Source organism: Nocardia sp. NPDC004582 (assembly GCF_053602115.1).
In genome coordinates this window covers 1-57,671 of sequence record NZ_JBSGCY010000013.1, presented here as the reverse complement: position 1 = coordinate 57,671, position 57,671 = coordinate 1, and the positions used below count along the sequence as shown (strand labels likewise).

At 70.6% G+C, this 57,671-nt stretch carries 17 protein-coding genes; 12 read left to right on the top strand and 5 right to left on the bottom strand.

The window, feature by feature from the left end; genetic code table 11:
* Positions 1–65: 65 nt before the first annotated feature.
* Positions 66–791 (bottom strand): ABC transporter ATP-binding protein, encoded by a 726-nt coding sequence (locus ACWELJ_RS06420; protein ID WP_452365141.1) that lies wholly within the window; start codon positions 789–791, stop codon positions 66–68.
* 35 nt (positions 792–826) lie between these two features.
* A complete protein-coding gene (locus tag ACWELJ_RS06415) occupies positions 827–1,876 on the bottom strand; it encodes an ABC transporter permease (RefSeq protein ID WP_452365140.1) in 1,050 nt (349 codons plus the stop codon).
* 129 nt (positions 1,877–2,005) lie between these two features.
* Between ACWELJ_RS06415 and ACWELJ_RS06410 the strand changes: the two genes are divergently transcribed.
* Complete coding sequence (locus ACWELJ_RS06410) at positions 2,006–3,160, top strand: sensor histidine kinase (protein ID WP_452365139.1); 1,155 nt, start codon at positions 2,006–2,008, stop codon at positions 3,158–3,160.
* Positions 3,157–3,792 carry a LuxR C-terminal-related transcriptional regulator gene (locus tag ACWELJ_RS06405; protein WP_452365138.1) on the top strand — a complete coding sequence of 212 codons (636 nt, stop codon included), beginning with the start codon at positions 3,157–3,159 and terminating at the stop codon, positions 3,790–3,792. The genes ACWELJ_RS06410 and ACWELJ_RS06405 overlap by 4 nt, the downstream gene beginning before the upstream one ends.
* Before the next feature lie 19 nt (positions 3,793–3,811).
* On the opposite strand, the gene ACWELJ_RS06400 is transcribed toward ACWELJ_RS06405, so the two are convergent.
* Positions 3,812–4,471, bottom strand: a complete 660-nt coding sequence (locus ACWELJ_RS06400; RefSeq protein ID WP_452365137.1) for an NmrA family NAD(P)-binding protein — start codon at positions 4,469–4,471, stop codon at positions 3,812–3,814.
* A gap of 67 nt (positions 4,472–4,538) precedes the next feature.
* On the opposite strand from ACWELJ_RS06400, the gene ACWELJ_RS06395 reads away from it, so the two are divergent.
* The 8 genes from ACWELJ_RS06395 to ACWELJ_RS06360 all read left to right on the top strand — a co-directional run bounded on the left by ACWELJ_RS06395 (position 4,539) and on the right by ACWELJ_RS06360 (position 53,764).
* Entirely contained in the window at positions 4,539–5,012 is a 474-nt protein-coding gene (locus tag ACWELJ_RS06395; RefSeq protein ID WP_452365136.1) for a MarR family winged helix-turn-helix transcriptional regulator, read from the top strand.
* 19 nt (positions 5,013–5,031) lie between these two features.
* Entirely contained in the window at positions 5,032–5,457 is a 426-nt protein-coding gene (locus tag ACWELJ_RS06390) for a PPOX class F420-dependent oxidoreductase (protein ID WP_452365135.1), read from the top strand.
* A 41-nt stretch (positions 5,458–5,498) separates the two neighbouring features.
* The gene (locus ACWELJ_RS06385; RefSeq protein WP_452365134.1) at positions 5,499–5,642 is read left to right on the top strand and encodes a hypothetical protein; all 144 of its coding nucleotides are present in this window, start codon (positions 5,499–5,501) and stop codon (positions 5,640–5,642) included.
* Complete coding sequence (locus tag ACWELJ_RS06380; RefSeq protein WP_452365133.1) at positions 5,639–5,908, top strand: DoxX family protein; 270 nt, start codon at positions 5,639–5,641, stop codon at positions 5,906–5,908. The genes ACWELJ_RS06385 and ACWELJ_RS06380 overlap by 4 nt, the downstream gene beginning before the upstream one ends.
* Before the next feature lie 22 nt (positions 5,909–5,930).
* The gene (gene cobM, locus ACWELJ_RS06375; protein ID WP_452365132.1) at positions 5,931–6,689 is read left to right on the top strand and encodes a precorrin-4 C(11)-methyltransferase; all 759 of its coding nucleotides are present in this window, start codon (positions 5,931–5,933) and stop codon (positions 6,687–6,689) included.
* 301 nt (positions 6,690–6,990) lie between these two features.
* Positions 6,991–51,228, top strand: a complete 44,238-nt coding sequence (locus ACWELJ_RS06370) for a non-ribosomal peptide synthase/polyketide synthase (protein ID WP_452365131.1) — start codon at positions 6,991–6,993, stop codon at positions 51,226–51,228.
* Between the two features lie 215 nt (positions 51,229–51,443).
* A complete protein-coding gene (locus ACWELJ_RS06365; protein WP_452365130.1) occupies positions 51,444–52,211 on the top strand; it encodes an ABC transporter ATP-binding protein in 768 nt (255 codons plus the stop codon).
* Positions 52,196–53,764: a hypothetical protein gene (locus ACWELJ_RS06360; RefSeq protein ID WP_452365129.1), complete on the top strand. Its 1,569-nt coding sequence runs from the start codon at positions 52,196–52,198 to the stop codon at positions 53,762–53,764. The genes ACWELJ_RS06365 and ACWELJ_RS06360 overlap by 16 nt, the downstream gene beginning before the upstream one ends.
* A gap of 142 nt (positions 53,765–53,906) precedes the next feature.
* Here the strand turns inward: ACWELJ_RS06360 and ACWELJ_RS06355 are convergent, their stop codons facing one another.
* On the bottom strand, positions 53,907–55,055 hold the full coding sequence (locus tag ACWELJ_RS06355) for a GDSL-type esterase/lipase family protein (protein ID WP_452365128.1): 1,149 nt from the start codon (positions 55,053–55,055) through the stop codon (positions 53,907–53,909).
* Positions 55,056–55,165: 110 nt separating this feature from the next.
* On the opposite strand from ACWELJ_RS06355, the gene ACWELJ_RS06350 reads away from it, so the two are divergent.
* Positions 55,166–55,639 carry a MarR family winged helix-turn-helix transcriptional regulator gene (locus ACWELJ_RS06350; protein WP_452365127.1) on the top strand — a complete coding sequence of 158 codons (474 nt, stop codon included), beginning with the start codon at positions 55,166–55,168 and terminating at the stop codon, positions 55,637–55,639.
* Between the two features lie 93 nt (positions 55,640–55,732).
* On the top strand, positions 55,733–56,575 hold the full coding sequence (locus ACWELJ_RS06345) for a patatin-like phospholipase family protein (protein WP_452365126.1): 843 nt from the start codon (positions 55,733–55,735) through the stop codon (positions 56,573–56,575).
* A 20-nt stretch (positions 56,576–56,595) separates the two neighbouring features.
* Here the strand turns inward: ACWELJ_RS06345 and ACWELJ_RS06340 are convergent.
* Positions 56,596–57,671, bottom strand: a 1,076-nt coding sequence (locus ACWELJ_RS06340) for an allophanate hydrolase-related protein (RefSeq protein WP_452365125.1), incomplete at its 5' end; no start/stop codon positions are given.

Here is a 57,671-nt window from a genome sequence, read left to right as displayed (position 1 = left end):
ATGCCTCCATTCTACGCCCGCGTGATCACTCGAGGAACCCGAAATGTCCGGTATACCAAACTAATTCACGCCGCGATTGCTGATTTCTGTTGCGTAAGAACACCATCCACCATCTTGTATACGCTATCCATCTGATCCAAATGTGAAAGATCATGTGTAACAAGCAGAGTGGCCGCCCAATGCTCCCGAACGATCCCAACGATCAAATCGATGATCGCCGCCCCACGCTCCTGATCCAACGCACTGGTCGGTTCGTCGATAACCAGCAGCGACGGATCGTTCATCAGTGCCCGGGCGATATTGACCCGCTGCCGCTGCCCGCCCGACAACTGAGCCGGCCGCTTGTTCTCATGCCCGCTCAACCCCACCGCATGCAGCAGATCCCGCGCCCGCGAACGAACTTCGCGCCGCTTGCCCGGGGAGACGAACCAACTCTGACCCAGATGCACCATCGCCTCGAGCTGCTCGATGGTGGTCAGCGCGGGAACCAGATTGCTCTGCTGGAAAACGATCCCGATCGAATTCCGCCGCATGGTCGCGGCATCCCTGCGGCTCAGCGCCGCGAGATCGACGGTCCCAGTCGCGGTTTCGAGTTCTACCCGGCCCGAGTCCGGCCGTAGCAGCGTCGACACCGTCGCCAGCAGCGTGGACTTGCCGGACCCCGACGGCCCCGTGATGGCGGCGATCTCGCCGCCGCGCACCCGCAGGTTCACGTGGTCGAGCGCGGTGATGCGGTCCGCGCCGTCCGGGAAGGTGAGGGTGAGGTCGGAGACGGTCAGTGTGTTGGTCATCGCGATGCTCCTGGGAGGCAAAGGGATTGTGGTCATCAGCGGGCCTGGTTGAGCGCGGTCAGCGGATCGGTGGTGACGAGGAACCGCAGGGCGAAGGCGGCGCCCAGCAGGCCGAGCGCGATCAAGGCGGCGGCCGGGAAGAGGGTGGTGCTCAGGCTGAGGATGAACGGCACCGCGCCGCCCATGAACAGTCCGGCGACAACGGTTATCCCGACACCCACGCCGACGCCGAGCAGTAGCACGATCAGGGCCTGGCTCAACGCGTCGCGGATCAGCGAGCCGGTGGTCGCGCCCAGGGCCTTCAGGGTCGCGATGTCGGGCTGCCGCTGCACGGTCCACACCGTGAAGAACGCGCCGATCACCAGCGCCGAGATGGCGAACAGCATGACGGTCATCAGCGTCAGGGAACCGTTCTCGGCCTGGTAGGAGGCCATGGCGGACAGCGAGTCCTTACTGCTGGTCGTGGTGGTGTGCGCGCTCGCGTTGAGGGCCTTCTGCTCGCCCACCCCGGACACCGCGAGGATGGTGGCCGCGCCCGAATGCGGGTTGAGCGCCTGCCAGTCCGACAGGGTCATCCACACCACCGGGGTGTGCGCGTACCAGTCGTCTTCGGTCACGCCGGCCACACTGTAGCGAGCCGAGCCCAGCTCGACCGTGTCCCCGGTCTCGGCGTCGAGGTTCTTCGCGGCAGCCTTGGACAGGATCACCGTGCCGGGTTCGGTAGCTGTGCGCTTGCCGAAGGGGGTGCCCTGCACGCCGAACAGCGCCACCTGGGTGGGTGACGCGCCGTTGACGGTGGCGCGGGTGCGGCTGATGCCGATCGGGTCGACGGTGCCGCCCGCCCGCTCCCAGGTCTGGACCTGTTCGGTGCTCAACGTCGAGGCGTCGAAGGAGGGGGACGAGCCGGTGTCGGAGAAGACGACCGTGTCGGTCTTCAGCGATTCGATGGCGGAGATGTTCTGGTGCGCCAGACCGGCCGTGAGACCGCTGAGAAAGCTGACCAGCAGCGCGACCAGCGTGACCACCAGGGTAATCAGGAGGAAGCGGCCGCGGGCCGCCCGCAGATCTCTGAATGCGACGAACATACCTACACTCTGTCCGGGGAAGCCCTTCCGGCCATCGCGCCGCGGAACGAATCCCGGTCCGCCAACGGCACGGCGGCGTTTCCTACTTTCGATGGATGCCGGGGTAATTGCCGGGCATAAGCTGGTCGCGTGCACCGGTCCCCCCTGACTCCCGTCTTCTCCGCCTTGCAGCTCGGGCTGCATGTGCTGGTCGTGGCGTTGACCGTGGTGGTGGCGGTGCAGGAGGTCGTCTCCGGGGCGCATCGGGTGCTGGTGGTCGTGCTGGCCGGCATCTTCCTGGGCGTCTACTTCGTCGGCGGCCGATACCGGCGCAATCTGGTCGGCGCGCGGGTCTGGCTGGGCGTGCTGACGCTGCTCTGGCTGGGCCTCGTCCTGGTCGCCCCGTTGGCCGTCTATCTGGTCTTCGGGCTCTTCTTCCTCTATCTGCATCTGCTGCCGCGCTATTGGGGCGTGGTCGCGGTGATCGCCGCGACCACGGTGGCGGTGGTCGGGTTCGCGGCACACCGCGGCTGGACGGTCGCCGGTGTGATCGGCCCGCTGCTGGGCGCACTGGTCGCGGTCGCCATCGGGCTCGGCTACGAAGCCCTGTTCCGGGAAGCCGCGGAACGGCAGCGGCTCATCGACGAATTGCTCGCCACCAGAGAGACTCTCGCCGAACAGGAGCGCACCGCGGGCAAGATGGCCGAGCGGGAGCGGCTGGCGCAGGAGATCCACGACACCGTCGCCCAAGGGCTCAGCAGTATTCAGCTGCTGCTGCACGCCGTCGAGCGCGCGGCCCCCGATCATCCGGCGCTGGAACGGATTCGGCTGGCCCGGGAGACCGCCGCCGACAGCCTCGTCGAAACCCGCCATCTCATCGCCGAACTCACGCCCGCCGCCCTGGAGGGCCAGTCCCTCGCGGGCGCGCTCAACCGGATCGCGGAGCGGGCCGCCGCGCCCGGGCTGGACGCGCGGGTCCTCGTCGAGGGCGATCCGCAGGCGCTGCCCATGCCCATCGAGGCCGCGCTGGTCCGGATCGCCCAGGGCGCGGTGTCGAATGTGGTGCGGCACGCGCAGGCTCAGCGGATGCGGGTCACCCTCACCTACGGCGATGACGCCGTGCACCTCGACGTGGTCGATGATGGGGTGGGCATCGATCCGGCCGTGCTGGCCGAGTCCCCGTCGGGCAGCTTCGGTTTGAACGCCATGCGCAATCGGGTGGAGCAGCAGGGCGGCACCATGGATGTCGAATCCGAACCCGGCCACACCGCGGTCACCGTCTACTTCCCCCTGGAGGACCAATGATCCGCATCCTCCTCGCCGACGACCACGCCATCGTCCGCGCGGGCCTGCGCGCCCTGCTCGACTCCAGCGCCGCCGAAACCGATTCCGACGACATCGACGTCGTGGGGGAGGTCGCCACCGCCGAGGAATCGGTGGCCTTCTGCTCCACCACCCCGGTCGATCTGGTCCTGATGGATCTGCGGTTCGGGCCGGGCAAGTCCGGCGCGGACGCCACCGCCGCCCTGCGCGGTCTCCCGAACCCGCCGAACGTCCTGGTGGTCACCAACTACGACACCGACGCCGACATCCTCGGCGCCATCGAGGCGGGCGCGGTCGGCTACATCCTCAAGGACACCCCGCCCGCCGAACTCCTCGCCGCCGTCCGCTCCGCCGCCGAAGGCGAGAGCGTCCTCTCCCCGTCGGTCGCCTCCCGTCTCATGACCCGGGTCCGCAAACCCGACACCACCCTGAGTCCCCGCGAGATCGAAGTCCTGCGCCTGGTCGCCGACGGCCACTCCAACCGCGAGATCGGCAAACGCCTCTTCCTCTCCGAGACCACCGTCAAATCCCACCTGGTCCACATCTATTCGAAGCTCGGCGTGAAGTCCCGAACCTCCGCCGTGGCCAGGGCCCGCGAGCGCGGAGCGATCTGACCGCGCGGAACAGCCGAACTCAGTGGGCGGCAGGCGCGGCGGCCAGCAGCGTGGGCCAATCCTGGGCGGAGGCCCAGTCGGCGAAGGAATGCCAGGCGATCTCGGGGTAGTCGCGGCGCAGACCGGCGACATCGACATCCAGACCGACGGTCGAGAAGTACTCGAACATGGCGGCCAGATCGGTGGAACGGGAGCGTACGTACGCGAGCGGGACCTCCCGGTGCGCGATCGGCGCGTCGATGGCGGCGGCCAAGGTCGCGGCGATCTGCGCGGGCGTGAGCTCGTCCGCGGCGATATCGATACGGCGACCGACGAATTCGGCGCGGCGGTCCAGGGCGAGGGCGGCGAAGGCGCCGATATCGGTGGCGCTGATGAGGGTCAACGGCTGCTCGGCGGGCATGGGCCAGGAGAAGGTCTGCTCGCGCAGGCCGTCCAGGGTCCAGCCGGTGGCGTAGTTGTCCATGAAGGCGGCCGGAGCGATGACGGTCCAGGGCACGCCCGAGGCGGACAGTCGGCGTTCGATCGCGAATTTGCTCTCGTAGTGCGGCACACCGGTCTCGCGGTCGGCGTGCGCGACGGAGGTGAAGACGAGGTGGCCGAGGTGAGCGGCGACGGCGGCCTCGACGAGGTTCTCGCCAGCATGGTTCCTCCACAAGGTAATATCTGCTGCGTGGCGCATTAACTGCGCCACGCAGCAATCTAGGCAATATTGCTGCGCCGCGCAGCTATTCAGGAGTGTGACCCGGATGACATCCCAGCGTCGCCAGGCGTTGTACGACGAACTCTCCGGCGAATCGCGCCGGTACATGGCCGCGTACACGCTGTTCAACCAGGCCATCGCGGACAAGCTCGGACTGCATCCCACCGACCTGCAATGCCTGAGCCTGCTCACCGCGGAATCGCAGCCGCTGACGGTCAAGCAGATCGCCGACATGACGGGCTTGACCACCGGCTCCGCCACTCGTCTGGTCGACCGCATGGAACGCGGCGGCTATGTCACCCGCGAAGCCGATCCCGAGGACCGCCGCCGCGTGCTGGTCACCCCGGTCCCCGAAGCGGTCGCCCGCATCACCGCGACCTGGGACGACCTGGGCGAGGGGTGGGAGGCCATGCTGAACGATCACACCGACGCCGAACTCGAGGCGATCATCCTGCACATGCGAAAGGCTCAGGAGCTCAGCAAAACTCAGATCGCCCGCCTCCGGGGCATGCACGGCTGAGCGTCGTACGGTGTCCGCTATGGCCTCACTCTCCGATTCCCGAGTACGCGAGTTTCTGAGCGCGGGCACCCGCACCGGCAAGCTGGCCTTCGTGGCCGCCGACGGCCGCCCCCTGGTCGCCCCGATCTGGTTCGTCCTCGACGGCGACGTCATCGTCTTCAACACCGGCAAGGACACCGCCAAGGGCCGCTCGATCCTGCGTGACGGCCGTGTCACCCTCTGCGTCGATGTGGCCGAGCCCCCATACTCTTTCGTTCAGGTGCAGGGCGTGACCGAGGTCTCCGAAGAGCCCGGGGACCTCATTCGCACCGCCACCGATATCGCCGCCCGCTACATGGGCGCGGACCGCGCCGAGGAGTTCGGCAAGCGCAACGGCGTCCCCGGCGAGCTCGTCGTCCGGCTCTTCCCCACCAAGGTGCTCGCCGATTTCAAGGTCAGCGGCTGAAACCTCCGATTACGGAAGGGGATCTGGCCGGGCTGCCCGACTTGGATTGGGCGCACGCGCAATTCGCGGGACCGGTCTTCCTCTGGCTCACCATGCTCGGTGGGCAGGGGGATCGGGCGCTGATCGACCGGGTCGCGGATTCTGTTGCCGCGAGCTGGATGTACGACAAGGAGAAGGACCAATGAACACCTGGCTGTGGATCGGGCAGATCGTGCTCGCGGCGTCGTTCGTGCTCGGGGGCGTCGCGAAGGCGGCGATCGAGAAGGACACGCTGCGCGGCGGGATGCCGTGGGTGGACGACCTGTCGCAGAACGCGGTGCGGGGGATCGGGATCGTGGAGATCCTGGGCGGCCTGGGGGTGGTGCTGCCGTGGGCCACGGGGATCGCGAAGGTGCTGACGCCGGTCGCGGCGGTGGGTCTGGCTCTGGTGGCGGTCGGTCGGTTCGCCTGAGCGGGTGTGCGAGACTCGGCCGATGACAGTGCACTTCATCGGGGCCGGGCCGGGAGCGGCGGATCTGCTGACCGTGCGCGCGGTCGAACTGCTGCGCCGGTCGCCGGTGTGCCTGTACGCGGGGACGTATCTGGATCCGGAGGTGCTGGCGTACTGCGCGCCGGACGCGGAGTTGATCGACACCCAGAAGCTGGATCTGGACGAGATCGTCGCGCACTGCGCGCGAGCGCACGCCGAAGGCAAGGATGTCGCGCGGCTGTGCTCGGGCGACCCCTCGCTCTATTCGGCGCTCACCGAGCAGAAGCGCCGGCTCGACGCGCTCGGGATTCCGTGGGACGTGACGCCGGGGGTGCCCGCGTACGCGGCCGCCGCGGCCTTGCTCGGGACGGAACTGACTGTGCCCGAACAGGTGCAGTCGGTGGTGTTGACTCGGACACATGCGCGTTCGACGGCTATGCCCGAATCGGAGGCGCTCGCCAACTTCGCCCGCACCCGGGCCACGCTGGTGCTGCACCTGGCCATCACCCGGATCCGGACGCTCGCGCAGGAGCTGACCGCCGACTACGGCGCCGGGTGCCCGGTGGCCGTCGTGTATCGCGCGACGCAGCCCGAACAGCGGGTTCTCCGGGGCACCCTGGCCGATATCGCGGATCGGGTGGAGGCGGCGGGGCTGCGGCAGGCGGCCGTCATCCTGGTCGGTCCGGCGCTGGCCGAGAGCATCGATTGCGCGCAGTCCCACCTGTACGACCCTGGTCGCGATAGGTCGCATATCACTGGGTGAAACAGCGAAATGGGTGGATAGCCGACGGCTATGGCCCTTTCTGGTTCCGGCTTGCACGCTGACGGTAGATTGGACCGAGTGTCCGTCACCAAGATTGCGTCTTCGACCCGGCAATGGCCGGGGGGTGTGGTCGCGCCCATGTAACAAGATCGGCCAGCTGGGGGGATACCTCCCAGGGAGTCTCAATACGGTGAAGTAAGCCCCGAACGCCGGACGCCACGCTCACAGCAGCGATGGCGTCCTGTTCGGGTTTTTCGGCGGGGAACGCTGCGATCGTGGTGTTCCGGAAGCGAGGTTTGGGTTGGACCGGCTGGATTTCGGCGGCATCGGCGAAGCTGGCAGCGAAATCGCACCGGGATCGGGCGAGCTTTTCCCGCTGTCGCCGGCGCAGCTCGGCATCTGGTATGCCCAGCACCTGGACCCGCAGGTTCCGATCAATATCGCCCAGTTCGTGGAGCTGCGCGGGGAACTCGACCTCGAGTTGCTCGACCGCGCCATGGTCCGGGCGTCGGAGGAGTTCGGTTCCGGCTTCCTGCGCATCGTCGAACGTGACGGCGAGCCCATGCAGATGGTGGACCACTCCCTGGACCGCACCATCTACCACGTCGACCTGACCGGCGAGGCCGACCCGGCCACCGCCGCCCAGGCCTGGATGCGCGCCGACTACAGCGCCCCGCTGGAGCTCACCCGCGACCGCCTGATCCGCACGGCCATGATCAAGCTGGCCGACGGGCACTACTACTGGTACGCCCGCATCCACCACATCGTGCTGGACGGTTTCGGCGCGGTCACCTACATGACCCGGGTCGCCGAGGTCTACACCGCGTTCGTCCGCGGCGCCGAGCCCGCCCCGCACAAGCTGACCGATCTGCCCACCCTGGTCGAGCAGGAATTCGCCTACCGCGAGTCCAGCCGTTTCAAGTCCGACAAGGAGTACTGGGCCGAGCGGGTCGCCGGCCTCGAGGACGGCACCAGCCTGGTCGGCCGCTCGGCGCCGCCGGCCGCGACCAACCGCATCGCCACCGGCGCGCTCACCGACGATCAGGCCTCGCTGCTGGATCAGGCCGTGGCGCGGCACGAGAACTCGCCCGCGGGTCTGCTCATCGCCGGTTTCGCCGCCTACCTCGCGCAGTGGACCGGCAACACCGATGTCATCCTCAGCCTCCCGGTGACCGCGCGGACGACGGCCATCATGCGCCGCTCGGGTGGCGCGGCCTCGAACATCGTGCCGCTGCGGCTGCGCGTGGGCCACGACTCCACCGTGGCCGACCTGCTGTCGCAGGTGACGGTCGCCGTCTCGGGCGCCCTGCGGCACCAGCGCTACCGGGCCGAGGACATCAAGCGCGACATCTCGGGTGACTTCTCCGGCGGCGAGGTCGGCTCGCAGTTCTTCGGCCCGTGGGTCAACATCATGTTGTTCCACAACGAGGTCGTGCTCGGCGACATCACCGGCGAGTACAGCGTGCTGTCCACCGGTTCCATCGAGGACCTGGGCGTCAACTTCTACCAGTCGGTGAAGGGCACCCGGAACCACATCGACTTCGAGACCAACCCCAACCTGTACTCCGATCAGGAGACCCGCAGCCACCACGCGCGTTTCCTGGAGTTCTTCGACCGCTTCCTGGCGGCGGAGGCGGAGCAGCCGGTGTGGGGCCTGCCCATCACCACCGCGGCCGAGCGCACCCGCACCCTGGTGGAGTGGAACTCCGCCGCGCACGAGGTGCCGGTCACCACGCTGCCCGCGTTGCTGGACAAGCAGATTCCGCTGACCCCGGACAATGTGGCCGTCGAGTTCGAGGGCGAGCGGCTCACCTACGCCGAGTTCGGCGAGCGGGTCAACCGCTTGGCGCGTTTCCTGATCGCGGACGGCGTCGGCCCGGAATCGCTGGTCGCCCTGGGCATGCGGCGTTCGCTGGAGCTGGTCGTGGGCATGCACGCGGTGCTGCGCGCCGGTGGCGCGTACGTGCCGATCGACCCCGATCATCCGGCCGACCGCACCGCCTACATCCTCGAGTCCGCGGCACCGGTCTGTGTACTGACCACCGCCCGCGACGAGCTCGAGCTGCCGGAGTCCGTGCGGCGCTTGGAGATCGACACCCTCGACGTCTCCGGGTTCTCCGCCGAGCCGGTGACCGACGCGGACCGCCGCGCGCCACTGCGCCCGGACAACACCGCCTACGTCATCTACACCTCGGGTTCGACCGGCCGCCCCAAGGGCGTCGCGGTCACCCACCACGCCATCGTCAACCAGGAACTGTGGATGCTCGACGAGTATCCGATGACCGAAGACGATGTGTACCTGCAGAAGACGGCCACCACCTTCGACGTGTCGCTGTGGGGCTACTTCATGCCGCTGCTGGTCGGCGCGAAGCTGATCGTGGCCACTCCGGACGGTCACCGCGATCCGCTGTACGTGGCGGAGATGATCGAGCGCCACGGCGTCACGGTCACCGACTTCGTGCCGTCCATGCTGACGGTGTTCGTCGCGCACGCCACCCGCGCCCAGTGCGCGTCGCTGAAGTACGTCTTCGTGATCGGTGAGGCGCTGCCGCCGGAGACCGGTGCGGGCTTCCGCGAGATCACCTCGGCCGGACTGCACAACCTGTACGGCCCCACCGAGGCCGCGGTCTCGGTCACCTACTGGGAGAACACCGCCGCCGACACCGTCACGGTGCCGATCGGTGTGCCCGAGTGGAATGTCGAAGTCTATGTGCTGGATTCGCATCTGCGGCCGGCCGCCATCGGCGCCGCGGGTGAGCTCTATCTGGCGGGCCGCCAGCTGGCGCGCGGCTACAAGGGCCGCCCCGACCTGACCTCGGACCGCTTCGTCGCGAATCCGCTGTCGGCCACCGGCGAGCGCATGTACCGCACCGGTGACCTGGTGCGCTGGAACGACTCCGGAGCGCTGGAGTACATCGGCCGTACCGACTTCCAGGTGAAGTTCCGCGGTCAGCGCATCGAGCTCGGTGAGATCGAGACCGACCTGCTCGCGCACCCGACCGTCAGCCAGGCCGCCGTGCTGGTCATGGACACCGCCACCGGCCAGCAGCTGGTCGCCTACGTGGTGCCGGTCCCCGGCCAGTCCATCGACCCGGCCGAGCTGACCCGTTTCGCCGCCGAGAAGCTGCCGACCTACATGGTCCCGGCCTCGATCATGGTGCTGGAGGCGTTCCCGCTCAACACCTCCGGCAAGCTGGACCGCAAGGCTCTGCCGGAGCCGGTGTTCAGCGCGGACGCCGCCGGGTACCGCGCCCCGCGCACCGCCGCCGAGGAGATCGTGGCGGGCGTGTTCGCCGATGTGCTCGGCCACGACCGGGTCGGCGTCGACGACAATTTCTTCGATCTGGGCGGCAACTCGCTGGTCGCCACCCAGGTGGTGGCCCGCATCTCGGCCGCGTTCAGCACTCGCCTGGGTGTGCGCGCGCTGTTCGAGACCCCGACCGTGGCCGGGCTGGCCGCGCGCGTGGAAGCCGCTGGGCCCGCCGACGTCTCGCGCCCGCCGTTGGTGGCGCAGCCGCGTCCGGACCGGGTGCCGCTGTCGCTGGCGCAGCAGCGCATGTGGTTCCTCAACCAGTTCGACCCGAACGTCCCGACCTACAACCTGCCGTTCGTGGTGCGGTTGCGCGGGCAGGTCGACATCGAGGCGCTGCAGCTGGCGCTGACCGACGTGGTGGCTCGTCAGGAGTCGCTGCGCACCATCTTCCCCGAGTCCGGTGACGGCGGCTTCCAGCAGGTGCTGCCGATGGACGAGGTGGATCTCGGCATCGAGGTGCACGACCTCGCCGAGAGTGAATTGCGCGGCGCGCTGGCGCAGTTCGCCTCGGCGGGCTTCGACGTCTCCACCCAGCTGCCGATCCGCGTGCGAGTGTTCCGCGTCGCCGCGTCCGCCACCGCCGAGACCGGCCGCCATGCCGCCGCCGACGACTCCGAACTGGATCTCGCGGTCGCGTTCGTGGTGCACCACATCGCGGCCGACGGTTTCTCCTTCGGTCCGCTCTCGCGCGATATGACCGCCGCCTACCTGGCCCGGGTCGCCGGTCAGGAGCCCGCGTGGGCGCCGCTGCCGGTGCAGTACCAGGACTTCAGCATCTGGCAGCGGGAGCTGCTCGGCTCGGAATCCGACGCCGACTCCATGGCCGCGCGCCAGAACGACTACTGGCGGACGGCGCTGGCCGGGCTGCCGGATCAGCTGGACCTGCCGGCGGATCGCCCGCGGCCGCCGGTGCAGAGCTTCCACGGTTCCCGCGTCACCTTCGAGATCCCGGCCGAGCTGCACGTCCGGCTCGCGGGATTGGCTCGCGCCCAGGGTGTCTCGCTGTTCATGGTCATGCACAGCGCGCTGGCCGTGCTGCTGGCCCGCCTGTCGGGCACCAGCGATATCGCGATCGGCACCCCGGTCGCCGGTCGCGGTGAGCAGGCCCTCGACGACCTGATCGGCATGTTCGTCAACACCCTGGTGCTGCGCTCGGAAGTGGATGGGGCCGAACGCTTCACCGACTTCCTGGCCCGCACCCGGGAGACCGATCTGGCGGCCTTCGCCAATACCGATGTCCCGTTCGAGCGACTGGTCGAGGTGCTCAACCCGACCCGTTCGCAGGCCCGGCACCCGCTGTTCCAGGTCATGCTGTCGTTCCAGGAGATGTCGCACGGCTCGATGGAGCTGCCCGGCCTCACCGTCTCCGCGGACGAGCTCGAGGTCGACATCGCCAAGTTCGACCTGCAGTGGACGCTGACCGAGCAGCGCGGCCTGGGCGGCGAGCCCGGCGGGCTGTCGGTGATCCTGTCCTACGCCACCGACCTGTTCGACGCGTCGACCGTCGCCGAGTTCGGGCACCGCTACCTGCGCGTGCTCGAGACCGCCGTGGCCGCCCCGGACACCGTGGTCCGCGATATCGACGTCCTGGACGCCGGTGAGCGCGAGACCGTCCTGCGCACCTGGAACCGCACCGCGCGCGAACTGCGCGGCGCGGCTACGGTTCTCGACCTGTTCGAACAGCAGGTCCGGATCCGCCCGGACGCCACCGCCCTGATCTTCGATCCGGGCGAGCGCAGCGGCAGCATGTTCGGCCCCGCCGAGGAGCTGACCTACGCCGAGTTCTCCGCCCGGGTGAACCGCCTGGCGCGCAAGCTCATCGACACCGGCGTCGGCCCGGAGTCCCTGGTGGCGGTGGGTATCCGCCGCTCGGTGGACATGCTGGTCGCCATCTACGCCACCCTCACCGCGGGCGGCGGCTACGTGCCGATCGATCCGGACCACCCGGCCGAGCGCACCGATTACGTGCTGCGCACCGCCGAGCCGGTGGTGCTGCTGACCACCGTCGACGACGCCGTGGAATCCTCGGATTGCCCGGTGCTGCAGCTGGATTCGCTCGATCTCGGGGATTACGGCGACGCTCCGGTCACCGACGCGGACCGGCTCGCGCCGCTGCGCCCGGACAATGCCGCCTACGTGCTGTTCACCTCCGGCTCGACCGGCCGCCCCAAGGGCGTGGCCATCCCGCACGCCGCGGTGCTCAACCAGATCGCCTGGATCACCGCCGAATACGGCATCGACGACACCGATGTGATCCTGCAGAAGACGCCGGTCACCTTCGACGTGTCGGTGTGGGAGCTGTTCGGTTCGCTGGCGGTCGGCGCGCAGCAGGTCATCGCCGCGCCGGACGGCCACCGTGACCCGATGTACCTCTCGGAGGTCATCGGACGTCACCGGGTCACCATGACCTCGTTCGTGCCGTCCATGCTGAGCGTGTTCGCCTCGACCGCCTCGGCGTCCGAATGCCTGTCCCTGCGTGCGGTTCTGGTCGCCGGTGAGGCGCTGCCGCCCGCCACCGTGACCGCGTTCCGCCGCTTCTCCACCGCGGCCGTGCACAACCTCTACGGCCCGACCGAGTTCACCGTGCACGCCACCGCCGCCGCCATCGACGCGCCGGTGGTCACCTCGGTGCCGATCGGCCGCCCGGTGTGGAACGCGCAGACCTATGTGCTCGACGAGGGCCTGCGCCCGGTGCCCGCGGGCGTCCCGGGTGAGCTGTACCTCGGCGGTGTCCAGGTGGCGCGCGGCTACTTCGGCCGCCCCGACCTGTCCGCCGAGCGTTTCGTCGCCAACCCCTACGGCGAGCCGGGATCACGGCTGTACCGCACCGGTGACCTGGTGCGCTGGAACCACAACGACCCGGGCGTCATCGATTACATCGGCCGCACCGACTTCCAGGTGAAGTTCCGCGGTCAGCGCATCGAGCTGGGTGAGATCGAGACCGCGCTGCTGGACCACCCCAAGGTGCAGCAGGCCGTGGTGCTGGTCGTCGACACCGTGGCCGGCGATCAGCTGGTCGCCTACATCGTGACCCGCGGCCCGGTGGATCTGGACGGGGTCAAGACCTCGCTGCAGCGCACCCTGCCCGCGTACATGGTGCCGGGCTCGATCATGGTGCTGGACGCGTTCCCGCTCAACGCCTCCGGCAAGCTGGATCGCAAGGCGCTGCCGACGCCGCGATTCGAGGTGCGCGAATTCCGCGCGCCGACCACCCCGATCGAGGAGATCATCGCCCAGATCTTCGGCGAGGTGCTGGGCATCGCCCGCGTCGGCGTCGACGACGACTTCTTCGAGCTGGGCGGCAACTCGCTGATCGCGACCCAGGTGGCGACCCGCCTGGGCACCGCCCTGGACACCCGCGTGCCGGTGCGCATGCTGTTCGAGGCGGCCACCGTGGAGGCCCTGGCGGCCCGCGTGGAATCGCATGTCGGCGACGGCGGCCGCAAGGCCCTGGTGGCGCGTGAACGGCCCGCCGAGGTTCCGCTTTCCCTCGCGCAGCAGCGCATGTGGTTCCTGAACCGCTTCGACACCGCCTCGGCGGTCAACAACATCCCGGTCGCCATCCGGCTCTCCGGTGAGCTCGACATCGCGGCGCTGCAGGTCGCGGTCATCGACGTGATCGACCGCCACGAGTCGCTGCGCACCGTCTTCCCGGAGACCACGCACGGCCCGGTGCAGCGGGTGCTCGACGCCGCGCAGATCGTGCCGGACCTGACCCCGGTGCCGGTCACCGAGGCCAATCTGATCGACCACCTGGTCGAGCTGGCCACCATGGCCTTCGACGTCACCGGCGAAGTGCCTTTGCACGCGGCGCTTTTCGAGATCAGCGACACCGAGTACATCCTCGGCATGGTGGTCCACCACATCAGCGCCGACGGCTGGTCCATGGGCCCGCTGGCCCGCGACGTCATGGTCGCCTACGCGGCCCGCACCTCGTGGGAGGCCCCGGCCTGGGCGGAACTGCCGGTGCAGTACGCCGATTACGCGCTGTGGCAGCGTGAGGTGCTCGGCTCCGAGGACGATCCGGACGCGCTGATCTCCAAGCAGATCCGCTACTGGACCGAGGCCCTGGCCGACCTGCCCGACGAGCTGGTGCTGCCCGCCGACCGGCAGCGTCCGGCCGTGGCCAGCTACCAGGGTGGCACCTACCCGTTCGCCATCTCCGCCGAAACCCAGCAGGCGCTGATGGATCTGGGCCGCCGGCACAACGCCTCGCTGTTCATGGTCATGCACTCCGCGCTCGCGGTGCTGCTGGCCCGCCTGTCGGGCACCTCCGACATCGCGATCGGCACCCCGGTGCACGGCCGCGGTGAGGCCGCCCTGGACGACCTGATCGGCATGTTCGTCAACACCCTGGTGCTGCGCACCGAGGTGGACGGCTCGGAGACCTTCGCCGACCTGCTGGCCCGGTCCCGCGACACCGACCTGCACGCCTTCGCCCACGCGGACGTGCCGTTCGAGCGCCTGGTCGAGGTCATCAACCCGGCGCGTTCGCAGGCCCGCCACCCGCTGTTCCAGGTCATGCTGACCTTCCAGAACACCCGGCAGGCCAGCCTGGAACTGCCCGGCCTCTCGGTCAACGGCATCGATTACGACGCCCGTCTGGCCAAGTTCGACCTGCAGCTGACCCTGCAGGAGGCGCAGGACGACCACGGCGAGCACGCCGGCATGTCGGCCGAGATCTCCTACGCGCTGGACCTGTTCGACGAGCCCACCATCGCGGCGTTCGCGCGGCGACTGGACCTGATCCTGGAAGCCGTTGTCGCGCACCCGGATCGGCCGCTCGGCGATATCGACCTGCTGGTCGCCGGCGAGCGCGATCAGGTGCTGGACGGCTGGAACGACACGTCGTTCAACCTCGCCTCGGTGCTGCCCGCGCTGCCGGAGGGCGAGGCCGCCACGCTGGTCTCGCTGTTCGAGGCCCAGGCCCTGACCAGCCCCGATGCGCCTGCCCTGGAATTCGAGGGGACAGCTCTGTCCTACGCCGAGTTCGCGGCGCGGGTGCACAAGCTGGCCCGCAAGCTCATCGCCCAGGGCGTCACCGCGGAATCGCCGGTGGCCCTGGCGATCCGGCGTTCGCTGGATCTGGTCGTGGCCATGTACGCGGTGCTGGAGGCCGGTGGCGCGTACGTGCCGCTGGACCCGGACCAGCCGATGGAGCGCATCGACTACGTGCTCGACACCGCGCGCCCGGTCGCCATCCTGACCACCGGCCGCGACGACTTCGTGACCGGCCGCAATGTGCCGGTGCTCGAAGTCGACACCCTGAACCTGGACACCTACTCCGACGCGCCGATCACGGATGCCGAACGCGGACAGGCGATCCGGCCCGAGCACACCGCCTACGTGATCTTCACCTCCGGTTCGACCGGCCGCCCCAAGGGCGTGGCCGTCGAGCACGGCGCGATCGTGAACCGCCTGCTGTGGATGCAGCACGAGTACCCGATCGACGCGAACGACGCGGTGCTGCAGAAGACTCCGGCGACCTTCGACGTGTCGGTGTGGGAGTTCTTCTGGCCCTTGCAGACCGGCGCGCGGCTGGTGGTCGCCAAGCCGGACGGGCACCGCGACCCGGTCTACCTGGCCCACGTCATCGCGGAGGCCGGCATCACCACGGCGCACTTCGTGCCGTCGATGCTGTCGGTCTTCGTCGCCACCCTCGGCACCGACGGCGGCGATTCCGCCACCGCCGCACCGCGTTTGCGTCAGGTGTTCGCCTCCGGTGAGGCGCTGCCCGCGCCGACCGCGCAGAAGCTGCGCGAGCTGACCGGCGCGCGCCTGCACAACCTGTACGGCCCGACCGAAGCGGCCGTCGACGTCACCTATCACGAGGTCGTGGACGCCGACACCGTCTTCGTGCCGATCGGCCGTCCGGTGTGGAACACCGAGACCTACGTCCTCGACGCCCGTCTGCACCCGGTCGCGCCGGGTGTCGCGGGTGAGCTCTATCTCGCGGGCGATCAGCTCGCGCGCGGTTACCTGGGCCGCCCGGACCTGTCCGCGGACCGTTTCGTGGCCAACCCGTTCGTCTCCGGCGACCGCATGTACCGCACCGGCGACCTGGTCTCCTGGACCGCCGACGGGGAACTGAACTACCTGGGCCGCACCGACTTCCAGGTGAAGCTGCGTGGTCTGCGCATCGAGCTGGGTGAGATCGAGGCGGCGCTGCTGGCGCAGCCGGGCATCGCCCAGTCCGTCGTGGTGGTCCGCACCGATGCGCACGCGGGCGACCAGCTCGTGGGTTACGTGGTCCGCGAGCCCGACGCGGTTGTCGACGTCGACGGGGTCAAGGCCGCGCTGAGCGCCTCGCTGCCCGCCTACATGGTTCCGGCGGCGCTCGTGGTGCTGGACGCCTTCCCGGTCAACGCCTCCGGCAAGCTGGACCGCAAGGCCCTGCCCGCCCCGGTGTTCGAGGCCAAGCGTTTCCGCGCCCCCTCGACCCCGATCGAGGAGATCATCGCGCAGATCTTCGCCGATCTGCTCGGCGCCGAGCGCGTGGGCGTGGACGACGACTTCTTCGAGCTGGGCGGCAACTCGCTGGTCGCCACGCAGGTGGTGGCCCGCCTGGCGGCCGCGCTGAACGCCGAGATCGGTGTGCGCGTGCTGTTCGAGGCCCCGACCGTGGCCGCGCTGGCCGCGCGGGTGGAGTCGCACGCGGGAACCGGTGTGCGCCAGGCGCTCACGGTCCGCACCCGGCCCGAATACCCGCCGCTGTCGCTCGCGCAGCAGCGCATGTGGTTCCTCAACCGGTTCGATCCCGAATCGGCCGCCAACAACATCCCGGCGGCCGTCCGGCTCACCGGCGCACTGGATCTCGACGCCATGCGCGGCGCGATCGCCGACGTGATGGCGCGCCACGAGTCGCTGCGCACCCTGTACCCGTCGCACGAGGGCGTCGCCTACCAGAAGGTGCTGCCCACCGGCCGTGCCATTCCGGAGCTGGACGTGCTGGACGTGACCGAGGGTGAGCTGTTCGCCGCGGTCTACGCGTTCGCGGCGCAGGGCTTCGACGTCACCACCGAGACCGCGGTGCGCCTGCGCGCCTACCGCCTCGCGGCCGACGAGCACGTGCTGGTCCTGGTGGCGCATCACATCGCCGCCGACGGCTTCTCGATGACGCCGCTGGTCCGCGACCTGATGACCGCCTATATCGCGCGCAGCCAGGGCGAGACCCCCGGCTGGACCGAACTGCCGGTGCAGTACGCGGATTACGCGCTGTGGCAGCGGGAGACCCTGGGGTCCGAGGAGGACCCGCGCTCGCTCATCACCGAGCAGCTGGACTACTGGCGCGAGACGCTCTCCGGTCTGCCGGACGAGCTGCGCCTGTCCACCACGCCGCGTCCGGCCGTCGCCTCCTACGACGCGGGCACCCACCGGTTCCAGGTGCCGGGCGAGCTGATCGCCGGACTGAACCGGGTGGCGCAGGCCAACGGCACCACCCTGTTCATGGTGGTGCACAGCGCTTTCGCCGCGCTGCTGGCCCGCCTGAGCGGCACCGACGACATCGCGGTCGGCATCCCGGTCGCGGGCCGTGGCGAGCAGGCGCTCGACGACCTGGTCGGCATGTTCGTCAACACCCTGGTGCTGCGGTCGCCGGTGGACACCGGCGCGAGCTTCACCGACCTGCTGAAGACCGTGCGCGAGCGCGACCTGCAGGCCTTCGCTCACGCGGACGTGCCGTTCGAGCGCCTGGTCGAGGTGCTCAACCCGGCCCGCTCGCAGGCGCGCCACCCGCTGTTCCAGGTGATGCTGTCGTTCCAGAACCTGGGCCGCGCCTCGCTGGAACTGCCGGGCCTGAGCGTGGCCGAGCTGGCCATCGACCAGCAGTCGGCCAAGTTCGACCTGCAGATGACGCTGAGTGAGGTCGTCGATGGCGCCGCGGCGGGCCGCGAATCGGACACCGCTGCCATGGATGCCGAACTCGTCTACGCCACCGACCTTTTCGACGCGCGGTACGCCGATGTGTTCGCGCAGCGCTTCGTCGCCATGCTCACCGCCCTCGCCGCGGACCCGACCCAGCTGGTCGGCGATGTCGAGCTGCTGAGCGAGACCGAGCGCCGGCAGCTGCTGGTCGGCTGGAACGAGACCGCGTTCGAGCTCGACACCGCGCTGCCCGAGATCGAAGAGGGCGCGGCCGCGACCCTGGTCTCGCTGTTCGAAGCGCAGGTCGCGCTGACTCCCGACGCGACGGCGGTCACCTTCGAGGGGACAAGTCTGTCCTACGCCGAGTTCGCGGCCCGCGTGCGCAAGCTGGCGCGCTGGCTCATCGCCGAGGGCGTCGGACCGGAATCCTTTGTGGCGCTGGGCATGCGTCGCTCCATCGACCTGGTCGCGGGCATGTACGCCGTCGCCGTCGCCGGTGGCGCGTACGTGCCGCTGGATCCGGACCACCCGGCCGAGCGCACCCAGTACATCCTCGAGACCGCGCGGCCGGTCTGCGTGCTCACCTCCGGTGACGATATGGAAGGCGTTGACGCGCGCCAGGTTCGGATCGACGAGCTGGACCTGGCGGCCTTCGCCGACACCCCGGTCGCCGACACCGAGCGCCGCTCGCCGCTGCGCCCGGGCAATACCGCCTACGTGATCTTCACGTCCGGCTCCACCGGCCGCCCCAAGGGTGTGGCCGTGAGCCACGCGGCCATTGTCAACCGCCTGGTGTGGATGCACGCCCAGTACGGCCTGGCCGCCTACGACGTGGTGCTGCAGAAGACCCCGGCCACCTTCGACGTGTCGGTGTGGGAGTTCTTCTGGCCCTTGCAGGTCGGCGCGCGCCTGGTGGTCGCCAAGCCGGACGGCCACCGCGACCCGGCCTACCTGGCCGAGATCATCGTCCGCGAGGGCGTGACGGTCACCCACTTCGTGCCGTCTATGTTGGCCGTATTCGTCTCGTCGCTCACCGCGGCTGGAACACCTGAAATAGTCGGCGAATTGGGTAAGGCAGCACCCGCCGAGCTCCAGCTGCCGCTCACCAATGTCTTCGCCTCCGGTGAGGGCCTGCCCGCGCCGACCGCGCAGAAGCTGCGCCAGTTGACCGGCGCGCGCCTGCACAACCTGTACGGCCCCACCGAGGCCGCGGTCGACGTGACCTTCCACGAGGTCGTCGACTCCGACATCACCTCGGTGCCGATCGGCGCGCCGGTCTTCAACACCCAGGTGTACGTGCTGGATTCGCGCCTCAACCCGGTTCCGGTGGGTGTCGCGGGTGAGCTCTATCTCGCGGGTGACCAGCTGGCCACCGGTTATGTGGCCCGCCCCGACCTGACCGCGGATCGCTTCGTGGCCAACCCCTTCGGCGACGGCGCGCGCATGTACCGCACCGGTGACCTCGTCACCTGGACCGGCAATGGCGAGCTGGAATACCTGGGCCGCACCGACTTCCAGGTGAAGCTGCGCGGTCTGCGCATCGAGCTCGGCGAGATCGAGTCCGCGCTCACCGCGCTGCCCGCCGTCGCGCAGGCCGTGGTCGTGGTGCGCCACGACGAGCGCACCGGCGATCAGCTGGTCGCCTACCTGATCGCCGCCGACGGGAACATCGACGTCGACGCTGTGAAGGACGTTCTCTCCGAACAGCTTCCGGCCTACATGGTTCCGGCCGCCTTCATGGTGCTGGACGCCTTCCCGCTCAACGCCTCCGGCAAGCTGGACCGCAAGCAGCTGCCCGCGCCGACCTTCGCCGCCAAGACCTTCCGCGCCCCGGCCACCCCGGTGCAGCAGACGGTGGCCGGGACCATCGCCGACGTGCTCGGCCTGGACCGGGTCGGCCTGGACGACGACTTCTTCGAGCTGGGCGGCAACTCGCTGATCGCCACCCAGGTGATCGCGCGCCTGTCCGCGGCGCTCGACGCCGACATCCCGCTGCGCGCGCTGTTCGAGGCCTCGACCGTGGCTTCCCTCGCCGCGCAGCTGGAATCGCGCGTCGGCACCGGCGCGCGGGCGGCCCTGGTCGCCCAGGAGCGCCCGGAGCTGGTGCCGCTGTCGCTGGCGCAGCAGCGCATGTGGTTCCTGAACCGCTTCGACAACCGCACCGCGGTCAACAACATCCCGGTGGCGCTGAAGCTCACCGGCGCCATCGATCCGGCGGCCTTCACCGCCGCCCTCGGCGATGTGCTGGCCCGGCACGAGTCGCTGCGCACCATCTACCCCGAGGTCGAGGGCGACGGCTACCAGCGCGTCCTGCCGCTGTCCGAGATCGACTTCGAGGTGCGGACCGAATCCGTCACCGCGGCCGACCTGACCGCGCGCATCACGCAGCTCGCGAGCGTCTTCTTCGACGTCACCCGCGAACTGCCGTTCCGCGCCACGGTGCTGAGCCTCAGCGAGACCGAACACGTGCTGGTGCTGGTGCTGCACCACATCAGCGCCGACGGCGCCTCGCTGCGCCCGCTGCTGCGCGACGTGGTCGCCGCCTACCTGTCCCGCGCGACCGGCGAGGCCCCGGCCTGGTCGCCGCTGCCGGTGCAGTACGCCGACTACACGCTGTGGCAGCGCGAGATCCTCGGCGCGGAGACCGATCCCGAGTCCCTCGCCGCCCAGCAGCTCGCCTACTGGACCACCCAGCTGGCCGACCTGCCCGAGCAGCTCGAGCTGCCCGCCGACCGGCCGCGGCCCGAGGTCGCCACCAATGCCGGTGGCGTGCACGACTTCTCGATCGACGCCGAGCTGCACCGCGCTCTCACCGGCGTGGCCCGCGAACACGACGTCACCCTGTTCATGCTGGTCCACGCGGCGCTCGCGGCCTGGTCCGCGCGCCTGTCGCGGGCCACCGACATCGCCATCGGCACCCCGATCGCGGGTCGCGGCGAACGCGCCCTCGACGACGTGGTCGGCATGTTCGTCAACACCCTGGTGCTGCGCAGCGAGGTGCGGCCGGACGCGGCGTTCCGCGACCTGCTCGCCCAGGTGCGCCGCACCGACCTGGCCGCCTTCGCGCACGCCGACGTGCCGTTCGAGCGGCTCGTCGACGTGCTCAGCCCGGTCCGCTCGCAGGCGCACCATCCGCTGTTCCAGGTGGCGCTGACCTTCGAGGCCGCCGGCGCCAAGGACGCGGCCGCCGTCGAGCTGCCCGACCTGGCCCTCGAGGTCGTCGAATTCGACCCGGGCACCGCCAAGTTCGACGTGCAGCTCACCGTGAGCGAGCGCGCCGACGGCTCGCTGGGGCTGTCGTGGAACTACGCGACCGATCTGTTCGACGCCGAGACCGTCATCTCCTTCGCCGAGCGCCTGGTCCGCATCCTGCGCGCCGTCGCCGAGGACCCGGCCGCCCTGATCGGCGATATCGATCTGCTGGGCGAGGCCGAACGCCACGACGTGGCCGAGTACTGGGTCTCCGCGGGCGATGACATCGTGGAGCTGGCCGAGACCGCGCGCGCCGCGGTCGCCGAGGCCGAACTCGCCGTCGCCGAGGGCGTTTCGGGCATCGCGCCCGAGGCCGCCGCCCTGGCCGCGCTGGGCGGCGCCGCCGAGCGCCTGTCCAACCCCCTCGAAGCGCTGGCGAGCCCGTTCGCCGCGTCCGAGGCCACCATCTCGGGCCTGTTCGACCTGGCCGTCGCCGCGAACCCGGACCGGGTGGCGGTGCGGTTCGGCGACGAGGAGCTCACCTACTTCGAGCTGGATCGCCGCGCGAACGTGCTGGCGCGCAGGCTGATCGGTGAGGGCGCGGGTCCGGAGTCGCTGGTCGCGGTGCTGCTGCCGCGTTCGGCCGATCTGGTCGTGGCGCTGCTGGCCGTGATCAAGACCGGTGCGGGTTACGTGCCGATCGATCCGTCCTACCCGGCCGACCGCATCGCCTTCGTGCTCTCGGACGCGAAGCCCACCAGCGTGATCACCGACTCGACCGTGCAGGTCGAGCTCCCGGCGGAGCTGAATACCGTGCTCCTGGACGGCTTCTCGCTCGAAGCCGGGAACATCGTGGACGCGGCCGACGGCCCCGTCACCGATGCCGACCGCCGCGCGGCGCTGCACCCCGACCACGTCGCCTACGTCATCTACACCTCCGGTTCCACCGGCCGCCCCAAGGGCGTCGCGGTCGCGCACCGGAACGTGGTGCGCCTGATGGCGAACACCGATCGCGAGTTCGGCTTCGGACCCGACGACGTGTGGACGCTGTTCCACTCCTACGCCTTCGACTTCTCGGTGTGGGAACTCTGGGGTCCGCTGCTCTACGGCGGCAAGCTCGTCGTGGTCGACTACTACGTCTCGCGTTCGCCCGAGCAGTTCCTGGAGCTGCTGCGCCGCGAGCGGGTCACCGTGCTCAACCAGACCCCGTCGGCCTTCTACCAGCTGGCCGAGGCCGACCGCATCGCGGCGGCCGCGGGCGACCAGCAGGACCTGGCCCTGCGCTACGTGGTCTTCGGCGGCGAGGCGCTCGAGCTGCGCCGCCTCTCGGATTGGGTCGCCCGCCACGGCGATTCCACCCCGTACCTGGTGAACATGTACGGCATCACCGAGACCACCGTGCACGTGTCGGTGCGCGTCCTCGACGCCGACACCATCGCCGCCGCCACCGGTTCGGTGGTCGGCCGGGCCATCGCCGGTCTGCGCGTGTACGTCCTCGACGACCGCCTGCACCCGGTGCCGGTCGGCGTCGCGGGTGAGATGTACGTCGCCGGTGCGCAATTGGCGCGCGGCTACCTGGGCCGGCCGGACCTGTCCGCGGCCCGCTTCGTGGCCAGCCCCTTCGGCGCGCCGGGCACCCGCCTGTACCGCTCCGGCGACGTGGCCCGCTGGAACCGCTTCGGCGAGCTCGAATACCTGGGCCGCGCCGACGACCAGGTCAAGGTCCGCGGCTTCCGCATCGAGCTCGGTGAGATCGAGTCCGCGGTGCTGGCGCAGGACGGTGTCGCGCAGACCGCGGTCATCGTGCGCGAGGACCAGCCGGGCGATCAGCGCATCGTCGCCTACGTGGTGCCGCAGGACGGCGTCGCGCCCGCCGTGGACGCCGTCCGCGACGGCGCCGCCGAACTGCTGCCCGCCTACATGGTCCCGTCGGCCGTCGTGGTGCTGGACCGGATCCCGCTGACCGTCAACGGCAAGCTGGACCGCCGCGCCCTGCCGGCTCCGGCCGCGCAGGCCCGCGCCTTCCGCGCGCCGGAGACCCCGACCCAGGAGACGGTCGCCGCCGTCTTCGCCGAGGTCCTCGGCCTGGACCGGGTCGGCCTGGACGACGACTTCTTCGACCTGGGCGGCAACTCGCTCATCGCCACCCGTGTCGTGTCGCGCATCGGCGCGGCCCTGGACACCACGGTCGCGGTGCGCACCCTGTTCGAGGCCACCACGGTCGAGGCCCTCGCGGCCCGCATCGAATCGCACGCCGACGGCGCCTCGCGCGCCAAACTGACCGCCCGCACCCGGATTCCGGGCGAGCTGGTGCCGCTGTCGTTCGCGCAGCAGCGCATGTGGTTCCTGAACCAGTACGACACCTCCTCGGCGGCCTACAACCTGCCGCTGGCGATTCGCCTGACCGGTGAACTCGACACCGCCGCACTGGAACTCGCGGTCGCCGATGTGGTGCGCCGCCACGAGTCGCTGCGCACCAAGTACCCCGAGCACGGCGGCACGCCGATGCAGGTGGTCGTCCCGGCCGAGGAGATCGCCCTGGATCTGCGGCCGGTCACGGTCGCGGCGGCCGAGCTCACCGCCGCGGTGACCGCGTTCGCCACGCTGGGCTTCAATGTGGCCGAGCAGGTTCCGCTGCGTGCCCGCCTGTTCCGCGCGGGCGGCGAGGCGCAGTCCGATGACGGCACCGCCGTCGCCACCGAGCACGTGCTCGTGGTCGTCGTGCACCACATCGCCGGTGACGGTTTCTCGATGTCCCCGCTGGCCCGCGACGTCATGGTCGCCTACACCGCGCGCACCCAGGGCGCGGTGCCGGGCTGGGCCCCGCTGGCCGTGCAGTACGCCGATTTCGCGTTGTGGCAGCGCGATGTGCTGGGCTCGGAAGAGGATTCGTCCTCGATCATGGCCCGCCAGGTCGCCTACTGGCAGCGCGTGCTCGGCGGCGTGCCCGACGAGCTGGCCCTGCCCACCGACCGCCCGCGCCCGGCCATCGCCTCGCATCGCGGCGCGACCCTGCAGCGGACGCTCTCGCCCGAGCTCATCGCGGCGCTGGAAGACGTTGCCCGCCGGCGTGGTTCGTCGCTGTTCATGGTGATGCACAGCGCTCTGGCGGTGCTGCTGGCCCGCCTGTCCGGTGGCGACGACATCGCGGTCGGCACCCCGGTCGCCGGTCGCGGTGAGGCCGCGCTCGACGACCTGGTCGGCATGTTCGTCAACACCCTGGTGCTGCGCACCGGCATCGAACCCGGCGAGTCGTTCACCGACCTGCTCGATCGCGTGCGCCACACCGACCTCGACGCCTTCGGCAATGCCGACGTGCCGTTCGAGCGGCTGGTGGAACTGCTCGCGCCCGAGCGCTCGCAGGCCCGCAACCCGCTGTTCCAGGTCATGCTGGCCTTCCAGAACCTGGACCGCACCGCCATCGAGCTGCCGGGGCTGACGGTCTCCACGCTGGATCTCGACGAGAACATCTCGCGCTTCGATCTGCAGTTCACGCTGTCGGAGCAGGACTCCGGCATGGCGCTGGCCCTGACCTATGCCACCGATCTGTTCGACGAGGCCACCGCGGCCGGGTTCGCGCAGCGCTGGGTGCGGGTGCTCGAGGCCGTCGCCGCGAACCCGGAGATCGGTGTCGGCGCGATCGACATCCTCGATTCCGGTGAACGTGCCGATCTGGTGGCCCGTTTCGGCCTGCCCGCCGTCCCGGCGCGCACCCTGCCGGAACTGATCGCAGACGCCGTCGCCATCGATCCCGCCGCGCCCGCGGTGGTGTTCGAGGGGCGGAGTCTGTCCTACGGCGAGCTGGACTCCCGCTCGAACCGCCTGGCGCGCTTGCTCATCGAGCGCGGCATCGGCACCGAGGACCTGGTCGCCGTCGCCGTCCCGCGTTCGGACGACTCGTACTTCGCCGAATGGGCGGTGTCCAAGACGGGTGCGGCCTTCGTGCCGGTGGACCCGAACTACCCGGCCGACCGCATCGCTCACATGGTCACCGACTCCGGTTCGCCGGTCGGTCTGACCGTGGCCTCGGTGCGCGCGGACCTGCCGGACTCGGTGGAGTGGCTGGTTCTGGACGAACTGGACCTGGAAGCGTTCGCGGACACCGCGATCGACGCCGCCGAGCGGGTGCGCCCGCTGCGTCCGGAGCACCCGGCCTACGTCATCTACACCTCCGGCTCCACCGGTGTGCCGAAGGGCGTCGTGGTCACCCACGCCGGCCTGGCCAACTTCACCGTCGAGCAGGCCGAGCGCTACGCGCTCGACTCCTCCTCGCGCGCACTGCATTTCGCGTCGCCCTCGTTCGACGCGTCGATGCTGGAATTCCTGCTCGCCATCGGCAAGGGCGGCACCCTGGTGGTCGTCCCGCCGGGCACCTACGGCGGCGAGGAACTCGCCGAGCTGATCAAGCGCGAGCGCGCCACCCACGCGTTCATCACCCCGGCCGCGCTGTCCACCTTCGGACCGGCGGGCCTGGACTCGCTGCGCGTGCTCGTCGCCGGTGGTGAAGCGGTGCCCGCCGATCTGGTCGAGAAGTGGGCGGTTCCGTTGGCGGACGGCACCATGCGTGCCTTCCACAACGGCTACGGCCCCACCGAGACCACCATCATGACCAACATCAGCGACGCGCTGACGCCGGGTGACCTGGTCACCATCGGCGGTCCCATCCGGGGCATGCAGTCGCTGATCCTCGACAACCGCCTGCGCCCGGTGCCGGTGGGTGTCGCGGGTGAGCTGTACCTGTCGGGCATCCAGCTGGCGCGCGGCTACCACGCGCGGCCGGGCCTGACCGCCGACCGCTTCGTCGCCAACCCGTACGTGGACGGCGAGCGCATGTACCGCACCGGTGACGTGGTGCGCTGGACCCCGGACGGCTTGGTCGAGTACGTCGGCCGCTCCGACTTCCAGGTGAAGGTCCGCGGTTTCCGTATCGAGCTCGGTGAGATCGACGCGGCGCTGGCCTCGCACGAGACCGTCGACTTCGCGGTCACGGTGGGCCACAAGAACGCCGCCGGCGCGACTTCGCTGGTGTCGTACGTGGTTGCCACGCCGGGGCATTCGATCGACGTGGCCGCGGTGACCGCGCACGTCGAGCAGCGTCTGCCCGCGTACATGGTGCCGTCCTCGGTGATGATCATCGACCGGGTGCCGCTGACCCCGGTCGGCAAGCTGGACCGCCGGGCCCTGCCCGAGCCGGTCTTCGCCACCGAGGTGGTCTTCCGGGCCGCCCGCAACACCCTCGAGCAGACCATCGCCGAGGTGTTCGCCGAGGTGCTGGGCCTGGAGCGGGTCGGCATCGACGACTCGTTCTTCGCCCTCGGCGGTGACTCCATCGTCTCCATCCAGCTGGTGTCGCGGGCCAAGGCGCGCGGCGTGGTGTTCTCACCGCGCGACGTGTTCGAGCAGCGCACCGTGTCCGGCCTGGCCGCGATCGCCGAAACCTCGGACAGCCAGGGCGATTCGGCCCCGCAGCTGACCGAGCTCCCGGGCGGCGGCGTGGGTGTCATGCCGCTGACCCCGGTGGTGCGGTTCATGGCGGGCCGACCGGGCGAGTTCGGCCGCTTCAACCAGACCATGGCGCTGGAACTGCCGATCGGCATCGACCGCGCGGGCATCGCCGCCACCGTCGGCGCGGTCATCGACCGCCACGACATGCTGCGGGCGCGCCTGCGCCGGGTGCCGGACGCGGACTGGATCGTCGAAACCGCCGCTCCCGGAACCATCGACGCGGATTCGCTGATCGATCGCACCGAGTTCGATGCCGCCGCCACCGACGCACAGCTGTTCGAGATCGCCACGGCCGCACTGGACGCCACGCTCGACAAGCTGGATCCGGCCGCGGGCCAGGTCATCCGGTTCGTGTGGCTGGAGCCCTCCGACGACAGTCGCGCGGGCCGCCTGATCGTCGCCGGTCACCACCTCGTGGTCGACGGCGTCACCTGGCGAATCCTGGTGCCGGACTTCGTCGCCGCCTGGGGTCAGCTGTCCGCCGGACAGACCCCCGAGCTGGTCGCCCCCGCCACCAGCATGCGCACCTGGGCGCACGCCCTCGAGCGGGAGGCCGCCACCGACGAGCGCGTCGCCGAACTCGAGTTCTGGCGCGGCGTCGTCGAGGGCCCGGACCCGCTGCTCACCGAGCGCGCCATGGACCCGGCCGTCGACGTCACCTCGACCATCGTCAAGCACCGCGTCGAGCTGTCGGCCGAGGCCACCCGCTCGCTGCTGACCACCGTGCCCGCGCTGTTCCACGGCGGTGTCAACGACGGTCTGCTCACCGCGCTCGCGTTGGCGGTGGCCAAGTTCCGCGCCGGCAAGGGTCTGGGGGAGAAGTCTGCCCTCGTCCGCCTCGAAGGCCACGGCCGTGAGGAAGAGGTCGTGCCGGGCGCGGACCTGTCGCGCACGGTCGGCTGGTTCACCGCGATCTTCCCGGTGCGCTTCGACCTGTCCGGCATCGACGTGGACGCCGCCCTCACCGGCGGCGCGGCCATGGGCCGGGCCATCAAGACGGTCAAGGAGCAGCTGCTCTCCGTGCCCGACAAGGGCATCGGTTACGGCCTGCTGCGCTACATGAACTCCGACACCGCCGCGCAGCTGCCCAAGCAGCTGCCGGGCCAGGTCAGCTTCAACTACCTGGGCCGGGTCAACGAGGGCGACGTGCCCGAGGCGCTGCGCGGCTTCGGCTGGATCCCGGCGGCCGACCTGGCCGACCTGGCGGGCTCCTACGACGCCGACATGCCCGCCATGGCCCCGATCGACATCAACGCCATCGTGGCGGGCGACAAGCTGACCGCGCAGATCGGTTACCCGAGCACGCTGATCTCGGCCACCGAGATCGCCGAGTTCGCCGCCCTGTGGGTGTCCGCGCTCGAAGCCGTTGCCGCGCACGCCGATTCGGCCAAGGGCGGGCACACCCCGTCCGATTTCGGCCTGGTCCGCGTCACCCAGCGCGACATCGACGGCTGGGAGAAGCGGTACGGCGCGCTGCACCAGGTGTGGCCGCTGTCCGCGCTGCAGGCCGGTCTGCTCTTCCACGCGCAGCTGGCCGCCACCTCGGTGGACGTGTACACCGCGCAGGCGGTGCTCACCCTCGAGGGCCGCGTCGACGCCGACCGCTTGCGCGCCGCCGCCCAGGCTCTGCTCGACCGCCACGAGATCCTGCGCACCGCCTACGTCAACGACGCCTCGGGCGTTCCCGTGCAGGTCGTCATCGACGGTGTGAAGGTGGCGTGGACCAACCACGACCTCACCGATATCGCCGACGCGGACGCTCGCGCCGCGCGGGCCGCGGAAATCCTGGCCGCCGACCGGGTCGAGCGTTTCGACCTGACCGCGCCGCCGCTCATCCGCTACACCCTGGTGCGCACCGACGCGCACAGCTACCAGCTGGCCGTGGCCAACCACCACATCCTGCTCGACGGCTGGTCCATGCCGCTGCTCATGCAGGACCTGCTGGTGCTCTACGCCACGCACTCCGACACCGCGGTGCTGCCGCCGGTGCGGTCCTACCGCTACTTCCTGGAATGGGTCGCGCAGCAGGATCGTTCGGCGTCGCTGGCGGCCTGGCAGAAGTCGCTGCTCGGCGTCTCCGAGCCGACCCTGCTCACCCGCCCCGACACCGGGCGTGAGATCACCGCGCTGTCCGGCGAGTACTTCTTCGACCTGGACGAGGCCGCGACCGCGCGCCTGACCGGGCTGGCCGCCGAACTCGGCGTCACCCCGAACACCGTGCTCCAGGTCGCCTGGGGCATCCTGCTCGGCCGCCTCACCGGCCGCGAGGACGTGCTGTTCGGCACCACCGTGTCCGGCCGCCCGGCGCAGCTCTCGGGCGTCGAGTCCATGGTGGGTCTGTTCATCAACACCGTGCCGGTGCGGGTCGCCTTCGACCCGGCCGAGGCGGCGAGCACGCTGCTCACCCGCACCCAGGGCGAGCAGGCCGACCTGCTCGACCACCACTACGTGGGCCTGGCCGACATCCAGTCGGCCGCCGGCATCGGCGGACTCTTCGACACCCTGGTGGTGTTCGAGTCCTATCCCGTTGACGCCGAAGGCATCCGGTCGCAGGCCGCCGATATCGACGGCATGGCCGTCACCGGCCTGGACGCCGCGGACGCCACCCACTACCCGCTCACCCTCATCGCCCAGCTCGACACCCGCCTGCGCATCCGCGCGGGCTACCTGCGCGACCTGTTCGACGAGGCCACCGTCGAGCGCATCGCGGACCGCCTGATCCGGGTGCTGACCGCCATCACGACGGATCCGGCTGCGGCCGTGGGCGATATCGAGCTGGTCGACGCCGCCGAGCGCACCCAGGTCGTGGAGACCTGGAACCAGACCGCGTTCGACGTGGAAGCCGTGCTCACCGATCGCTCCGCCTCCCCGCGCTTGGCGGCCGAAAACGCCACCCTGGTCGCCATGTTCGAGGCCCAGGTCGAGCGGACTCCCGACGCGACCGCCGTTGCGTTCGAGGGGACGAGTCTGTCCTACGCCGAGTTCGGTGAACGCGTGCACCGTCTGGCCCGCTGGCTCATCGAGCGCGGCGTCGGCGCGGAATCGTTCGTGGCGCTGGGCATGCGCCGCTCGCTGGACCTGGTCGTCGGTATGTACGCCGTCGCCGTCACCGGCGCGGCCTACGTGCCGCTGGACCCGGACCACCCGGCCGAGCGCACCGAGTACATCCTCGAGACCGCCGACCCGGTGACGGTGCTGACCTCCGGTGAGGACCTGCCGGTCGACACCGCGCAGGTGCGCATCGACAAGCTGGACCTGTCCAGCTTCTCCGCGGCCCCGCTCACCGACGCTGATCGCCGTGCGCCGCTGCGGGATTCGAACACCGCGTACGTGATCTTCACCTCGGGTTCGACCGGTCGCCCGAAGGGTGTGGCCGTGCCGCACTCGGCGATCGTCAACCGTCTGGTGTGGATGCAGGCCGAGTACGGCCTGACCGCCGAGGACGTCGTGTTGCAGAAGACTCCGGCCACGTTCGACGTGTCGGTGTGGGAGTTCTTCTGGCCCTTGCAGATCGGCGCGAAGCTGGTCGTGGCCAAGCCCGAGGGCCACCGCGACCCGGCGTACCTCGCCGACCTCATCGCCCGCGAGGGCGTGACGGTCACCCACTTCGTGCCGTCCATGCTGGCGGTGTTCGTGGCCGAGGAAGCGGCCGCGCGGTGCAGCAGCCTGCGCATGGTCTTCGCCTCCGGTGAGGCGCTGTCGCCCAAGCCGTCGCACAAGCTGCGCGCGCTGACCGGCGCGGAGCTGCACAACCTGTACGGCCCGACCGAGGCCGCGGTCGACGTCACCTACCACCAGGTCGTGGACGCCGACGTGGACACGGTGCCGATCGGTCGTCCGGTGTTCAACACCCAGGTGTACGTGCTGGATTCGCGTCTGCGCCCGGTTCCGGTCGGCGTCGCGGGCGAGCTGTACCTCGCCGGTGACCAGCTGGCCCGCGGTTACGTGGCGCGCCCGGACCTGTCCTCGGATCGCTTCGTCGCCAACCCCTTCGGCGACTCCGCGCGCATGTACCGGACCGGTGACCTCGTCACCTGGACCGCGGACGGCGAACTCGAGTACATCGGGCGCACCGACTTCCAGGTGAAGCTGCGTGGTCTGCGCATCGAGCTCGGTGAGATCGAATCCGCGCTCACCGCACTGGATTCCATCGCGCAGTCGGTGGTCGTGGTGCGCCATGACCCGCACGCCGGTGACCAGCTGGTCGGCTACGTCATCGCCGCGGCGGGCCGCACCGTCGACGTGGACGCGGTGCGCGCCGAGGTCGGCGAGAGCGTGCCGTCGTACATGGTGCCGTCGATCCTGATGGTGCTCGAGGAGTTCCCGCTCAACGCCTCCGGCAAGCTGGACCGCAAGGCGCTGCCCGCGCCGGTGTTCGAGGCGGCGGTGTTCCGCGCCCCGGTCACCCCGGTCGAGCAGATCGTGGCCGGTGTGTTCGCCGAGATCCTCGGCCTGGAGCGGGTCGGTCTCGACGACGACTTCTTCGCCCTCGGCGGCAACTCGCTCATCGCCACCCAGGTGGCGGCGCGCCTGTCCGCCGCGCTCGACACCCAGCTGGGTGTGCGCGAGATCTTCGAATCCTCGACCGTGGCCGCGCTGGCCGCCAAGGCCGAAACCCACACCGGGGACGGCGGTCGCCTGGCGCTGGTCGCGCAGGAGCGGCCCGAGCGGCTGCCGCTGTCGCTGGCCCAGCAGCGCATGTGGTTCCTCAACCGGTTCGATCCCGAATCGGCCGTGGACAACATCCCGGCGGCCGTGCGCCTGTCCGGTCTGGTGGACCGCCAGGCCCTGCAGATCGCCGTCGCCGATGTGCTCGCGCGGCACGAGTCGCTGCGCACCCGCTACCCCGAGATCGACGGCCAGGCCTTCCAGGAGATCGTCCCGACCGCTCAGGTCATCCCGGACCTGACCCCGGTCGAGGTCGCCGAAGCCGCACTGCCGCAGGCGCTCTCGGAGCTGGTGCTGACCGGCTTCGACGTCACCGTGGACGTGCCGTTCCGGGCCCGCCTGTTCGAGGTCAGCCCCACCGAGCATGTGCTCGCGCTGGTGGTGCACCACATCTCGGCCGACGGTTTCTCCATGGGCCCGCTCACCCGGGACGTCATGACCGCCTACGGCGCGCGCGTCGAGGGCGGCGAACCCGGCTGGCAGGTGCTCGACGTCCAGTACGCCGACTACGCGCTGTGGCAGCGCGAGGTGCTCGGTGACGAACGCGACGCCGAATCGGTGATCTCCCAGCAGATCTCGTACTGGCGGGAGTCGCTGCGCGGCCTGCCCGACCAGCTGGATCTGCCGGCGGACCGGCCGCGTCCGGCCGTGGCCTCGGGCCGCGGCGCCACCCACGTGTTCGAGATCGACGCCGAAACCCACGGCGCGCTGGCCGAACTCGCCCGCGGTCGCGGCGCCACGCTGTTCATGGTCATGCACTCGGCGTTGGCCGTGCTGCTGTCGCGCCTGTCCGGTGAGTCCGACATCGCGATCGGCACCCCGGTCGCCGGTCGTGGCGAACGCGCCCTCGACGACCTCATCGGCATGTTCGTCAACACCCTGGTGCTGCGCACCGAGGTGGACGGCGGCGCCGGCTTCACCGAACTGCTGGACGCGGTGCGCGGCACCGACATCCAGGCCTTCGGCCACGCCGACCTGCCGTTCGAGCGCCTGGTGGAGATCCTCAACCCGGCCCGCTCGCAGGCCCGGCACCCGCTGTTCCAGGTCATGCTGTCGTTCCAGAACACCGGCATCACCGAACTGGAACTGCCCGGCCTGACCGTCAGCGCCGTCGAACTGCCGATCGACACCGCCAAGTTCGACCTGCAGCTGGTGCTCACCGAGAACGCCGCCGCCCCGCTGTCCGGCATCACCGCCGAACTCATCTACGCCACCGACCTGTTCGACGCGGCCACCATGGAACGCTTCGCCGACCGGTTCGACCTGCTGCTGAAGGCCGTCGCGGCCAAACCGGAACGGGCCGTGGGCGATATCGACCTGCTCGATCCCGCCGAACGCACGCTGGTCCGGTTCGCCTGGAACCGCAGCGCCGGATCGGTCAGCGGCCTGCTCGCCGACCGCACCGGCGCGGTGTCCGACGACGACCCGTCTCTGGGCTGGGCCGACGTTCCGGAACTGGTGCTCGCCGACGCGCTGCGCCTGCCCTCCGGCGACGCCGCGAACACGCTGCTCACGCAGTTCGAGGCGCAGGCCGCCCGGACCCCCGAGGCGACCGCGCTCAGCTTCGACGGGACAACTCTGTCCTACGGCGAGTTCGCCGCCCGCGTGCACCGGCTGGCCCGGCACCTGATCGCGTCGGGCGTGGGCCCGGACACCCTGGTGGCACTGGGCATTCGCCGGTCCACCGACCTGGTGGTCGCCATGTACGCGGTGCTGGCCGCCGGCGGCGCGTACGTGCCGCTGGATCTGGACCAGCCCGCCGACCGCATCGCCTACGTGATGGAGACGGCGCGGCCGGTGGCCGTACTCACCACCGGGCGCGACGGATTCGCCTCCGACGCCGCCCCGGTCCTGGTCGTCGACGAGCCGGCCGCACAGCTGACCGAGTACTCGGCCGCGCCCGTGACCGACGCCGAGCGGATCGCGCCGCTGCGGTCCGCGCACACCGCCTACGTGATCTTCACCTCCGGCTCCACCGGCCGTCCCAAGGGCGTCGCGGTCTCGCACGCCGCCGCCGTGAACCAGATCGCTTGGATCACCAGCGAATACGGACTGTCGGCCGACGACGTGGTGTTGCTGAAGACGCCGCAGACCTTCGACGTGTCGGTCTGGGAGCTCTTCGGCCCGCTCGCCGTGGGCGGCCGCATGGTGGTCGCGACTCCGGACGGTCACCGCGATCCCGGCTACCTGGCCGAGGTCATCGCCGCCGAGGGCGTCACGATCACCTCGTTCGTGCCGTCCATGCTCAGCGTGTTCGCCGCCGGCGTGGACGCCGCGCAGCTGACCTCGCTGCGGGCGCTGCTGGTCGCCGGTGAGGCGTTCACCGCCGACGTGGTGCGCGCCGTCCGCCGGGTGAGCGCCGCCGAGCTGCACAACCTGTACGGCCCGACGGAATTCACCGTCCATGCCACCGCCGCGCCGGTCTCCGACGACGTGCAGGGTGCGGTGCCGATCGGCCGGCCGGTGTGGAACGCCCAGGCCTACGTGCTGGATTCGCGTCTGCACCCGGTCGCCCCGGGTGTCGCCGGTGAGCTCTACCTGGCGGGCAATCAGCTCGCGCGCGGCTATGTCGGCCGCACCGACCTGACCGCGGATCGATTCGTGGCCAACCCCTTCGGGTTCGGCGAGCGCATGTACCGCACCGGTGACCTGGTGCGGTGGAACGCGGACGGCTCCATCACCTACCTGGGCCGCACCGACTTCCAGGTGAAGCTGCGCGGTCTGCGCATCGAGCTCGGCGAGATCGAATCCACGCTGACCGCACACGAATCCGTGGCGCAGGCGGTCGTGGTCATGAACTCCGACCCGCGCACCGGCGATCGCCTCGTCGGTTACGTCGTGCCCGCCGCGGAAGCTGTCGACGTGGACGCGCTGCGCGCCCACCTGGCGGACCGGCTGCCCTCGTACATGGTCCCGGCCGCGCTGGTGCCGCTGGACGCCATGCCGCTGAACGTCAACGGCAAGCTCGATCGCCGGGCCCTGCCGGAGCCGGAGTTCGAAGCCCGCGCGTTCCGCGCGCCCGCCACCCGCGCCGAGGAGATCGTCGCGGCGGTGTTCGCGGAGGTGCTCGGCATCGAGGCGGCCGTCGGCCTGGACGACGACTTCTTCGAACTGGGCGGCAACTCGCTCATCGCCACCCAGGTGGCCGCCCGCCTGGGCGCGGCCCTGGACACCCGCATCCCGGTCCGCGTGCTCTTCGAGGCTCCGACGGTGGCGGCGCTGGCCGCCCGCCTGGAGACCGAGTCCCGCACCGGTCGCCGCCCCGCCCTGGTGGCGGGTGAGCGCCCCGAGGAGATTCCGCTGTCGCTGGCGCAGCAGCGCATGTGGTTCCTCAACCGCTTCGACACCGCCTCGGCCGTCAACAACATCCCGCTCGCGGTGCGCCTGACCGGCGACCTCGACACCGATGCCCTGCTGGCCGCCGTCGGCGACGTGCTCGAACGCCACGAGGTGCTGCGCACGGTCTACCCGGAGAACGCCGAAGGCCGTGGCGTGCAGGTCATCCTGCCCGCCGACCAGGTCCGCCTGGACTCGGCCGCCAATGCCGGAATCCACGGCGGCGGCACCGGTCTGAGCGTGATCGACGTGGCCGAGGCCGACCTGCGCGAGCGGATCGCCGAACTGGTGCTCACCGGATTCGACGTCACCGCCGCCGCGCCGGTGCGCGCCGGGCTGTTCCGGGTCTCGGATGCCACGGTGTCCATTGACGGCACCGCCACTGTGTCCAATGACGGCACGGCCACTGTGTCCAATGACGGCACCGCCATCGCGCCCACGCACGTCCTGGTTTTCGTGGTCCACCACATCTCCGGCGACGGCTGGTCGGTGCGTCCGCTGGCCCGCGACGTCATGCTCGCCTACGCCGCGCGCGCCAATGGGGAAGCGCCGCAGTGGGCTCCGCTGCCGGTGCAGTACGCCGACTTCGCGCTCTGGCAGCGCGAGACCCTCGGCTCCGAGGACGACGCCGGCTCGCTGATCTCGCAGCAGGTGGCCTACTGGAGCAACGATCTGGCCGGGCTGCCCGACCAGATCGACCTGCCCTCCGACCGCCCGCGTCCGGCGGTGGCCTCCAATGCCGGTGGTGTGCACGAGTTCGCGATCGACGCCCAGCTGCTGGCCGGACTCGAGGGCCTGGCCCGCCGGCACGGCGCCTCGCTGTTCATGGTGGTCCACGCGGCCTTCGCGGCCCTGCTGGCCCGCCTGTCCGGCGGCGACGACATCGCCATCGGCACCGCGGTCGCCGGTCGTGGCGAGCAGGTGCTCGACGACGCCATCGGCATGTTCGTCAACACCCTGGTGCTGCGCACCGCGGTCGACTCGGGGGAGACGTTCACCGAGCTGCTGGCCCGCACCAAGGACAGCGACCTGGCCGCCTTCGGCCACGCCGACCTGCCGTTCGAGCGCCTGGTGGAGATCCTCAACCCGGCCCGCTCGCAGGCCCGGCACCCGCTGTTCCAGGTCATGCTGTCGTTCCAGAACACCGGCGAGGCCACCTTCGCGCTGCCGGGCCTGGAAGTGGCCGGCGTGCCGCTGGACGTGGTCACCGCCAAGTTCGACCTGCACCTCAATCTGACCGAGCGTCCCGGCAGCGCCGGCATGATCGCCGAATTCGCCTACGCCACCGACATGTTCGACGCGGGCACCATCGCCGGGTTCGGTGAGCGCCTGGTGCGCCTGCTGTCGGCCGTGGTCGCCGAGCCGACCGCGCTGGTCGGCGACATCGAGCTGCTGAACGCGGCCGAGCGCCGCCAGGTGCTGCGGTCCTGGAACGCCACCGAGTACGACGTCAAGCGCGTCGCCCTGGGCGGCAAGAAGAAGATCGACACCGAGGTCACCCTCGCGTCGATGTTCGAGGACCAGGCCAAGCGGACGCCGAACCTCACCGCCCTGGTGTTCGAGGGGACGCCCGGGCAGAGCCCGGAAATTCCCACCCAGCTGTCCTATGGCGAGTTCGCGGCCCGTGCGCACCGGCTGGCCCGCCACCTCATCGCCGAGGGCGTCGGCCCGGATTCCTATGTGGCTCTGGGCATGCGCCGCTCCTTCGAGCTGCTGGTCGGCATGTACGCCGTCACCCTCGCCGGTGGCGCGTACGTGCCGCTGGATCCGGACCACCCGGCCGAGCGCAACCAGTACGTGCTCGACACCGCGCGGCCGGTGTGCGTGCTCAGCACCACGCGCGACGAGTTCGAAACCACCACGCGCGCACTGCTGATCGACGAGCTGGAAGCGCAGGGAGGTGGAGCGCTGTCGGGCTACTCCGACGCCCCGATCACCGACGCCGACCGCATCGCCCCGCTGCGTGGCGACGACGTCGCGTACGTGATCTTCACGTCGGGTTCGACCGGCCGGCCGAAGGGTGTGGCCGTGAGCCACACCGCCATCGTCAACCGCCTGGTCTGGATGCAGACCGAGTACGGCCTGTTCGACGACGACGTGGTGCTGCAGAAGACCCCGGCCACCTTCGACGTGTCGGTGTGGGAGTTCTTCTGGCCCTTGCAGATCGGTGCGTCGCTGGTCATCGCCAAGCCGGACGGCCACCGCGATCCCGGCTACCTGGCCGACCTGATCATCGCCACCGGTGTCACCACCGCGCACTTCGTGCCGTCGATGATGTCGGTGTTCGTGGCCGGTCTGGAAGCCGACGCCGCCAAGGCGGCCGCGCTGACCTCGCTGCACCAGGTGTTCGCCTCCGGTGAGGCGCTGCCCGCGCCGACCGCGCAGAAGCTGCGCGAGCTCACCGGCGCCCGCCTGCACAACCTGTACGGCCCGACCGAGGCCGCGGTCGACGTCACCTACCACGAGGTCGAGGACACCGACACGCTGTCGGTGCCGATCGGCGCGCCGGTCTTCAACACCCGTGTGTACGTGCTGGATTCGCGTCTGCACCCGGTCGCCCCGGGTGTCGCGGGTGAGCTCTACCTCGCGGGCGCGCAGCTGGCGCGCGGTTACGTCGCGCGTCCGGAACTGACCGCCGACCGCTTCGTGGCGGACCCGTTCCACGACGGCGAGCGCATGTACCGCACCGGCGACCTGGTGAAGTGGACCGGTCGTGGCGAGCTGGAGTATCTGGGCCGCACCGACTTCCAGGTGAAGCTGCGCGGTCTGCGCATCGAGCTCGGCGAGATCGAGGCCGCGCTCACCGCCATCGACTCCATCGCCCAGTCCGTGGTGGTCGTCCGCGCCGACGATCGCCTCGGCGAGCAGCTGGTCGGCTACGTCATCCCCACCGCCGGCCACACCGTCGACCTCGACGCCGTGCGCGCCGAACTGCAGGACGGCCTGCCCGGCTACATGGTTCCGGCCGCCTTCGTGGTGCTGGACGCCTTCCCGCTCAACGCCTCCGGCAAGCTGGACCGCAAGCAGCTGCCCGCGCCGGTGTTCGAGGCCAAGGTGTTCCGCGCCCCGTCCACCCCGATCGAGGAGATCGTGGCGGGCACCTTCTCCGACGTCCTGGGCGTCGGCCGGGTCGGCGTCGACGACGACTTCTTCGAACTCGGCGGCAACTCGCTGATCGCCACCCAGGTCACCGCCCGCCTCGGCGCGGCCCTGGACACCCAGCTGGCCGTGCGCGATCTGTTCGAGGCGTCCACCGTCGCGGCCCTGGCCGCGCGGGTGGAGCGCAATGCCGGATCGGGCCGTCGCCCGAGCCTGGTCGCCGGCGAGCGGCCCGCGCACCTGCCGCTGTCCCCGGCGCAGCAGCGCTACTGGTTCCTGAACCAGTTCGACACCAGCACGTCGGCGGTCGACAACATTCCACTCGCGGTCCGCTTCACCGGCGCGCTCGACCTGTACGCCATGAAGCAGGCCATCGGCGATGTGATCGCCCGCCACGAGGTGCTGCGGACCGTGTACCCGGGGTCGGCCGAGGGCCCGCACCAGGTGATCCTGGCCGCCGCCCAGACCGATCTGACCCTGGTGCCGGAGCCGGTGACCGAGGCCGAATTGCTCGGCAAGATCATCGAATTCGCCATGACCACCTTCGACGTCACCGTCGAGGTGCCGCTGGCGGTCAAGATGTTCCAGATCACCGACAGTGAGACCACCCAGCACGTGCTGGCCTTCACCGTCCACCACGTCTCCGCCGACGGTTCCTCCATGGGCCCGATGGCGCGCGACATCATGGCCGCCTACGTGGCCCGGGCGAACGGCGATGTGCCGCAGTGGACCCCGCTGCCGGTGCAGTACGCCGACTACGCGCTGTGGCAGCGCGAGGTGCTCGGCCGCGAGGACGACGCCGAATCGCTGGCCGCCAAGCAGGTCTCGTACTGGACCCGCGCGCTGTCCGGGCTCCCGGACCAGCTGGAGCTGCCCACCGACCGGCCGCGTCCCCCGGCGCAGTCGTTCCACGGCAAGGCGCTGCGCTTCGACATCGACGCCGAACGCCACGCCAAGCTGCACGAACTGGCGCGGGCCAACAACGCCTCGCTGTTCATGGTCGTGCACGCCGCCCTCGCGGTGCTGCTGGCCCGGCTCTCGGGCACCGACGACATCGCGGTCGGCACCCCGATCGCGGGCCGCGGTGAACGCGAACTCGACGACCTGATCGGCATGTTCGTCAACACCCTGGTGTTCCGCACCCAGGTCGACGGCGACGCGAGCTTCGCCGACCTGCTCTCCGAGGTCCGCGAACGCGACCTGGAGGCCTTCGCCAACGCCGACGTGCCGTTCGAGCGCCTCGTCGAGGTGCTCAACCCGGTCCGCTCCACCGCGCGCAACCCGCTGTTCCAGGTGGGCCTCTCGTTCCAGAACCTGGCCGAGACCGCCTTCGAACTGCCGGGCCTGCACGTGGCCGCGGTCGAATTCGAGTCGCAGCTGGCCAAGACCGACCTGCACGTCACGCTGTACGACCGCTACACCGAGGACGGCACCCCGGCCGAGATCCTCACCGAATTCGGTTACGCCGTCGACCTGTTCGACGAATCGACCGTGCGGGCGTTCGCCGACCGGTTCGTGCGGGTGCTCGACGCCATCCTGGCCGACACCAGCGTGGCCGTGGGTGACATCGACCTGCTCGACGCCGACGAGAACACCCGAATCCTGCAGCGCTGGAACAACACCGCGCAGGACGTGGACGCGGTCATGGACGGCGGCTCCGCGGCCACCCTGGTCTCGGTGCTGGACCGCTCGGTGGCCGACGACCCGAAGGCCGTGGCCATCGTCGCCGACACCGCCGACGGCGTGGAGAACCTCACCTACGCCGAGCTCGACGCCCGCGTGAACCAGCTCGCCCGCGAGCTCATCGCGCGCGGCATCGGCACCGAAGACCGGGTGGCCCTGGCCATTCGCCGGTCCACCGACCTGGTCGTCGCCATGTACGCGGTCGCCAAGGCCGGCGCCGCCTACGTGCCGATCGATCCGGATCAGCCCGCCGAGCGCGTCGGCTACATCCTGGAGACCGCCGCGCCCAAGGCCGTACTCACCACGGCCGCGGTCGGTTTCGACACCGAGCTGGCCGAGGTACTGCGCATCGACGAGCTGGACCTGTCCGCTCGTTCGGCCAAGCCGGTCACCGACGCCGACCGGGTGCGGATGCTGACCGCCGCCAATACGGCGTACGTCATCTTCACCTCCGGCTCCACCGGCCGCCCCAAGGGTGTGGCGCTGCCGCACGGCGCGGTCGTGAACCAGCTGCTGTGGAAGGTCACCGAATTCGGCCTCGACCCGGCCGACGCGGTGCTGCTCAAGACCGCCGCCACCTTCGACCTCTCGGTCTGGGAGTTCTGGTCGGCCGCGGCCTGCGGTGGCCGCATGGTCATCGCCGCGCCCGACGGGCACAAGGATCCGGCGTACCTCAACGAGCTCATGGCGCGGGAATGGGTGACCACCCTGCACGTGGTGCCGTCGATGCTGGACGCGTTGCTGACCGACGGCCTTCCGGACTCGCTGTGGCGGATCCTGGCCATCGGTGAGGCGCTGCCCGGCCCGCTCGCGCAGCGGGTGCTGCGGGAGCGTCCGCGCACCGAGCTGTTCAACCTGTACGGCCCGACCGAGGCCGCGGTGTCCATCACGAACCACCGGGTCACCGAACGCGACGAGCTGTCGGTGTCCATCGGCTCGCCCGAATGGAACTCCCAGGTGTTCGTGCTGGATTCGCGTCTGCGGCCGGTGCCGGTGGGCGTGTCCGGCGAGCTGTACCTGGCCGGTGCGCAGCTGGCGCGCGGCTACTTCGGCCGCCCGGACCTCACCGCGGACCGCTTCGTCGCGAATCCCTTCGCTGACAACGGTTCCCGTATGTACCGCACCGGTGACCTGGTGGCCTGGCAGGCCAACGGCGAACTCGAGTACCGGGGCCGCACCGACTTCCAGGTGAAGATCCGCGGCTTCCGTATCGAGCTCGGCGATATCGAATCAGCGCTGCTGCGCCTGGATTCCATCGCGTCGGCCGCCGTCGTCGCGCACACCGACCCGGTGCTGGGCGACCGCCTGGTGGCCTACGTGGTCGGCGCCGACGGCGACCCGGACAAGCAGGCGCTGCAGTCGGCGCTGGCCGCCGAACTGCCGTCGTACATGATCCCGTCGGTCTTCATGCCGCTGAACGCGTTGCCGCTCAACGCCAACGGCAAGCTGGACCGCAAGGAACTGCCCGAGCCCACCTTCGAGAAGGCGGTCTTCCGCGCTCCCGTCAGCCCGATCGAGCAGATCGTGGCGGGCGTGTTCGCGGAGGTGCTGCGTGTCGAGTCGGGCCGTATCGGCCTGGACGACGACTTCTTCCAGTGGGGCGGCAACTCGCTGCTGGCCACCCAGGTCGCCGCGCGCCTCGGCGAGGCGCTCAACACCCGGGTGCCGGTGCGACTGCTGTTCGAGGCGTCCACCGTGGCCGCGCTGGCGGCCCGCGTGGAACGCGACGCCGGGGCCGGCGGCCGCAAGGCGCTGACCGCCGCGCCGCGACCGGAGAACATCCCGCTGTCGCTGGCACAGCAGCGCATGTGGTTCCTCAACCGCTTCGACACCGCCTCGGCGGCCTACAACGTGCCGGTCGCGGTGCGCCTGTCCGGCGCGCTCGACGAGGACGCGCTGCGCGCCGCCATCGCGGATGTGGTTGCCCGCCACGAGATCCTGCGCACCATCTACCCGCAGACCGAGGACGGTCCGGTACAGGTCATCCTGCCGCCGGCGCAGGCCGTGCCGGAGCTCGCGGTGCGCACCGTGACGTCCGACGAGGTCGTCGGGGCGGTGGTCGAGCTGACCTCCACCAGCTTCGACGTGACCGTCGAGGTGCCGCTCGAGGTGGCGCTGTTCAAGATCGAGGACGAGGCTCCGGCTCCGGCCGAGTCGGAAGCCGCGGCGCACGCGGCGGCCTACACCTTCGACTTCGCCGATATCGCCCCCACCGGCCAGTACCCGGCCGTGGACCCGAATGCCCCGGTGCGCACGGAATACGTACTCGCCCTGGTCATTCACCACATCTCCGGTGACGGCTCCTCGGTGGCTCCGCTGACCCGCGACCTGATGACCGCCTACGCGGCGCGCTCCATCAAGCAGGCCCCGGGCTGGACCCCGCTCGCGGTGCAGTACGCGGACTACTCCATCTGGCAGCGCGAACTGCTCGGCGACGAGAACGACGCGGAATCGCTGGCCGCCAAGCAGGTCGCCTACTGGAAGCAGGAACTCGCCGACCTGCCCGAGCAGCTGGACCTGCCGGCGGATCGGCCGCGTCCCGCGAACCCGTCGTTCCAGGGTGACACCGTCGAGGTCCGCGTCGACGCCGAACTGCACCAGGCCCTGGTGGATCTGGCGCGCGCCGAGGGCGCCACCCTGTTCATGGTCGTGCACACCGCGCTCGCCGTGCTGCTGGCGCGCCTGTCCGCGACCGACGACATCGCCATCGGCACCCCGATGGCGGGCCGCGGCGAGGCCGTCCTCGACGACCTGATCGGTATGTTCGTGAACACCCTGGTGTTCCGCAGCCGGGTGAACACCGCCGAATCGTTCACCGAGCTGCTGGCGCGCCAGCGGGAGACCGACATCCAGGCCTTCGCGCACGCGGACGTGCCGTTCGAGCGACTCGTCGAGGTGCTCAACCCGGTTCGGTCGACCGCGCGGCACCCGCTGTTCCAGGTCGGCCTGTCCTTCCAGAACCTGGGCCGCACCAGCCTGGAACTGCCGGGCCTGACCGTGTCCGGCGTCGACGCCGACCAGAACACGGCGCAGTTCGACCTGAACCTGATCGTCACCGACACCTACGGCGAGGACGGCGCCCCGAACGGCATCGTCGGCAACCTGGTCTACGCCACCGACCTGTTCGACCGCTCGACCGTGGCCGGATTCGCCGAGCGTCTGCTCCGCGTGCTGGCGGCCGTGGCCGCCGGGCCGCGCCGGCCGGTCGGCGAGATCGAACTGCTCGACACCGCCGAGCGTTCGCGAATGCTGGTGGACTGGAACGAGACCCGGCGCGAGATCGCGCCGGAGCTGCTGCTCGACGGCTACCGCCGCGCCGTGGCCGCGTACCCGGATCGGGTCGCCGTGGTCTACGAGGGACAGCAGCTGACCTACGCCGAATTCGACCGGCGCGTCAACCAGCTCGCCCGTCTGCTCGTCGACCGGGGCGTCGGCGCGGAATCGCTGGTGGGCTTGGCGATTCGCCGTTCGCTCGACCTGGTCGTCGGCATGTACGCGATCGTCACCGCGGGCGGCGCGTGGGTGCCGCTGGATCCGGACCACCCGGCCGAGCGCATCGCGCACATCCTCGACACGGCGCAGCCCGCGTGCGTGCTGACCACGACCGCCGACGCGGTCGAGGTGCCCGAGGGCATCCAGGTGCTGCGCCTGGACACCGTCGGGCTGGAGGAGTTCTCGGCGGAGCCGCTCACCGCGGCCGAGCTGTCCGGCCCGCTGCGCCCGGACAACCCGGCCTACGTGATCTTCACCTCGGGTTCCACCGGCCGTCCCAAGGGCGTGGCCATCACCCACGGCGCGATCCACAACCAGACGACCTGGATGCTGGACGAGTACCCGATGGGTCCGAGCGACGTCTACTTCCAGAAGACGGCCACCACCTTCGACGTGTCGCTGTGGGGCTACTTCATGCCGCTGCGGTCGGGCTCGACCCTGGTCGTCGCCACCCACGACGGTCACCGCGACACCGACTACATCGCCGAAACCATTGCGGCGCAGGGCGTGACGGTCACCGACTTCGTGCCCTCCATGCTGACCGTGTTCGCGGCGCACACCCGGGCGGGCTCCATGCCCACCCTGCGCGACGTGTTCGTGATCGGTGAGGCGCTGCCGCCGGAGACGGTCAACTCGGTGCTCGCCCTGGGCGAGGGCATCAAGGTGCACAACCTGTACGGCCCGACCGAGGCCACGGTGTCCATCACCTACTGGCCCGCCGAGGGCCGCGACGTCCGCACCGTCCCGGTCGGCCTGCCGCAGTGGAACAGCCAGGTCTACGTGCTCGATTCGCGCCTGCGGCCGGTCCCGGCCGGTGTGCCCGGCGAGCTCTACCTGGCCGGTGACCAGCTGGCGCGCGGCTACGTGCGCCGGCCGGACCTGACCTCGGATCGGTTCGTGGCCAACCCGTTCGAACCGGGCGCGCGCATGTACCGCACCGGTGACCTGGTGGTGTGGCGCGACGCGCCGCAGCGGCTCGAATACATCGGCCGCACCGACTTCCAGGTGAAGTTCCGCGGTCAGCGCATCGAGCTCGGCGAGATCGAGACCGCGTTGCTGGCCGAGCCGTCGGTCAGCCAGGCCGTGGCGCTGGTGCTGCCCACCTCGCTGGGCGATCAGCTGGTCGCGTACGCGGTGCCCGCGCCGGGCTACGCCATCGATCAGGAGTCGCTGCTCGCGGCGGCGGCGGAAACGCTGCCCGCCTACATGGTTCCGGCCACCGTCGTGGCGCTGGACGCCTTCCCGCTGAACACCAGCGGCAAGCTGGACCGCAAGGCGCTGCCCGAGCCGACCTTCGCCGCCCGCGAATTCCGGGCTCCGGAAGGTGACATCGAGATCGCCATCGCCGGCGTCTTCGCCGACGTGCTCGGCGTGGAACGCATCGGCGCCGACGACGACTTCTTCGCCCTCGGCGGCAACTCGCTGCTGGCCACCCAGGTGACGGCGCGCCTCGGCGCGGCCCTCGACACCCGGGTGCCGGTGCGGACGCTGTTCGAGGTGTCCACGGTCGCCGGGCTGGCCGCTACTCTCGCGCCCGAAGCGGGCGCGGGCGGGCGGCAGCGGCTGGCGGCGCGGGAACGGCCGGAGCGGCTGCCGTTGTCGCTGGCCCAGCAGCGCATGTGGTTCCTCAACCAGTTCGACACCGCCTCGGCCGCGTACAACGTGCCGGTCGCGGTGCGGCTGACCGGTGAACTGGATGTGGCCGCGCTGCAGCAGGCCGTCCTCGACGTGGTCGAGCGGCACGAGACCCTGCGCACGGTGTACCCGCAGCACGAGGGCGCCGCGGCGCAGGTGATCGTGCCCGCCGAGCAGGCGGCGCCGAACCTGACCCCGGTGCCGATCGACGCCGTCGAACTCGAGCGCCGGGTGACCGCGCTGGTCACCACGGGCTTCGACGTCACCGCCGAGGTGCCGTTGCGGGCCAAGCTGTTCCGCGTCGTGGACGCCGAGGCCGCCGAATACGTGCTGGTCTTCGTCGCCCACCACATCAGCGCGGACGGCTGGTCCATGGGCCCGCTGACCCGCGACGTCATGATCGCCTACGCCGCGCGGGCCAACGGCTCCGCGCCGGGCTGGGAGCCGCTGCCGGTGCAGTACGCGGATTACGCGCTGTGGCAGCGCGAGATCCTCGGCTCCGAGGACGATCCGGCCAGCCTCGTCTCGGCGCAGGCCGAGTACTGGCGGACCGCGCTCGCGGATCTGCCCGATGAGCTGAACCTGCCGTCCGACCGGCCGCGCCCGACGGTGCAGTCGTTCGACGGCGGCAAGTTCCTGTTCCCGATCGACGCCGATCTGCACCGCGGCCTGCAGCGGATCGCCCGCGATCGGAACGCCACCATGTTCATGGTCGTGCACACCGCGCTCGCGGTGTTCCTGGCACGACTGTCGGGCACCGACGACATCGCCATCGGCACGCCGATCGCGGGTCGCGGCGAGGCCGAACTCGACGGCCTCATCGGCATGTTCGTCAATACGCTGGCACTGCGCACCAAGGTCGACGGACAGCAGAGCTTCGAAGAGCTGCTGGCCCAGGCCAAGGACACCGACCTGCAGGCGTTCGCGCACGCGGACATTCCGTTCGAGCGGCTCGTCGAGCTGCTCAACCCGGAGCGGTCCACGGCGCGGCACCCGCTGTTCCAGGTGGCGCTGTCGTTCCAGAACCTGCCGACCGGCGATTTCGAACTGCCGGAGCTGCGGGTCGGGGCCGTCGACTTCGACACCGAGGTCGCCAAGTTCGACCTCATGCTGACCATCCAGGAGTCCGAGGCGCAGGCCGAGGCCGGCATGTACGCCGAATTCGGGTACGCGCGTGACCTGTTCGACCCGAGCACGGTCGAACTGTTCGCGGAGCGGTTCGTCCGGCTGCTCGGCGAGATCGTCGCGACACCGCGCAAGGCGGTCGGCGATCTCGAGATCCTGGCGGCCGACGAACGCGCCGACCTGATCGCGCGCCGCGGCGGTCCCGCCGTCGCGCCGCGCACCCTGCCGCAGCTGCTGGCCGAGGCCGTCGCCAACAACCCGGTCGGCGAGGCGGTCGCCTTCCAGGGCCAGGCCCTGGGCTACGCCGAACTCGACGCGGCCTCCTCGCGCCTGGCGCGGGTGCTCATCGAGCGCGGCGCCGGACCGGAAACCCGTGTCGCCGTGGCCATTCGCCGCTCGTTCGAATCGGTGCTGGCCATCTGGGCCGTCGCCAAGTCGGGCGCGGCGTTCGTGCCGGTGGATCCGTCCTACCCGGCCGACCGCATCGCGCACATGGTCGACGACTCCGGCGCGGTGCTGGGCCTGACCATCGACGCCGAGCTCGACGGGCTGCCGCCGGTCGCGAGCCTGGCCGGCTGGATCTCGCTCGACGACCCCATGGTGCAGGCCGAAATCGCCTCGCACTCGGCCGAACCCGTCACCGACGGCGAACGCTGGGGCGTCGTGCGGCCCGAGCACGTGGCGTACGTGATCTACACCTCCGGCACCACGGGCATGCCCAAGGGCGTCGTGGTGACGCACGCCGGTCTGGCCAACTTCGCCACCGAGCAGATCGTGCGCTACCACCTCGACTCCGGTTCGCGCGCACTGCACTTCGCGTCGCCGTCGTTCGACGCGTCGGTGCTCGAGTACCTGCTCGCCATCGGCGCGGGCGGCACCCTCGTCGTGGTGCCGCCGGGTGTCTACGGCGGCGAGGAGCTGGCCGAGCTGATCAAGCGCGAGCGGGCCACGCACGCGTTCATCACCCCGGCCGCGCTCGCGACCCTGGACCCGAAGGGTCTGGACTCGCTACGCGTGCTGGTCGCCGGTGGTGAAGCGGTACCGGCCGATCTGGTGGAGAAGTGGGCGGTGCCCATCGGCGAGGGGACGCAGCAGAACCGCCCGATTCGGGCGTTCCACAACGGCTACGGCCCCACCGAGACCACGATCATGACCAATATCAGCGACGCGCTGGTGCCGGGTGATCTGGTCACCATCGGTGGTCCGATCCGTGGCATGCAGGCCCTGATCCTGGACTCGCGCCTGCGGCCGGTCCCGGTGGGCGTCGCGGGCGAGCTGTACCTGTCCGGTATCCAGCTCTCGCGTGGCTACCACGACCGCCCGGGCCTGAGCGCCGAGCGGTTCGTCGCGAACCCGTTCGTGGCGGGCGAGCGCATGTACCGCTCCGGTGACGTGGTCCGCTGGACCCCGGACGGCCTGGTGGAGTACGTGGGCCGCAACGACTTCCAGGTGAAGGTGCGCGGTTTCCGCATCGAGCTCGGTGAGATCGACGCGGCGCTGGCCTCGCACGAGAGCGTCGACTTCGCGGTCACCGTGGGCCACAAGACCGAGGCCGGGGCCACCATCCTGGCGGCCTACGTGCTGCCGGTCGCGGGCGGCACCATCGATGTCTCGGCGCTGACCGAGCATGTCGAGGGCCGGCTGCCGGAGTACATGGTGCCGACCGCCATCACGGTCCTCGACGCCATCCCGCTCACCCCGGTCGGCAAGCTGGACCGGCGCGCACTGCCCGAACCCGTGTTCACCGCACGCGATTTCCGCGCGCCGGTCACCGAGATCGAAGCCGTTCTCGCCGAGGTGTTCGCCGACGTGCTCGGCGTCGAGCGGGTCGGCGCGGACGACTCGTTCTTCTCCCTGGGCGGCGACTCCATCCTGTCCATCCAGCTGGTGTCGCGGGCCAAGGCCCAGGGCATCGTGTTCAGCCCGCGCGACGTGTTCGAACGCCGCACCGTGGCCGGACTCGCCGAAGTGGCGGTGCTGGGCGGGGATTCGCGGACCGAGCAGCTGGCCGAACTGCCCGGCGGCGGCGTCGGCGACATCCCGCTGACGCCGATCATGCACGCCATCCTGGGCAACGGCTCGACCTACGACCGGTTCTCGCAGACCATGGCGCTGCGCCTGCCGGACGGCATCGACCGAGCCGCCCTGACCGGCGCCATCGCCGCCGTGTACGACCACCACGACGTGCTGCGCACCCGCCTGCGCGGCAACGCCGAGGAGGGCTTCGTCTTCGAGGCGCTCGAGCGCGGCGCGGTGGACGTCGACGCGCTGGTGCACCGGGTCGACCTGCCGGGCGACATCACCGATGCGGAGCTCACGCGGATCGGCAGCGTCGAATTCGACGCGGCGCTGGGACGACTGGATCCGGCGCACGCCCGCATGATCGAGTTCGTCTGGTTCGCCTTCGACGGCACCCGGCGTGATGTGCTGCTCATCGTCGCGCATCACATGGTGGTGGACGGCGTCTCCTGGCGCATTCTGATTCCGGACCTGGGCCTGGCCTGGTCGCAGCTGGCCTTCGACCAGCCGCTGGCGCTGCCCGAGACCGGCACCTCCATGCGGCGCTGGGCACACGCCCTGGTCGAAGCGGCCGCCTCGCCGGAACGTGTCGCGGAGCTGCCGTTCTGGCAGCAGGTCACCAGCACGCCGGATCCGCTGCTGGGTTCGCGGGCTCTCGATCCGCGCGTCGACACCTTCGCCACCGTCGAGCGGGTCGAGGTGTCGCTGCCGGCCGAGGTGACCGAAGCGGTGCTGACCAGGGTGCCGGCGCTGTTCCGCGGCGGCGTGAACGACGGTCTGCTGGCCGCGCTGGCCATGGCGGTCGCGCGCTGGCGCGGCGCCGAGGCCGGATCGGCCGCGCTGATCAAGCTCGAGGGCCACGGTCGCGAGGAAGCGATCGTGCCCGGCGCGGATCTCTCGCGCACGGTCGGCTGGTTCACCGCGGCCTACCCGGTCCGCGTGGATCTGGGCGACGCCGATCTGACCGATGCCTTCGCCGGCGGAAAGTCGTTGGGCGACATCGTCAAATCGGTGAAGGAACAGCTGGTCGCGGTGCCCGACAAGGGCCTGGGCTACGGGTTGCTGCGCTACCTCAACCCCGAGACCGCCGCACAGCTGGGCGACGCCGGGCAGATCAGCTTCAACTACCTGGGCCGCGTCTCCGCGGGCGAGGTGCCCGAGCATCTGACCGAGATCGGGTGGACCCCCGCCGACGATCTGGGCCGCCTGGATGCCGAGATGGACGCGGACATGCCCGCCAACGCGGTCATCGATATCAACGCGATCGCCACCGACGGCGAGGACGGCACCCGGCTGGGCGCGGCCTTCGCCTTCCCGACCGGGCTGCTCGAGCGGGAGCGCGTGCAGGAGTTCGCCGATCTGTTCGTGGCGGCGCTGACCGCGCTGGCCGCGCACACCGAACGCCCGGACGCGGGCGGCTTCACGCCGTCCGACCTGCCGCTGGTGCGGGTGGATCAGTCCGACATCGAGGTCTGGGAGCAGCGCTACCCGGCCCTGTCGGATGTCTGGCCGCTCTCGCCGCTGCAGTCGGGTCTGCTGTTCCACGCGCTGCTCACCCAGAACACGGTGGACGTCTACACCATTCAGACCGTGCTCGACCTGAGCGGTGTGGTGGACGTGGACCGGCTGAAGGTGGCCGCGCAGGCCATCCTCGACCGGTACCCGAGCCTGCGGACCGCGTTCGTCACCGACGCCGACGGTCAGGCCCACCAGGTCGTGCTGGATCGCGTGGAAGCGCCGTTCCAGGTCATCGACCTGACGGAACTGCCGGAGGCCGAACGCAATCCGCGCATGCGGGAGATGATCGAGGCCGATCGCGCCGATCACTTCGATCTGTCCGCGGCTCCGCTCATGCGGTTCAACGTGTTCCGGATCAGCGACGACCTGGTGCACCTGGTCATCACCACCCACCACATCCTGGTGGACGGCTGGTCCATGCCGCTGCTCATGCAGGACCTGCTGGTGCTGTACGCGGTGCGCGGCGACGCCTCGGTGCTGCCGCGGGTGCCGTCGTTCCGGAATTACCTGGCCTGGCTGGCCGGACGGAACCGGGACGAGTCGATCGAGGCGTGGAAGCGCGCCCTGGCCGGGGTCAGCGAGCCCACCCAGCTCGCGCCCGCCGCCACCCGCGACGAGAACTACGAGATCGGCCGCTACACCGTCGAAATCGACGCCGAACGCACCCGCGCGCTCACCAAGCGCGCCGGGGAACTCAACGTCACGCTGAACACGCTGATCCAGACCTCCTGGGCGGTGCTGATCGGCCGCCTCACCGGGCGCGGCGACGTGGTGTTCGGCGCGACGGTCTCCGGACGCCCCGGCGACCTGCCGGGCGTGGAATCCATGGTGGGCCTGTTCATCAACACGGTGCCGGTGCGCATCCGGGTCGACGACCGCCTGACCATCGGCGGGCTGCTGCAGCGCGTCCAGAGCGATCAGGCCGACCTGCTCGAGCACCACCACATCGGGCTCACCGAGATCCTGCAATCGGCCGGCGCCGGAGCGGAATTCGACACCATGATGGCGTTCGAGTCCTACCCGGTGGACAAGGACGCGATCGCGGCCGCCAGCTCCATCGACGGCATGTCGGTCAGTGGTGTCGGCATCAACGACAACACCCACTACCCGATGAGCCTGGTCATCATGGCGGGCGAGACCATCGATATCTCGATGCGCTACCTGAGCAGCCGGTTCACCGCCGACGAGGTCGTCATCCTCGCCGCGCGCTTCAACCGGATCCTGGACGCGCTGGCCGGCGACGCCGACGGCCTGGTCGGCGACATCGACATCCTCGATGCCACCGAACGCGCCCGCATCCTCGCCGAAAGCGCCGTCACCCCGGCCGATTCCGCGGCCGAGGCGGCGCGGGTGGGCACGGCGACCGTGGCCAACGTGCTGGCCGAGGTCGTCGAGGAGGACCCGCAGGCCCCCGCCCTGCTGTCCGGCGGCGAGGAGATCGCCTACCACGTCCTGGACCGGCGCAGCTCCCAGCTGGCGCGTCTGCTCATCGACCGCGGCGCGGGCCCCGGCGACATCGTCGCCGTCGCCCTCCCGCACTCGGTCGACGCGGTCGTGGCGGTCTGGGCGATCCAGAAGGCCGGCGCCGCGGCGCTGTTCGCCGACACCCTCTCCTTCGGCGACATCCTCGCCGCCGGAGCCGGTTTCGGCATCGCCCTGGAACCGGCCGCCAGCTCGGTCCGCTGGCTGGTCCCCTCGGACCCCAAGGTCCAGGCCGACCTGACCGCCCGCCCGGCGCACCCGGTCTCCTACAGCGACCGAGTCCGCCCCCTGTCCGAAACCGACCCGGCCTTCATCTACCGCGATGCCGACACCTGGGCCACCCTCACCCAGTCCGAGGCCCTCGACCGCGCGGCCACCCTGCGCGCCGACCACGAGATCGACTACGAGTCGACCACGTACACCACCGCCTCCACCGGCACCGCGGCCATCGACGAATTCCTGTCCTCGTCGACCGCCGGCGCGCTCTCGGTCCTCCCGACCGGCGACATCCCCGCCGATCTGGAGGACGGCGAGGTGACCCACTGGTTCACCACCGCGGCCGACCCGGCCGACGCGGCGGGCGAGGAGATCCGCATCATCGGCGACTAGCCGTCGTTACGCCGAACTCGCCTGTGCCGGACCACCGTTCGTCACAGGCGAGTTCGTATCCGCGGCTGGGCGGCGCAGATCCGGCGATTCCGGGACCGCCGCGCTGGTTCGCGGGCTCGTTGCGCACTGAGAGCCTCTCGCGATAACTCGTTGAACAGCGGGTTCGGACGTATCGTGAGCACAGCGCCGTGGGGGCGCGCGCGAAGGAGGGGCTTGTGACGAGCAATGGGCGGTCGGCGCTCGAGCTGAGCGGGCTGTACAGGAGATTCGGTGGGCCCTGGGTGGTCGAGGGGGTGAGCCTGGCGGTGCCGCCGGGGTCGTTCTTCGGGCTGGTGGGACCCAATGGCGCGGGGAAGACGACCACGCTGTCGATGGCGGTGGGGTTGTTGCGGCCGGATCAGGGGATGGCGCGGATCTTCGGGCACGACGTGTGGGCCGACCCGGTCGCCGCGAAGGCGGTGGTCGGGGTGCTGCCGGACGGGATGGCGCTGCCGGAGCGGCTGACCGGGCGCGAGCTGCTGAATTTCACCGGGCTGCTGCGCGGGATGGACAAGGCGACCGTGGTCGGGCGGGCGGACGAGCTGCTGCACGTGCTCGAGCTCGACGGCGCGGAAAACACTGTGGTCGTTGACTATTCGGCCGGTATGCGGAAGAAGATCGGGCTGGCCACGGCGCTGTTGCACGCGCCCAGACTGCTGGTGCTGGACGAGCCGTTCGAAGCGGTGGATCCGGTGTCGGCGGGAACCATCCGGACGATCCTGCAGCGGTTCGTGGCCGCCGGGGGATCGGTGGTGTTGTCCAGTCATGTGATGGCCCTGGTGGAATCGATCTGCGATCGGGTGGCGGTGATCAATCGGGGCCGCGTGGTCGCGGGCGGCACCCTCGCCGAGGTCCGCGGTGCCGGGACGCTGGAGGAGGCGTTCGTGCGGCTCGTCGGGGGGCGGGTCGGCGGTGAGGAGGGGCTGTCGTGGTTGGCGTCCTGATCCGGATGCGGCTGCGCGTCATCAGGCGCGGCCTGCGCGAGAGCCGGTCGGCGCTGAACTTCGTGCTGGGCAGCGTCTTCGGGCTGGCGGTGGCCCTGTTCACGGCGCTGATCATCGCCAAGGCGCATGAGAGCGTGCACGGCGGCGTGACGATCGCCGCGGCGCTGTTCGGGGCCTGGACCCTGGGCTGGATCTGCGGGCCGGTGGTCACCGGAACCAGTGACGAGACCCTGCAACCCGAGCAATTCCGGTTGCTGCCGTTGACGACTCGGCAACTGGCCTACGGACTCGGGGCCGCCGCGTTCGTGGGACCCGCGCCCATCGTCAACCTCATCGCCTTCGGCGGCCTGGTGCTGCTGGGGGCCCAGATCGGCTGGGCCGCGGCCGGAATCGCGGCGCTCGGCGCGGTCCTGCAACTCGTGTTCGTGGTGCTGCTGGCCCGCGTGGTGGTGGCCTGGATCGGCGCGGCCATGCGCTCCCGGCGCGGTAAGGACCTGGGCGTGCTGTTCGCGGCGCTCATCGGACTCGCGTACTACCCGCTCAACCTGCTCATCAGCACGGTCGGGCCGAAACTCGACGGCGACCGCGGCGGCCTGTCCATTCTGCTGCGGTCGGTGCCGTCGGGCTGGGCCCCGTACGCCGTCGAGGCCGCCTCCCGCGGCGACTACCTGCTCGCGCTGGTGGCCCTGCTCGGTCTGGCCCTGCTGTCGCTGGTGCTGTGGCAGTCGTGGGCGGTACTGCTGGAACGCCGACTCACCACCCCGCCCGCCCCCGAAGCCCAGATGGTCGACACCGGCGGCGGCGTGCTCGACCGCTTCCTGCCCACCACCCCGGTCGGCGCGGTGGTCGCCAAGGAGCTGCGCACCTGGTGGCGCGACGGCCGCCGTCGCGCGGCCCTGATCCCGCTGCTGATCATCGGGTTCGTACTGCCGATCTTCCTGTCCGTCCGCAACGGCGGTAGCGGGACCGTCGCGTTCTCGGGCGCTTTCGTGGTCTGGCTGGCCACCATGTCCAGCACCAACCTGTACGGATTCGACGGCACCGCGGTCTGGCAAACACTGGTGACCCCGGGCGCGGCCCGCGCGGATGTGCGCGGCCGGGCCTACGCCTGGGCCCTGCTGGTCGGACCGGTCTCGGTGATCTCCACCCTGGTCCTGCCCGGCGCGCTCGGGCTGGCCCACCTGTATCCGTGGGCGCTGTCGACGCTTCCGGTGCTGTTCGGCGTGGGTGTGGGGGCCGTCGTGTATCTGTCCACCCACGCCGCCTTCGCGCTGCCGCCGCAGCGCGGAAATCCGTTCGCGGGCACCGGGAACCCCGGTTGTATGAAGATGCTCATGCAGTTGGCGGTCGGCCTGGTGCAGGTGCTGGCCGCGGCGCCCGCCCTGGCCATCCTGGGAATCGGTGCCTACCTGCACAATTCGCTCGTGCAATGGGCCGCCCTGCCGGTCGGTGTGCTGCTCGGCGTACTCGTCGCGCTGCTCGGAATCCGTTCGGCGACCACCCGATTGGAGGAGCGCGGCCCCGAACTGCTGGCCGAGGTGAAACCGCGCTGACCGCCGCTACTCACCCCGCCGCCGATCATCGGCCCGGAATCGATGGCCATTGTCCAGGGCAATGACGTGGAACCGAACCCCGCCTGTTCGCCCTGGTCAACGCCCTCACCGCGGATCTGTGGGCCGCCGGGCTGCGGCAGGATCAGGCCGCCGGACCGCGCGTGCCCTGAAAAGCGGGCGGCAGCACGGTGAGATCCACCGTCTCCGCCATCGCCCGGGCGCCGGCGTCATTGAGATGCATCCCGTCGCCGCTGTCGAGATCGGGGCGGATGAAGTCCGGCCGGGCCGGATCCGCCACGGCCGCCGCCACATCGAAGACGGCGTCGAACACGTCGGTCCCGCGCAGCCACTCGTTGACCGCGTTCCGGACCGGAATGCCGTCCGCGACCGACAGCCCGGGGTAGATCGCCCCGCCGAACGGGCCGATGGTGTTGGCGTACACCGCAAGCCCGGCGGCGTGGGCCCGCTCGGCCAGCGCGGTGAACCCGGCGATGAGCGCCTCGGCGGTGGCGGTCCCGGCCAGGATCAGGTCATTGATGCCGAAGTTGGCCCACAGGGCCGCGACCCCGGGTACCGACAGCACGTCCCGCTCGAACCGGGCCAGGCCGTGTTCGCCGATCTCGTCGGTCAGCAGCCGGTTGCCGCTGATGCCCTGGTTCACCGCCCACCCGGCGGCCAGCCGCTCGTCGATCACGTCCACCGAGCGCCGGTTGGCGGCGTGGGTGGAGCCGACGCCCTCGAACCAGGAGTCGCCGAAAGCCACCAGCACCGGCGCGTCGGCATCGACGGCGACGTCGATGCCGGTGAGGAGGAACCGCAGCGCGATCTCCTCGGCATCGGACGGTGCGATGTCGCCCGTCCGATCGCCGGCGCTGATCCAGCTCGAATCCATCGGGAGCTGGGCGAACGCGGGCCGCGTCGGTTCCGGCAGGTAGACGCTCACCGCCAGTTCGGCGCCCGCCTCCAGCGCCAGCTCGACCGGATCGCTGACCAGATCGGCCCCGGCCGGGATCCGCGTCGACGCGGACCCCGCGAACCGCACCTCGGTGTCGGTCTCCGCCACGATCTCGCCGCCCGCCTTGCGCAGCGCGACCCGGGCGGCCCCGATCACCAGGTCCTCGGTGCCGTACCGGTTGGTCAGCCGCACCCGCAGGCCCGAACCGCCGCCGGCCACCCGCACCACCTGACGGACCGTCTCGTCGGCGAAGTCCCGCGGCTCGGCCAGCTTGATCACCTCGGCCGGATTCACCAGTGGCGCACGGAATCCCGCTGCCCAGTGCTGTGTCGTCATGAGAACCTCCATTTAGTTGCGGTGCGGAATATTGCGCTGACAACAAGATAGCGCATTTGTTCCGCGTGTCAACTATCCCCGGCGAAATCATCTGGTTTACGCTGGTCGTCGTGGATCCCAAGCATCTCTTCGACGACCCCCGGCTGACCGCTGTCGGCCTGCTCTACGAGGCCCGCAACGGGCTCGTCGCCCGGCTCGAGGAGACCTGGAAGAGCAATGGACTCTCCGGTCTCGACCTCAATGCCCTGATGCGCCTGAGCCGCTCACCCGGCCGCCGGCTGCGCATGACCGACCTGGCCACCCAGACCGACCTGTCCACCAGTGGCGTCACCCGCCTGGTGGACCGCCTGGAACGCAACGGCTTCGTGCGCCGCGAACCCGACCCGGCGGACCGCCGCAGCTCCTACGCCGTCCTCACCGCCGCGGGGGCCACCCGCGTCGCCCGCGTGCTGCCCGCCTATCTGGACGGCATCGACCGCTGGTTCACCAGCCTGCTCACCCCCGCCCAGCTCGACGACCTCACCGCGAGCCTGCGCGTGATCCGCGACGCCACCAATGCCGGGGCCACCCAGATCTCGGACTGAGCCGACATCTGCGCACAGCCGTCACGGCGGGCGCGCAGCCGGTAACTTGCGAACCGCAGGGTGTGCTTCTCGAGCGGTGAGAGAGTGGGACGAATGACGACCGAACGTGCGCTGGTCATCGGCGGCGGTGGGGTGGCGGGGATTTCCTGGGCGACGGGCATCGTCGCCGGGCTCGCCGCTGCGGGGGTGGATGTGACCGGGGCGGACCTGTTGCTCGGGACGTCGGCGGGGTCGAATGTGACCGCGCAGATCGGCAGCGGGACCGAACTCGCGGAACTGGTGCGGCGGCAGGTGGATCCGGCCGTCCAGAGCCGCGAGATCGTGCCGTCCATGGAGAAGTTCGCCGGGCTCTGGGAGACCATGACGGCGATCATCGAAGAGACGCAGGGGGATTCGCCCGAACGGCGGCAGCGGATCGGGGCGCTCGCGCTGACCGCGGAGACCGTCGCCGAGGCCGACCGCCGGGCCGTGATCGAGACCCGGCTGCCGGTGCACGAGTGGCCCGAGCGCGACCTGCGCATTGTCGCGGTCAACGCGGAGACCGGCGAACCGCGGGTCTTCGACAGGGATTCCGGGGTCACGCTGGTCGACGCGGTGACGGCCAGTTCGGCGGTGCCCATGGTGTGGCCGTGCGCCACCATCGACGGGGTGCGCTACACCGACGGCGGTGTCCGCACCTCGGTCAACGCCGACCTCGCCACCGGCTACGCGCGGGTGCTGGTGATCGCGCCCATGCCCGACGAGGAGCTCGAGGCCCAGGTCGCCGGTCTGGTCGCGGCCGGGGCGCGGGTCGAGGTGATCGCGCCCGACGAGGCGGCCACCACCGCCTTCGGTCTCAACCCCCTCGACACCGTCACCCGCGCTCCCTCACTGGAAGCCGGTCGCGCCCAGGGGAAGTCGGAGGCCGAGCGGATCGCCGCGCTCTGGAAGGACTGACGCGCCCCGGCCGGACCCCGTCAGCCGACGGCTCCGGCCGCCAGCGCGGCCTTCCAGCCCCCGTATTCGCTGATGTCCTTGGCGGATTCGGCGGCCGCCCCCGCGCAGCCGAAGCCGGTGTGCCAGGTGTTGTCGGCGAGCTCGACGGCGCCGAGCTGCATGGGGGCGGGCAGGTCGGCGAGGAAGCGGCCGAGGGCGGCGGGGGAGAGCAGCCAGCGCTCCCCGGCGACCGCGACGCCGGATTCGGTTGCGGCGACCCGGGTCACGGCCGGTTTGGGCGGGACCGTGTCGAGTGCGCCCAGGCGGTAGTCCGGGGTGGTCTCGACCGGGCCGCCCCAGCGGGCGCCGAGCTCGATCAGCTGGTGTTCGAGGGGCTGACCGCGCAGATGCGCACCGAAGACGACCAGGTCCCGCACGGGCGCGACGGCCGTCGGCCAGCACTGGTCGCGGTCCAGTGGCGTGCCGGTGATCAGGGCGGCGATATCGATCGCGACGGCGTCCTCGAACGCCCGGGCCAGCACCGTCACCCCGAAGTGCGGCTCCTCGGAGGGGACGGCCACCGCGCACAGGTCGAAGAGGTTGCAGAAGTTCGTGTATGTGCCCAGCCGGGAATTGACGCCGATCGGGTCGGCGGCGACCTCGGCGACGGTCGGGTGGTTCGGCACGGTCGGGGTGAGCAGCGCGTCCGTGCCCGCGAGACTCGCCATGGCGGTCGCGCGCAGGCGTTCCAGCGCGGCCAGGTCGGTGACCAGCCGGTGTGCGGGCAGGTCGCGGGCGGCGCGAATGATGGAACCGACCGTGGGATCGACGGATTCGGGGTGCGCGTCGGCGAACTCGCCGACCGCGGCATAGCGTTCCGCGACCAGCGCGCCCTCGTACAGGAGCTTCGCGGCGGCCAGGAACGGGGTCGGATCGATCTCGACAATGCGTGCGCCGGCGTCCCGCAGCCGTGCGACGGTTCGCTCGAAAGGCTGCCGCCACCGCGGATCCAGGTCCGGCAGGCTGCTGAAGACGGCCACCACCGGCCGCGGCGGCGCGGCCAGGCGGGTGTCCGCGGGCCACGCGCCGACGGCGGGCTCTCGGGCGCCAAGCCGGT

Excerpts from the sequence above, each read along its gene's own strand:
- ACWELJ_RS06420 (WP_452365141.1), bottom strand. The coding sequence starts at position 791 with ATGACCAACACACTGACCGTCTCCGACCTCACCCTCACCTTCCCGGAC.
- ACWELJ_RS06415 (WP_452365140.1), bottom strand. The coding sequence starts at position 1,876 with ATGTTCGTCGCATTCAGAGATCTGCGGGCGGCCCGCGGCCGCTTCCTC.
- ACWELJ_RS06405 (WP_452365138.1), top strand. The coding sequence starts at position 3,157 with ATGATCCGCATCCTCCTCGCCGACGACCACGCCATCGTCCGCGCGGGC.
- ACWELJ_RS06400 (WP_452365137.1), bottom strand. The coding sequence starts at position 4,471 with ATGCGCCACGCAGCAGATATTACCTTGTGGAGGAACCATGCTGGCGAG.
- ACWELJ_RS06395 (WP_452365136.1), top strand. The coding sequence starts at position 4,539 with ATGACATCCCAGCGTCGCCAGGCGTTGTACGACGAACTCTCCGGCGAA.
- ACWELJ_RS06390 (WP_452365135.1), top strand. The coding sequence starts at position 5,032 with ATGGCCTCACTCTCCGATTCCCGAGTACGCGAGTTTCTGAGCGCGGGC.
- ACWELJ_RS06380 (WP_452365133.1), top strand. The coding sequence starts at position 5,639 with ATGAACACCTGGCTGTGGATCGGGCAGATCGTGCTCGCGGCGTCGTTC.
- cobM (WP_452365132.1), top strand. The coding sequence starts at position 5,931 with ATGACAGTGCACTTCATCGGGGCCGGGCCGGGAGCGGCGGATCTGCTG.
- ACWELJ_RS06355 (WP_452365128.1), bottom strand. The coding sequence starts at position 55,055 with ATGACGACACAGCACTGGGCAGCGGGATTCCGTGCGCCACTGGTGAAT.
- ACWELJ_RS06345 (WP_452365126.1), top strand. The coding sequence starts at position 55,733 with ATGACGACCGAACGTGCGCTGGTCATCGGCGGCGGTGGGGTGGCGGGG.